Annotated in this window: 49 protein-coding genes and 1 pseudogene (2 of these 50 running past the window's edge); 23 read left to right on the top strand and 27 right to left on the bottom strand. The window is 73.4% G+C overall.

Annotated features, from left to right (window positions below):
- Positions 1-263, bottom strand: the 5' portion of a protein-coding gene (locus tag ACFYXU_RS32160) for a TetR/AcrR family transcriptional regulator (protein WP_376510914.1). 406 nt of this gene lie to the left of the window's left edge; only the first 263 of its 669 coding nucleotides appear in the window; its start codon is at positions 261-263; the stop codon falls past the left edge of the window.
- 121 nt (positions 264-384) lie between these two features.
- Here ACFYXU_RS32160 and ACFYXU_RS32155 point away from each other — a divergent pair, with 121 nt between their 5' ends.
- The 10 genes from ACFYXU_RS32155 to ACFYXU_RS32110 all read left to right on the top strand — a co-directional run bounded on the left by ACFYXU_RS32155 (position 385) and on the right by ACFYXU_RS32110 (position 9,298).
- Positions 385-1,323, top strand: coding sequence for a DMT family transporter (locus ACFYXU_RS32155; protein WP_329855789.1), 939 nt, complete (start codon positions 385-387; stop codon positions 1,321-1,323).
- Between the two features lie 74 nt (positions 1,324-1,397).
- On the top strand, positions 1,398-2,198 hold the full coding sequence (locus ACFYXU_RS32150; RefSeq protein WP_329855788.1) for an MBL fold metallo-hydrolase: 801 nt from the start codon (positions 1,398-1,400) through the stop codon (positions 2,196-2,198).
- 37 nt (positions 2,199-2,235) lie between these two features.
- A complete protein-coding gene (locus ACFYXU_RS32145) occupies positions 2,236-2,937 on the top strand; it encodes a DsbA family protein (RefSeq protein WP_329855787.1) in 702 nt (233 codons plus the stop codon).
- Between the two features lie 220 nt (positions 2,938-3,157).
- Complete coding sequence (locus ACFYXU_RS32140; RefSeq protein WP_361393666.1) at positions 3,158-4,336, top strand: aminotransferase class I/II-fold pyridoxal phosphate-dependent enzyme; 1,179 nt, start codon at positions 3,158-3,160, stop codon at positions 4,334-4,336.
- Positions 4,326-4,871, top strand: a complete 546-nt coding sequence (locus ACFYXU_RS32135; RefSeq protein WP_361393665.1) for a DUF6190 family protein — start codon at positions 4,326-4,328, stop codon at positions 4,869-4,871. Before ACFYXU_RS32140 ends, ACFYXU_RS32135 begins: the two co-directional genes overlap by 11 nt.
- Positions 4,872-4,897: 26 nt before the next feature.
- Positions 4,898-5,704, top strand: a complete 807-nt coding sequence (locus tag ACFYXU_RS32130) for a dihydrodipicolinate synthase family protein (protein ID WP_329855783.1) — start codon at positions 4,898-4,900, stop codon at positions 5,702-5,704.
- The gene (locus ACFYXU_RS32125; RefSeq protein ID WP_329855782.1) at positions 5,701-6,582 is read left to right on the top strand and encodes an iron-containing redox enzyme family protein; all 882 of its coding nucleotides are present in this window, start codon (positions 5,701-5,703) and stop codon (positions 6,580-6,582) included. The genes ACFYXU_RS32130 and ACFYXU_RS32125 overlap by 4 nt, the downstream gene beginning before the upstream one ends.
- Positions 6,579-6,902 carry a Rieske (2Fe-2S) protein gene (locus ACFYXU_RS32120; protein WP_376510920.1) on the top strand — a complete coding sequence of 108 codons (324 nt, stop codon included), beginning with the start codon at positions 6,579-6,581 and terminating at the stop codon, positions 6,900-6,902. Before ACFYXU_RS32125 ends, ACFYXU_RS32120 begins: the two co-directional genes overlap by 4 nt.
- Positions 6,899-8,350 carry a cytosine permease gene (locus ACFYXU_RS32115; RefSeq protein WP_361393662.1) on the top strand — a complete coding sequence of 484 codons (1,452 nt, stop codon included), beginning with the start codon at positions 6,899-6,901 and terminating at the stop codon, positions 8,348-8,350. Before ACFYXU_RS32120 ends, ACFYXU_RS32115 begins: the two co-directional genes overlap by 4 nt.
- Positions 8,351-8,377: 27 nt before the next feature.
- Entirely contained in the window at positions 8,378-9,298 is a 921-nt protein-coding gene (locus ACFYXU_RS32110; RefSeq protein ID WP_389461197.1) for a PDR/VanB family oxidoreductase, read from the top strand.
- Between the two features lie 151 nt (positions 9,299-9,449).
- Here ACFYXU_RS32110 and ACFYXU_RS32105 read toward each other — a convergent pair whose 3' ends face one another.
- The 10 genes from ACFYXU_RS32105 to ACFYXU_RS32060 all read right to left on the bottom strand — a co-directional run bounded on the left by ACFYXU_RS32105 (position 9,450) and on the right by ACFYXU_RS32060 (position 23,415).
- A complete protein-coding gene (locus ACFYXU_RS32105; protein WP_389408632.1) occupies positions 9,450-10,529 on the bottom strand; it encodes a Zn-dependent alcohol dehydrogenase in 1,080 nt (359 codons plus the stop codon).
- A gap of 23 nt (positions 10,530-10,552) precedes the next feature.
- Positions 10,553-11,944 carry an aldehyde dehydrogenase family protein gene (locus tag ACFYXU_RS32100; RefSeq protein WP_376510926.1) on the bottom strand — a complete coding sequence of 464 codons (1,392 nt, stop codon included), beginning with the start codon at positions 11,942-11,944 and terminating at the stop codon, positions 10,553-10,555.
- A 552-nt stretch (positions 11,945-12,496) separates the two neighbouring features.
- Entirely contained in the window at positions 12,497-13,249 is a 753-nt protein-coding gene (locus ACFYXU_RS32095; protein ID WP_389461195.1) for a class F sortase, read from the bottom strand.
- Positions 13,236-13,985: a hypothetical protein gene (locus ACFYXU_RS32090; RefSeq protein WP_389461193.1), complete on the bottom strand. Its 750-nt coding sequence runs from the start codon at positions 13,983-13,985 to the stop codon at positions 13,236-13,238. Before ACFYXU_RS32090 ends, ACFYXU_RS32095 begins: the two co-directional genes overlap by 14 nt.
- 272 nt (positions 13,986-14,257) lie before the next feature.
- Positions 14,258-15,763 carry a CitMHS family transporter gene (locus tag ACFYXU_RS32085; RefSeq protein ID WP_389461191.1) on the bottom strand — a complete coding sequence of 502 codons (1,506 nt, stop codon included), beginning with the start codon at positions 15,761-15,763 and terminating at the stop codon, positions 14,258-14,260.
- Positions 15,764-15,911: 148 nt separating this feature from the next.
- On the bottom strand, positions 15,912-18,119 hold the full coding sequence (locus tag ACFYXU_RS32080; RefSeq protein ID WP_389461189.1) for a molybdopterin-dependent oxidoreductase: 2,208 nt from the start codon (positions 18,117-18,119) through the stop codon (positions 15,912-15,914).
- Between the two features lie 76 nt (positions 18,120-18,195).
- Entirely contained in the window at positions 18,196-18,870 is a 675-nt protein-coding gene (locus ACFYXU_RS32075) for a TetR family transcriptional regulator (RefSeq protein WP_389461187.1), read from the bottom strand.
- Positions 18,871-18,956: 86 nt separating this feature from the next.
- The gene (locus ACFYXU_RS32070; protein WP_389461185.1) at positions 18,957-20,258 is read right to left on the bottom strand and encodes a hypothetical protein; all 1,302 of its coding nucleotides are present in this window, start codon (positions 20,256-20,258) and stop codon (positions 18,957-18,959) included.
- Positions 20,255-21,109, bottom strand: coding sequence for a hypothetical protein (locus ACFYXU_RS32065; RefSeq protein ID WP_389461183.1), 855 nt, complete (start codon positions 21,107-21,109; stop codon positions 20,255-20,257). Before ACFYXU_RS32065 ends, ACFYXU_RS32070 begins: the two co-directional genes overlap by 4 nt.
- Positions 21,110-21,309: 200 nt before the next feature.
- A complete protein-coding gene (locus ACFYXU_RS32060) occupies positions 21,310-23,415 on the bottom strand; it encodes a right-handed parallel beta-helix repeat-containing protein (protein WP_389461181.1) in 2,106 nt (701 codons plus the stop codon).
- Between the two features lie 189 nt (positions 23,416-23,604).
- Between ACFYXU_RS32060 and hmgA the strand changes: the two genes are divergently transcribed.
- The 3 genes from hmgA to ACFYXU_RS32045 all read left to right on the top strand — a co-directional run bounded on the left by hmgA (position 23,605) and on the right by ACFYXU_RS32045 (position 27,196).
- Entirely contained in the window at positions 23,605-24,927 is a 1,323-nt protein-coding gene (gene hmgA, locus ACFYXU_RS32055) for a homogentisate 1,2-dioxygenase (RefSeq protein ID WP_376510943.1), read from the top strand.
- A 40-nt stretch (positions 24,928-24,967) separates the two neighbouring features.
- On the top strand, positions 24,968-25,717 hold the full coding sequence (locus ACFYXU_RS32050) for a GntR family transcriptional regulator (protein WP_361393650.1): 750 nt from the start codon (positions 24,968-24,970) through the stop codon (positions 25,715-25,717).
- A gap of 294 nt (positions 25,718-26,011) precedes the next feature.
- The gene (locus tag ACFYXU_RS32045) at positions 26,012-27,196 is read left to right on the top strand and encodes a type ISP restriction/modification enzyme (protein ID WP_376510945.1); all 1,185 of its coding nucleotides are present in this window, start codon (positions 26,012-26,014) and stop codon (positions 27,194-27,196) included.
- On the opposite strand, the gene ACFYXU_RS32040 is transcribed toward ACFYXU_RS32045, so the two are convergent.
- Positions 27,183-27,926: a TetR/AcrR family transcriptional regulator gene (locus ACFYXU_RS32040; protein ID WP_376510947.1), complete on the bottom strand. Its 744-nt coding sequence runs from the start codon at positions 27,924-27,926 to the stop codon at positions 27,183-27,185. The two genes, ACFYXU_RS32045 and ACFYXU_RS32040, sit on opposite strands and share 14 nt — an antisense overlap.
- Positions 27,927-27,989: 63 nt before the next feature.
- On the opposite strand from ACFYXU_RS32040, the gene ACFYXU_RS32035 reads away from it, so the two are divergent.
- From ACFYXU_RS32035 to ACFYXU_RS32025, 3 genes are read left to right on the top strand one after another with little or no spacing between them, the layout of a single operon-like run.
- The gene (locus ACFYXU_RS32035; RefSeq protein WP_389461179.1) at positions 27,990-28,928 is read left to right on the top strand and encodes an ATP-binding cassette domain-containing protein; all 939 of its coding nucleotides are present in this window, start codon (positions 27,990-27,992) and stop codon (positions 28,926-28,928) included.
- Positions 28,925-29,701 carry an ABC transporter permease gene (locus tag ACFYXU_RS32030; RefSeq protein WP_376510951.1) on the top strand — a complete coding sequence of 259 codons (777 nt, stop codon included), beginning with the start codon at positions 28,925-28,927 and terminating at the stop codon, positions 29,699-29,701. The genes ACFYXU_RS32035 and ACFYXU_RS32030 overlap by 4 nt, the downstream gene beginning before the upstream one ends.
- 48 nt (positions 29,702-29,749) lie before the next feature.
- Positions 29,750-30,967: a CaiB/BaiF CoA transferase family protein gene (locus ACFYXU_RS32025; RefSeq protein WP_389461177.1), complete on the top strand. Its 1,218-nt coding sequence runs from the start codon at positions 29,750-29,752 to the stop codon at positions 30,965-30,967.
- A 317-nt stretch (positions 30,968-31,284) separates the two neighbouring features.
- On the opposite strand, the gene ACFYXU_RS32020 is transcribed toward ACFYXU_RS32025, so the two are convergent.
- Positions 31,285-31,557 (bottom strand): hypothetical protein, encoded by a 273-nt coding sequence (locus ACFYXU_RS32020; protein ID WP_389461175.1) that lies wholly within the window; start codon positions 31,555-31,557, stop codon positions 31,285-31,287.
- A 323-nt stretch (positions 31,558-31,880) separates the two neighbouring features.
- Between ACFYXU_RS32020 and ACFYXU_RS32015 the strand changes: the two genes are divergently transcribed.
- Complete coding sequence (locus tag ACFYXU_RS32015; protein WP_389461173.1) at positions 31,881-32,858, top strand: protein kinase; 978 nt, start codon at positions 31,881-31,883, stop codon at positions 32,856-32,858.
- Here ACFYXU_RS32015 and ACFYXU_RS32010 read toward each other — a convergent pair.
- Entirely contained in the window at positions 32,842-33,648 is an 807-nt protein-coding gene (locus ACFYXU_RS32010; RefSeq protein ID WP_389408618.1) for an SGNH/GDSL hydrolase family protein, read from the bottom strand. The genes ACFYXU_RS32015 and ACFYXU_RS32010 overlap by 17 nt on opposite strands.
- Positions 33,649-33,851: 203 nt before the next feature.
- Between ACFYXU_RS32010 and ACFYXU_RS32005 the strand changes: the two genes are divergently transcribed.
- On the top strand, positions 33,852-34,982 hold the full coding sequence (locus ACFYXU_RS32005; protein WP_389461171.1) for a DUF5925 domain-containing protein: 1,131 nt from the start codon (positions 33,852-33,854) through the stop codon (positions 34,980-34,982).
- A gap of 240 nt (positions 34,983-35,222) precedes the next feature.
- On the opposite strand, the gene ACFYXU_RS32000 is transcribed toward ACFYXU_RS32005, so the two are convergent.
- The gene (locus ACFYXU_RS32000) at positions 35,223-35,597 is read right to left on the bottom strand and encodes a GntR family transcriptional regulator (RefSeq protein ID WP_329855750.1); all 375 of its coding nucleotides are present in this window, start codon (positions 35,595-35,597) and stop codon (positions 35,223-35,225) included.
- 73 nt (positions 35,598-35,670) lie between these two features.
- Here ACFYXU_RS32000 and ACFYXU_RS31995 point away from each other — a divergent pair, with 73 nt between their 5' ends.
- A complete protein-coding gene (locus ACFYXU_RS31995) occupies positions 35,671-36,594 on the top strand; it encodes a GNAT family N-acetyltransferase (RefSeq protein ID WP_389408616.1) in 924 nt (307 codons plus the stop codon).
- Complete coding sequence (locus ACFYXU_RS31990; RefSeq protein WP_389408615.1) at positions 36,575-37,090, top strand: DUF402 domain-containing protein; 516 nt, start codon at positions 36,575-36,577, stop codon at positions 37,088-37,090. The genes ACFYXU_RS31995 and ACFYXU_RS31990 overlap by 20 nt, the downstream gene beginning before the upstream one ends.
- On the opposite strand, the gene ACFYXU_RS31985 is transcribed toward ACFYXU_RS31990, so the two are convergent.
- Entirely contained in the window at positions 37,051-37,461 is a 411-nt protein-coding gene (locus ACFYXU_RS31985) for a DUF6299 family protein (protein ID WP_376510983.1), read from the bottom strand. The genes ACFYXU_RS31990 and ACFYXU_RS31985 overlap by 40 nt on opposite strands.
- Positions 37,462-37,597: 136 nt before the next feature.
- Between ACFYXU_RS31985 and ACFYXU_RS31980 the strand changes: the two are divergent.
- Both ACFYXU_RS31980 and ACFYXU_RS31975 read left to right on the top strand, forming a co-directional pair.
- A pseudogene (locus ACFYXU_RS31980) lies at positions 37,598-37,741 on the top strand (two-component system response regulator); the annotation flags it as partial.
- Between the two features lie 123 nt (positions 37,742-37,864).
- Complete coding sequence (locus ACFYXU_RS31975; RefSeq protein WP_389408614.1) at positions 37,865-38,863, top strand: lytic polysaccharide monooxygenase; 999 nt, start codon at positions 37,865-37,867, stop codon at positions 38,861-38,863.
- Here ACFYXU_RS31975 and ACFYXU_RS31970 read toward each other — a convergent pair.
- The 3 genes from ACFYXU_RS31970 to ACFYXU_RS31960 form a co-directional block, all read right to left on the bottom strand.
- The gene (locus ACFYXU_RS31970; protein ID WP_376510973.1) at positions 38,860-39,726 is read right to left on the bottom strand and encodes an esterase/lipase family protein; all 867 of its coding nucleotides are present in this window, start codon (positions 39,724-39,726) and stop codon (positions 38,860-38,862) included. The two genes, ACFYXU_RS31975 and ACFYXU_RS31970, sit on opposite strands and share 4 nt — an antisense overlap.
- 272 nt (positions 39,727-39,998) lie before the next feature.
- Complete coding sequence (locus ACFYXU_RS31965) at positions 39,999-40,958, bottom strand: hypothetical protein (RefSeq protein WP_389408753.1); 960 nt, start codon at positions 40,956-40,958, stop codon at positions 39,999-40,001.
- Positions 40,955-44,398: a DNA polymerase III subunit alpha gene (locus ACFYXU_RS31960; RefSeq protein ID WP_389408613.1), complete on the bottom strand. Its 3,444-nt coding sequence runs from the start codon at positions 44,396-44,398 to the stop codon at positions 40,955-40,957. Before ACFYXU_RS31960 ends, ACFYXU_RS31965 begins: the two co-directional genes overlap by 4 nt.
- Positions 44,399-44,550: 152 nt before the next feature.
- Here ACFYXU_RS31960 and ACFYXU_RS31955 point away from each other — a divergent pair, with 152 nt between their 5' ends.
- The gene (locus ACFYXU_RS31955) at positions 44,551-45,591 is read left to right on the top strand and encodes a DUF3533 domain-containing protein (RefSeq protein ID WP_389408612.1); all 1,041 of its coding nucleotides are present in this window, start codon (positions 44,551-44,553) and stop codon (positions 45,589-45,591) included.
- A gap of 50 nt (positions 45,592-45,641) precedes the next feature.
- Here the strand turns inward: ACFYXU_RS31955 and adhE are convergent, their stop codons facing one another.
- The 8 genes from adhE to ACFYXU_RS31915 form a co-directional block, all read right to left on the bottom strand.
- A complete protein-coding gene (gene adhE / locus ACFYXU_RS31950; RefSeq protein ID WP_389408611.1) occupies positions 45,642-48,236 on the bottom strand; it encodes a bifunctional acetaldehyde-CoA/alcohol dehydrogenase in 2,595 nt (864 codons plus the stop codon).
- Positions 48,237-48,451: 215 nt separating this feature from the next.
- Complete coding sequence (locus ACFYXU_RS31945; RefSeq protein WP_376517739.1) at positions 48,452-49,345, bottom strand: S1 family peptidase; 894 nt, start codon at positions 49,343-49,345, stop codon at positions 48,452-48,454.
- A 283-nt stretch (positions 49,346-49,628) separates the two neighbouring features.
- Entirely contained in the window at positions 49,629-50,417 is a 789-nt protein-coding gene (locus tag ACFYXU_RS31940) for a DUF1684 domain-containing protein (RefSeq protein ID WP_389408610.1), read from the bottom strand.
- Positions 50,414-51,724: an NtaA/DmoA family FMN-dependent monooxygenase gene (locus ACFYXU_RS31935; protein WP_389408609.1), complete on the bottom strand. Its 1,311-nt coding sequence runs from the start codon at positions 51,722-51,724 to the stop codon at positions 50,414-50,416. The genes ACFYXU_RS31940 and ACFYXU_RS31935 overlap by 4 nt, the downstream gene beginning before the upstream one ends.
- Positions 51,721-52,746, bottom strand: coding sequence for an LLM class flavin-dependent oxidoreductase (locus tag ACFYXU_RS31930; protein ID WP_376516364.1), 1,026 nt, complete (start codon positions 52,744-52,746; stop codon positions 51,721-51,723). Before ACFYXU_RS31930 ends, ACFYXU_RS31935 begins: the two co-directional genes overlap by 4 nt.
- A 31-nt stretch (positions 52,747-52,777) precedes the next feature.
- On the bottom strand, positions 52,778-53,752 hold the full coding sequence (locus ACFYXU_RS31925; protein ID WP_376516362.1) for an ABC transporter substrate-binding protein: 975 nt from the start codon (positions 53,750-53,752) through the stop codon (positions 52,778-52,780).
- A 188-nt stretch (positions 53,753-53,940) separates the two neighbouring features.
- The gene (locus ACFYXU_RS31920) at positions 53,941-54,750 is read right to left on the bottom strand and encodes an amino acid ABC transporter ATP-binding protein (protein WP_329855729.1); all 810 of its coding nucleotides are present in this window, start codon (positions 54,748-54,750) and stop codon (positions 53,941-53,943) included.
- Positions 54,747-55,522: the 3' portion of an amino acid ABC transporter permease gene (locus ACFYXU_RS31915; RefSeq protein ID WP_389461168.1), read on the bottom strand. Its footprint extends 241 nt past the window's final position; the window shows 776 of its 1,017 coding nt (coding positions 242-1,017); the start codon falls outside the window, past its right edge; its stop codon occupies positions 54,747-54,749. Before ACFYXU_RS31915 ends, ACFYXU_RS31920 begins: the two co-directional genes overlap by 4 nt.

Genomic DNA, 55,522 nt, shown 5'->3' with positions numbered 1-55,522 from the left:
GAGGACGGGTCGGGGAAGCTCCGGTACAGCGTGGCCCGGCCCACGCCGGCGGCCTTGGCGATGCGGTCCATGGTGACCGAGCGCGGATCCTGCTCGGCGAAGAGCCGCTCGGCCGCGGCCAGGATCTGGGCACGGTTGCGCTCCGCGTCCGCGCGTCTGCGCGGCGCGACCGGCTGCTCGTCCGCGGCCTGAAGATCACCGAGGAGCCCGCCGACCCGGTGCACGGAGGAGGCCCCGCGGCCTCGCTGCTCTTCCTCGCTCATGACCCGACCTTACTTCCCCCGGGGCTAAGTGGACACCTTGTCCGTTTGCCATGTTGCATGGCATGCTAAACGGACTCAGTGTCCACTTATCCGCTCGCCATCCCGCCCCAGGGAGATCCAGATGCACACCGCGCTACTCGCCGCGGCCCTGCTGGTCGGCTGCCTCCTGGCCGTCCAGGCCTCGGTGAACCTCCAGCTCAACGCCGCCGTCGGCACCCCGTACGGCGCCTCCACCATCCAGCTCGGCGTGGCCACCACGCTGCTCGTCGTGCTCGCGGTGGCCGCCGGTGCGCTCGGCGCGCTCGGCAAGCTGCCCGACGTGGAGTGGTGGCAGCTGCTCGGCGGACTCGCCAGCCCCCTCTACATCACCAGTGGCATCCTGCTGTTCCCACGGCTCGGCGCACTGGCAGCCGTCGGACTCTTCGTCACCGGCCAGATGTTCGCCTCGCTCGCCCTCGACCTCTTCGGCCTCCTCGGCCTGAAGCAGAAGGACCTGAGCGTCGGCATCGTCCTCGGCGCCCTCGCCGTCCTCGCGGGCATCGTCGTGATCATCCGGGGCATGAAGGCCGCGGCTCCTCCCGGCGCCCCCAAGATGTCGAGCGCCGGCCGCGCCGGCTGGCTCGTCCTCGGCATCGTCGCCGGCGCCGTGCTCCCGATCCAGGGCGCGGTCAACGCCCAGCTGCGCGCCCAGCTGAAGCAGCCCATCACCGTCGCCGTGATCAGCTTCGCCGTCGCGACCTTCACCATCGCCGTCGTCCTGCTCGTGCTCTACGCGACCCGGAAGACCCCGAAGCCCAAGATCGCCCCGCTCAAGAAGATGCCCTGGTGGGGCTGGCTCGGTGGCGCCTGCGCCGCCGCGTACGTCACCGGCACCTTCCTGCTCATCCCGACCATCGGCGCGGCCGTCACCATCGCGCTGACCGTCACGGGCCAGCAGCTCACCTCGGCCCTGATCGACCACAAGGGCCTGTTCAAGCTCCCGCAGCGCTCGCTGACCAAGCCGCGCGCCCTGGGCCTCGCCCTGCTGATCGCCGGCTCCCTGACCATCCAGCTCGTCTGACCGAGGCCGGCACCTCCCCCGGGCCCGCGCCCGGGGGACCCCCGGCCCGCTCGGCGCCTCGTGAAAGGCTGCTCATGAAGACGTCCTACACCGCCGGGCCGGACATCCACGTCCTCCCGTCGGCCCTGCCCATCCCCGGTCTCGGCGACCAGCCGGTGAACGCCTTCCTCCTCCGGTCCGGCGAGCCGCTGCTCGTGGACACCGGCATGCCCGTCGACCGGGAGGGCTTCCTGGACTCCCTCTGGTCGCTGATCGAGCCGGGCGACCTGCGCTGGGTCGTCGTCACCCACGACGACCGCGACCACACCGGCGCCCTGGCCCGCATCCTGGAGGCCGCGCCGCGGGCGAAGGTGCTGGCCAACGCGATATCGATCACGCGAATATCGGAAGAGTTCAGCATTCCGCAGGAACGGGTGGTGACCGCGAACCCGGGAAGTCGCGTAAAAGTCGGCGATCGTGAGCTGAGTTTTCACCGGCCCCCCACCTTCGATTCACCCGGAACCCTCGCCGTGTTCGACCATTCCGATGGAACGCTCTACAGCTCCGACAGTTTCGGTACCGTCGTCGAAGAAATTCAGCAGGACTTCACCGACCTTTCGGAGGAGGAATTCTTCCACGGCTTCGAGGTACTGAACCGTGCGATAGCCCCGTGGACCGCGCTGGTCGACGAGGCCAAGTTCCTCCGCCCCGTGCACGAGCTGGCCGCCCTGCGCCCCGCACGGCTGCTCAGCGCCCACGGGCCGACCGTCGAGGAGGCCGCCGTGCCCCGGCTCTTCGACGCGATGGCCCGCATCCCGTCCCTGCCCGCCTGGCTGCCGGACGCCGACCTCGACCTCGAGGCGGCCCTGGACGCCCACGAGTCCACCACCGGCTGAGCACCGCTCGGCCCGCGCACCCGAACCGAGGAGAACCATGTCCGACCCGACCACCGCCGAACTGACCCCGCCGCGCGGAGTCGTCACCGTCTTCTCCGACATCTGGTGTTCCTTCGCGCACATCGCCATCCACCGGCTCCACGCCACCCGGACCCGGCTGGGCCTGGAGGAGCAGGTCTCCTTCGACCTGCGCGCCTTCCCCCTGGAACTCCTGAACGACGCCCCGAGCCCGCGCCCCGGCACGGACAGCGAGGTCGCCCGGATGGCCAGCCTGGAGCCGGCCGCCGGCTGGCAGCTGTGGCAGGCCAAGGACTGGCTGTACCCGTCGACGACGCTGCCCGCCCTGGAGGCGGTGCTCGCCGCGAAGGAGCAGAGCCTCAACGCCTCCGAGCAGCTCGACCTCGGGCTGCGCCGGGCCTTCTGGGCCGAGTCGCGGTGCATCAGCCACCGCAAGGTGATCCTGGACGTCGCCGCCGAGACGGGCGCCGTCGACGTCGACGCGCTCACCGAGGCGCTGGACGACGGCCGGGCCCGCCGGAGCCTCGCCGACCAGGCCGCCCTGTCCAAGAGCGACCGCGTGAACTGCAGCCCCCACCTGTTCCTGCCCGACGGCTCCGACCACGCCAACCCCGGCATCGACGTGGGCTGGGAGGGCGCGTACGGCATCGGCTGGCCGGTCATCGCCTCGGACGACCCGAAGGTGTACGAAGACATCCTGCTGCGGGCCGCCACCGAATAGCCGGAACAAGCCGCGGAAGCGGCGGTACCAGCGCGAACGACGGCCAGGCATTCCTTTCGAGGAATGCCTGGCCGTCGTTCCTTTTTTTCTGCCGCAGAACATCGCGGTGATTATTAATTGCGTGACCCGGCCGTTATTCGCAAGGCCGCTCGAAGCTCTTACAGTCATTCACGCCGCCGGAATTCCGGACGGAGATTCGTTTCGACAGCGGGAGTTCTTCATGTCGGTCACCGACAAGGCAGACGTCAGCACTTTCGTCGACCTCACCCAGCACGAGATCGAGGCTCTGAAGACCCGGTTCAACCTGGCCGACGCGCACACCCACCAGCGTCAGTCCGCCTCGCAGGAGCGCATCGTCTCCCGGCTCCCCGAGCTCTGGCACGAGTCCGAGTCCAAGCAGCAGGCCCACTTCGAGCGCCAGTTCATCGACGCCTTCTTCCGCCTGCACCAGCAGCCCACCGCCCGGGCGATGGACCGGACGCTCCTCTCGTACTCCGCCAGCGTCTCCACGATGGTGGCCGGCATGTTCCTGAAGCAGCGCGGGATGTCCGTGCAGCTGGTGGAGCCCTGCTTCGACAACCTGGTCGACCTGCTGCGCAACATGCAGGTGCCGCTCGGTCCGGTCGACGAGTCGGTGCTGCACGACAAGGACGCCATCTACGAGCGCCTGGTCGAGTCGATCGACGCGGACGCGATCTACCTGGTCGACCCGAACAACCCGACCGGGTTCACCCTGCTCGCCGAGAAGCTGGAGGGCTTCGCCGAGGTCGTGCGCTACTGCGTCGACCACGACAAGGTCCTGGTCATGGACTTCTGCTTCGCCTCCTTCGCGCTCTGCGACGAGGGCATCGGCCGGGTGGACATCTACAAGCTCCTGGAGGAGTCCGGCGTCACCTACATGGTGATGGAGGACACCGGCAAGACCTGGCCGATCCAGGACGCCAAGTGCGCCATGATCACCGCCAGCCGGAACATCCAGGAGGAGGTCTACAACCTCCACACCAGCGTCCTGCTGAACGTGTCGCCGTTCGTCCTCAACATGGTCACGCAGTACATCGAGGACTCCATCACCGACGGCTTCGCCTCCGTCCGCGACATCATCAAGACCAACGGCGACGCCGCCCGCGCCGCCCTCGCCGGCACCATCCTGGAGTTCCAGGAGCCGGTGGTCGGCACCAGCGTCGCCTGGTTCCGCATCACCTCCGAGAACCTCACCGCCACCCAGCTCCAGGCCGTCCTCTTCGACGAGGAGGTGTACGTCCTGCCCGGCACCTTCTTCTACTGGAACACCAAGGAGAAGGGCGAGCGCTTCGTCCGCCTGGCCCTCGCCCGCGAGCCCGAGGTGTTCGCCGGCGCGATGGAGCGGATGCGGAAGGTGCTCGAGCGCTATGCCGGCTGACGCCACGCCCGCGAACGGGGCGGCCGGGCACGCCCCCACGGTGTTCATCGACGCCACGCTCTTCATGGGCATGCACAGCGAGGACGAGACCGTCCGCGTCGCCGCGAAGTCCTTCTTCGCGGCCCGGCTCGCCGCCGGGGACGCCGGCCGGGTCGTCATGAACTGGGAGCAGGTCGGCCGCTGCGACGACCTCGTCTGGGGCTACGAGCGCGGCGTGCAGGACGACTACTACCCGTTCATGGACGTCCTCCACACCGACCTGGCCATCGACCGGGTCCCGTACGACGAGGACGACCTCCGGCGGGCCTTCACCACCCCCGAGTTCGACGGACTCCCCACGCACGAGCGCCTGCTGCTGGCCCAGGTCACCGGCCGGAACGGCGTGCTGCACACCGCGAGCCCCCGGCTGCTGAAGGCGGCCGACGGCCTGCCCGTCGTGCCGCTCGGCACCGGCGCGGAGCCCGCGTTCCCCGCGTACCTGGAGGACCTCTACCGGCGCTCGCTGGTGCTGAAGGTCGACTCCGACTCCCTCTGATCCAGATCTCGAAGGGCACTCCACTCATGCCTGACTCCTACTCCGGGACCGTCGTCCCCCTGATCACCCCGCTCGACGAGCACGGCACCGTCGACGAGCAGAGCGTCGTCCGGCTCCTGGACCACATCCGGGCCGAGGTCACGGGTCTCATGCCGGCCCTCACCTCCGGCGAGGGCTGGAAGCTCGACGCCCGGCAGTGGCAGGACGTCGTCACGTACACCGTGAAGCACGCCGGCGGGCTCCCCGTTCTCGCCGGGATCCAGCTCCCCGACACGGCCTCGGTGGTCGACCGGGCCCGCTCGGCCGCCGAGATCGGCGCCGACGCCGTCGTCGTCACCACGCCCTTCGGCGCCGACGTGACGCAGGACCAGATCGTCGAGCACTACCGGGCGATCCGCGCGGCCCTCGACATACCGATCTTCCTCTACAACGAGGAGGCGCTGTCGGGCAACCGCATCGAGTTCGAGACCCTGATCCGGATCTGCAAGGAGATCCCCGGGATCGTCGGCATCAAGGAGTCGAGCGGCGACGCCGCCTTCACCCGCAGGATGGCCGAGGCCGGCACCGGCATCCCGGTCTTCGAGGGCTGGGAGAACCTCCTCGTCGACGCCCGCGGCATCCAGGGCTTCATCGGCCCGCTGGCCAACCTCGAACCCGGCCTGTGCAACGCGATGCTGGTCGACCCCACCCCGGACCGCCAGGCGGAGATCAACACCGTCTGCGAGAAGTACGGCGTCTTCCGCGACGACTGGTACCGCTGGGTCAAGAAGGAACTGCACGAGCGCGGCGTGATCTCCTCCCCCACCACGCACGAGGAGGTCGAGGCGGCATGAGCACCACCCCCGCCTCCCCCACCGCCTCCTCCGTCCCGGTGGCCGCGCACTCGATCGCGGCCCCGGCCGCGACCGCCCAGCGCGAACTGCACGCCCTCTACCGGCGGGTGCCCAACCTCGGCGACTACGGCTCGATGACCGCGATCGAGGAGCGGTGGATCCTGCCGAAGGCGCGCGCCTACGAGGCCTCCGCCCCCACGTTCGGCTCGGCCGGCGAGCTGCTCCAGGCGCTCAAGGAGTTCCTCGCCGAGGAGGAGGCCGCCCTCCCGGAGAGCGCGACCTTCCTCGCCGAGCACGCGACGCTCGACCAGTTCAAGCTGATCGTCCGGGAGTTCGCGCTCGACGGGCTCACCGAGTCCGAGTCGCTGCTCCCGGTGGTCCCCCGGCTGCCCTACCGCTCGGCGATGGCGGTCTTCCGCGTCCTGATCGACGAACTGGGCTGCGGCAACGAGGAGAAGGCCCACTCCCAGCTCTACCGGGACCTGCTCACCGAGCTCGGGATGAGCCTGGAGCTCGACGACTACCTCGACGACACGTCCCCGGAGTGCTACGCCTACGTCAACATGTTCCACTGGCTGGCGAGCCGGGCGCCGTCCCCGCAGTACTTCCTGGGGGCGTACGCCTACTTCGAGACCAGCGTCCTGTACGCCTTCCAGAGCTTCGCCCGCGCGGCGCGGCGGCTCGGGATCGCCCACGACGCCTACTACACCGAGCACCTGTACATCGACTCGTACCACAGCAACCACATGCGCACCGCGATCCGCGCGCTCGACGAGCCCGACTTCGCGAAGATCTGGGCGGGTGTGCGACTGGCCTCCGACATCGTCGGCGAGGCCACCGAGACGGCGATCGCGCGGGCCCGGGAGAGCGTCGCATGACGGCCGTGCCCGCCGGGCGGCGGGGCTCCGGCGAGCCCGTCGTCCGCCAGGTGACCGAGGACCTGGTCCTGGTCGAGGTCGGCGGCCGCAAGGTCCTCGCGGCCGCCCTGTGCCCCCACCGCGGGGGCCGGCTCAAGTACGGCAGGGTCGACGGGGACAGGCTGCGGATCACCTGCCCCCTGCACCACACGACCTTCGACCTGACCAGCGGCGAGCGCACCTCCGGGGCGGCCTGCGCCGCCCTCCGGGTGGTCGACGTGCTGCCCGGCCAGGACCCGGCCGGGGCCCTCTCCGAGGAGCTCGCCGGGGGCGCCTCATGACCACCACACCGACCGGGGCGGCGTCCACCGTGACGCCGCCCCGTGCGGCGGTCGACCACGACGGCATCGCGCCGGTGCCCGAGGCGGAACGCACCTCGACACCGGGCGACTTCGGCTGGATCTGGCCCTCCGCGCAGTTCTCGTTCGGCACCGTGGTGCTCGGAGCCCTGCCGGTGGTCTTCGGCCTCGGCTGGTGGGCCTCGGCCACCGCGATCGCGGCCGGCGTCGCGGTCGGGACCGCGCTGCTCGCGCCGCTCGCCCGCTTCGGCGTCCGCACCGGCACCAACGATCCGGTGTCGAGCGGCGCCCACTTCGGGGTGCGCGGCCGGGTCGTCGGCAACGTCATCACCGTGGTGACCGCGCTCGGCTTCTTCGCGATCGCGGTGTGGACCGGCGGCACCGCCGTGATGGTCGCGGGGCACCGGCTGCTCTCCACCCCGACGGGCCCCGGCGCGCTGACCGTGGCGATGTTCGTGACGGCGGCGGCGGTCGCGCTGGTGGCCGTGCGCGGCCACGAGACGCTGGTCCGCACGTACCGGATCACGGCCGTCACCGGCGGGGCCGTCCTGCTCGGCACCGCGCTCGTCCTCGCGCCGAAGTTCGACCCCGGATACTCCGGCGGCAGCCTGGCGCTGGACAGCACCCTGCACACCTGGCTGCTCGCGGCGACCGCGTCCGCGACCGTGCCCCTGTCGTACGCGACCTTCCAGGGCGACTACACCCGCTACATGCCGGCCGGCACCCCCACCGGCCGGGTGGTGCGGGCGAGCGGGATCTCGATGTTCCTCAGCAGTCTCGCCGCGCTGCTCACCGGCGCGTACGTGACGACGCTCTTCCCCGTGCCCGACGAGCCGTGGCTACAGGGCCTGACGGACGCCGTGCCCGCCTGGTTCGCCGTGGCGGTGGTCGTCTTCGGCTTCGCGGGCACCCTGCCGCAGGCCGGGCTGTGCCTGTACGCGGCCGGGCTCTCCGCCAACTCGGTGTTCTGGCGCTCCTCCCGGGCCGCCGTGACCACGGTGGTCGCGCTGCTCGCGGCGGCCGTGCTCTACCTCGGCGCGGTGGTGTACGACGCCATGGACGCGATGTCGGCGTTCGTGACGCTGCTGCTCACCGTCGTGGCGCCGTGGGCGGCCGTGCTCTCCGTCGGATACGTGTTCCACCGCGGCCGGTACGACGCGGAGGCACTGCGCGCGTTCACCACGGGCGGCGGCGGACGGTACTGGTACACGGGCGGGGTCAACGCGCGCGCCGCCGCCGCCTTCGCGGCGGGCTCCGTGGTGGGCGTGCTGTGGGTGAACAACCCGCTCTACACGGGTCCGCTGACCGGCCTCACCGGCGGCGTGGACCTGAGCCTGCCGGCCTCCTTCGTGGTCGCCGCGGTGGTGTACGGGGCGCTGTGCCGGCTGTGGCCGGAGCCGCTGCTCCCGCCCACCGGGACGCCGAGGTGATGCCGTGAACGACGCCGAGGTGACGTCATGAACACGGTCCGGCTCATGGTCCGCTCCGTCGTCCGGGAGGCCGAGGGGGTCCTGGGGCTGCTGCTCGGCGACCCCTCGGGCGCCGCGCTCGCGCCCTGGGAGCCGGGAGCCCACCTGGAGGTGACGCTGCCGTCCGGGACGGTCCGGCACTACTCGCTCTGCGGCGATCCGGCGGACCGGACCACGTACCGGCTCGGGGTCCTGCGGGAGCCCGGCGGCCGGGGCGGCTCCGAGGAGCTCCACACCTCCGTCGGCGAGGGGACGGTCCTGGACGTCCGGGGCCCGGTCAACCGGTTCCCGCTGGTGCCCGCCGAGCGGTACCTGTTCGTCGCGGGCGGCATCGGCATCACCCCGCTGCTGCCGATGGTCCGCTCGCTGCCGACGGGCTCGTGGTCGCTGCTGTACGGCGGGCGGAGCCTGGCCTCCATGGCGTACCGCGAGGAGCTCGCCGCGCTGCCCGGGGTCACGCTCGTCCCGCAGGACACGGCGGGGCTGCCCGACCTGGACGCCGTCCTGGCCGGGCAGCCCGCCGGGACGGCCGTGTACTGCTGCGGCCCCGAGGGGCTGCTGCGGGCGGTGGAGGACCGGTGGCGGGGACCGCTGCACCTGGAGCGGTTCGGCGCGGCGCCGGTGGAGAGGCCCTCCGGCGAGGGCGGCTTCGAGGTCGAGCTCCGGCGGACCGGGCGGACCCTGAGCGTGCCGCCCGGACGGACCCTGCTCGACGCCGTGCGCGAGGTGATGCCGGGTGTGGCGTACTCCTGCGAGGAGGGCTGGTGCGGCACCTGTGAGACGAAGGTGATCGCCGGGACGCCCGAGCACCACGACACCGTCCTCGGCGAGGACGAGAAGGCCTCGGGGACGACGATGATGATCTGCGTGGGACGCTCACGCGGCGACCGTCTCGTCCTCGATCTCTGACCCGCTCCCCGCGGGTCGCACCACGGAAGCCCGTACCGGACCCCCGCCGGTACGGGCTTCCGCGCGCCCAGGGCCGGAAGTCGCGGCTCGGGCCGGAGCGCGCGGCCCGGGCCGGACGCCCTCCCGTCGGTACGCGCTTCCGCGCCTCGGGTCAGAAGACGACGAGGGCGCGGCCGCCCTTGCCCGCGAGCATGTTCTCGAAGGCGCCCGGGATGCCGTCCAGGGTGATCCGTTCGGTGACGAGGGCGCCGAGGTCCAGCCGTCCCGCCCGGATGTGCGCCGCGAGCACCGGGAGGTCCTCGGCCGGGTTGGAGTTGCCGTAGACGCAGCCGGCGAGGGTGCGGCCCCAGTGGAAGATCTCCAGGGCGTTGAAGGTGACCTGCTGGTCCTTGCCCCCGATGCCGACGACGGTGGTGCGGCCGCCGCGCCGGGTGGACTCCCAGGCGGTCCGGATGGTGACCGCGCGGCCGACGCACTCGACGGCCACGTCGACGCCCTGGCCTCCGGTCAGCTTCCGGATGTCCTTGGCCGTGGTCGCGGAGGCGACGACGTACTCGGTGGCTCCGGCGGCCCTCGCGAGCGCCTCCTTCTCCGGGGAGACGTCCACGGCGACGATCGTCGACGCGCCCGCGATCCGGGCCGCCTGGAGGGTCGCGAGGCCCACCCCGCCGACGCCGAAGACGGCGACGGTCTCGCCCTCCCGGACCCGGGCGGAGTGGTGGACCGCGCCCCAGCCGGTGAGGACCGCGCAGCCGAGGAGCGCCGCGTCGGTGAGCGGCACGCCGTCGGGGACGGGCAGGACGCAGTTCGCGGCGACGACCGTCTCCTCGGCGAAGGCGGCGACGTTGAGCCCCGGGTGGAGCTCGGTGCCGTCCTCGGTGCGGGCGTGGACGTTCGCCGCGCCGGTCAGCGCGTTCGCGCAGAGCCAGACCTCGCCGAGCGAGCAGGGGTGGCAGCCGCCGCAGGACGGCGCCCAGTTGAGGACGACGCCGTCACCGGGGGCGACGTGGGTGACGCCCTCGCCGACGGAGACGACCGTGCCGGCGCCCTCGTGTCCGAGGACGGCCGGGACCGGGACGCGCATGGTGCCGTCGGTCAGGGAGAGGTCGGAGTGGCAGACCCCGGCGGCGGCGAGCCGCACCCGGACCTGGCCGGGACCGGGTGCGGGCAGTTCGATGCCGGTGATCTCCAGCGGAGAGCCGACGGCGGGCAGGACGGCGGCGCGGATCACGCGTCTCTCCTCGGTTCCTGGGCCTAGAACTGCAGGGACTTGGTCGTCAGGTACTCGGCGAGGCCGTGCGCGCCGAGCTCCCTGCCGACGCCGGACTGCTTGTACCCGCCGAAGGGGGCCAGCGGGTTGAACCGGCCGCCGTTGATGTCGACCTGGCCGGTGTCCATGCGGCGGGCGAAGGCGACGGCCTCCTCGGGGTCCCCCCAGACCGCTCCGGCGAGTCCGTAGACGGTGCCGTTGGCGATGGCGAGGGCCTCTTCCTCGTCCTCGTAGCGCAGGAGGGAGACCACCGGGCCGAAGATCTCCTCCTGGGCGATGGTCATCTCGGGGGTGACGTCGGCGAAGACCGTCGGGGAGACGTAGTAGCCGGTCTCGCGCGGGGCCTCGGGACCGCCCGCGACGAGCCGCGCGCCCTCCTCGACGCCCTTCTCGATGTAGCCGCGCACGCGCTGGCGCTGCTTGGCGTTGACGAGCGGGCCGACGCGCTCCCCGGGGACGTACTTGGCGACGGCCTCGGCGGCGAGCGCCACCGCCTCCTCGTACCGGTCGGCGGGGATCAGCATCCGGGTCCAGGCGCTGCACGTCTGGCCGGAGTTGGACATGACGTTGGCGACGCCGACGGAGACGGCCTTGGCGAGGTCGGCGCTCGGCAGGATCACGTTGGCGGACTTCCCGCCGAGTTCGAGGGCGACCCGCTTGACGGCGCCGCCCGCGAGGGCGCCGATGCGGCGGCCGACGGCGGTGGAGCCGGTGAAGGAGACGAGGTCCACGCCGGGGTGCTCGGCGAGCGCCTGCCCGGCGACCGGGCCGAGGCCGGTGACCAGGTTGAAGACACCGGCGGGCAGGCCGGCCTCGTGCACGGCCTCGGCGAAGAGCTGCGCGGTGAGCGGGGTGTCCTCGGCGGGCTTGAGGACGGTGGTACAGCCGGCGGCGAGGGCCGGGGCGACCTTGGCGACGATCTGGTGGAGCGGGTAGTTCCAGGGGGTGATCGCGGCGACGACTCCGACCGGCTCGGCGTAGACGGTGGAGTTGCCGACCTTCTCCTCGAAGGGGTGGGTGGCGGCGAGTTCGGCGAAGCTGCCGGCGATGGCGATCGGGAGTCCGGCGTGGACGGCGGCGGCGAACTGCGGCGGGGCGCCGAGTTCGGCGGTGACGGTGGCGGCGATCTCCTCCGCGCGGGCGGCGAGCGCGTCGCGGAGGGCCGCGATCCGGGCTCCGCGCTCGGCGGGCGGGGTGGCGGCCCAGCCGGGGAGCGCGGCGCGGGCGGCGCGCACGGCGGCGTCGACGTCCTCGGCGGTGCCCGCCGGGACGTGGCCGATGACCTGCTCGTCCGCCGGGTTCAGCACCGGGATGGTGTCCGTGGAGGAGGCGGGGCGCCATTCCCCGCCGATGTACATCCCGTCGTGGGCCTTCATCCGCTGTCTCCTCACGTTGCCGGTTCCTCGTCCGACCCAAACTAGCGCTGTTAGTTTTTCGGCGCCAGGGTCCGCGGGGTGCCGCCCGTCTCACCGGGGACGCCGCGGGAAGCGGCGCGGACCCGGACGGAGCGCGCTGTTCGATCGTGCCGCCCCGACGCGGGGGATGTCCACGTCGGGCCCGCACAGGCGTACGCGACCGGAACTGGCGGAACCCCCCTTGCCGCGTCGAGCGGGAGGGCGCGGACCGGCGGAGGTGGGGGACCACGGATGCGGCGGACGGGGAGGGCGAGGACGGGAGAGGACGGGAGAGGGAGGCGACGGTGGGCGAGGGGGCGAGGGGGGGCGAGGGGGCGAGGGGGCGAGGGGGGCGAGGGGGGGCGAGGGGGCGAGAGGTTGGTACGGCACGGGGGCGCGCGACACGCCCCGGTCGACGGAGCGGCTGGGTCCGTCGGCCGGGGCGTGGGTTCGGGGGATCCGAGCGCCGTCGCGGTCGCGTCGGATCCAGGGCCGGATCCGAGTCCGTCGGATCCCGCGTCTGTCGCGACCGCTTCAGATCTTCTGGGCGATCTCGGTGAGGTGGGCGAAGACGACGATGTTCGCCTCGTAGCCCTTGCCCCGGTCGAAGGTTCCGCCGCAGGTGAGCAGCCGCAGTTCGGGCCGCCCGGCGTCCCCGTACACCTCCTTGTCGGGGAAGGCGTTCTTCGCGTACGTCCGCACGCGGTCGACCGTGAAGACGGCGACCTTCCCGTCGGCGCGGGCGACCCGGACGGTGTTGCCGGCGCTGAGCGAGTTGAGGTTGAGGAAGACGGCGGGCCCGGTGCGGGTGTCGCGGTGACCGACGACGACGGCGGTCCCCCGCTCACCCGGCGTGGGCCCCTTGGCGTACCAGCCGACGATCCGAGGGTCGTCGGCGGGCGGGGTGCCGAGCCGGCCGGTGGCGTCGAGGCCCAGCTCCATCACGGGGGCCTCGATGGTGATGGCCGGGACGGCGACGGTGACCGGGCGCGACCGGGCGAGCGGCGCGGGTGCGGGCGCGGGCTTCGGCGCGGGCGCGGCCTTGGGCAGGGCCCTGGGCTTCGCCTTGTGGTCGACGGCGGTGTGCGCTCCGGCCGCCGTTCCGGCCGCGCCCTGGGCGGCCGCGCCGGAGGCGGCCGGCGCCGCGGCGAGCGGCGGGTCGGCCGGCTCCCCGTCGCCGGCCCACCAGAAGCCCCCGGTCACCAGGGCCGTGGTCAGCGCCACGGTCCTGGCGAGCCGGAGCAGCCGCCGCTGCCTGCGCGTGAAGCGGGACCTACGAGGCGCCATGGACGCGGCGGCGCGAGCGGCGGATCAGGACCAGTCCGGTCGTGCCGGCGAGACCGGCGGCGACGGCCGCCCCGACGCCGAAGGCGGAGGAGTCCTCGGCGGCGATCTGCGCGCTGCCGCCGCCGCCCGCGCCGACCGCGCCGTGCGGGGGCCCGCCGTGCTCGTGACCGCTGTCGCCCCCGTCTCCGCCGTCGCCGTTCCCGTCGCTCCCGTTGCCCCCGCCCCCGTTCCCGCCGTCGTCGCCCCCGTTCCCGTTGCCGCCGTTGCCGTTGCCGCTGTTGCCGTTCCCGCCGTTCGCCCCGTTGCCCGTCGGGCAGTTGACGCGGAAGACCTTCGACTTCGCCGCGCCGTTCTGGCCCACCCACGTCCACTCGACCTTGTACATGCCGGTCGCCAGGCCCGAGATGTCGTTCGTGTGCCCGTCACCGTTGACGTCGATCGCGATGCTGCCGTTCCTCAACGACGGATCCTGGTTCCCTGGCCCGCCCGGCTGTGCGTAGATGTTCCATCGGATGCTCTGCAAGCCGTCGAAATTGAAGGCGGCGAAGCGGACGACGCACCCGACCTGGGGCTGGTTGGCCTGGTCGGTGTCGGGGGTGCCCTGCCGGTGGACCTTGACGTCGCCGTTGTCGCCCGGCGCGGCGAAGGCCTGGGGGGCGCCGGCGAGGGTCACGGCGCCGAGCGCCAGGGAGGCGAGGGTCGCGCGGAGCAGGGTGCGGGTGGGGGGTGTCGCCATGGGAGAGGTCCTCCAGTCGTGATCACGTCGGCCATTACCGCGATAATCCGACTATCTGTCACAGTATGGATACGGAGGGTGGCGACCCGGCCGCACCACCCTCCGACTTCCACCCGTCCGGCGCACCTCCCCGGACCCCCTCCACCCGGCCCACCGACTCCCTCGGGCGGGACGGCACCGGCAGACCTGCTCCCGCGGGCGGAACGGGACGAGGACAGGACCGGCCCACCGGCTCCCGCGGCCGGGACTGGACCGGGTCGAGCCCGGCCGGGTCAGACGATCCCGAAGAGGATCCCCGCCGCCAGCACGACCAGCGAGGTGAGCGCGGCCCACTTCACCGTGAACCGGGTGTGGTCGCCGAACTCCACCTTGGCCATGCCCACGAGCACGTACACCGCGGGCACCAGGGGGCTCGACATGTGCAGGGCCTGTCCGGCCAGCGAGGCGCGGGCGATCTCCAGGGGCGACACCCCGTGGGCCGCACCCGCCTCGGCGAGGACGGGCAGGACACCGAAGTAGAAGCCGTCGTTCGACATGAAGTAGGTGAGCGGGAGGCTCAGCACGCCGGTGACCAGGGCCATGTGCGGGCCCATACCCTCGGGGATCGCGCCGACGAGCCAGTCGGCCATGTGCTTGACCATGCCGGTGCCGGTGAGGACGCCGGTGAAGACGGCGGCGGCGAAGACCATGCCGGCGACGTTGAGGACGTTGTCCGCGTGGGCGGCGATGCGCTCCTTCTGCTCGGCCATCTTCGGGTAGTTGACGGTGAGCGCCAGGGCGGCGCCCAGGAGGAACAGCACCGGGATCGGCAGCAGTTCGAGGATCATCGCGGCGAGCAGCGCGACCGTCAGGGCAGCGTTGAACCAGTAGAGCCGGGGCCGCAGCGTCGCGCGGTCGGGGTCGAGCCCCTGGAATCCGTCATCCTCGCCCTCGCCCGTACCGGTCGTCGCCGCCGCGAGGGCGCCACCGCGCTCACCCGAGCCGCCGCCACTGTCGCCACCCTCGGCCGTGGCCGCACCACCGCCGCCCTTGGCCGCACCGCCGACACTCTTGCTCGCACCGCCGGCACCCTTGGCCGCGCCACCGGGACCCTTGGTCGCACCGCCGCCCGCCGTGACCAGTACCGCGTCGGTCTCCGGGACCAGGGCCTCGTCGAGGGTCAGGTAGCCGATGCGCTTGCGCTCGCGGCGCCCGAGCACGTACGCCAGGACGAAGACGAAGAGCAGGCCCACGCCGAGCGCGGGGATCATCGGCACGAAGATGTCGGCGGCGTCGAGCTTCAGCGCCGTCGCCGCGCGGGCGGTGGGGCCGCCCCAGGGCAGGGTGTTCATGACGCCGTTGGCGGTGGCGGCCACACCGGTCATGACCACCAGGCTCATCCCGAGCCGCTTGTAGAGCGGATACATCGCCGAGACGGTGATCATGAAGGTGGTGGAGCCGTCACCGTCCAGGGAGACGATCGCTGCGAGCACCGCGGTGCCCACGACGACCCGCACGGGGTCCGCCTTGCAGAAGCGCAGGATGCCCCGGACGATCGGGTCGAAGAGGCCGACGTCGATCATGACGCCGAAGTAGACGATCGCGAACATCAGCATCGCGGCCGTCGGCGCCAGCTTGCCGACCCCGTCGATCACGTAGTCGCCGAGCTGGGCGCCCTGCCCGACCGCGACGCAGAACAACGCGGGGATCAGGACGAGCGCCGCGATCGGCGACATCTTCTTCAGCATGATCAGGACCAGGAAGGTCGCGATCATGGCGAAGCCGAGGACGGTCAGCATGGAGGACACCTCACGTTCACCCTTGAACTGCCGCCGAGCGGCGGTCCGGATGACCGTAGGTGCCCCCTTCCGCCGTTAACAAGATGTCCACGCGTGAGCAATACGAGCAAAACCCCAGGTCAATAAGGGGTGCAAGACGCGGTGCCGGTCAGGTCGTCCGGCGGGGCGACACCTCGACGGGGAAGCCGTTGAGGACCGCCGTGCCGGAGAGCGGGTCGATGCGGGACCCGTCGAGCAGCTGGTTGACGTTGACCCCGGGGCGCGCGGACGCGACGGAGAGCCGGGTGCCCGGCCGGTCGTGTCCCCAGCCGTGCGGAAGGCTGACGACGCCCGGCCGGACGCCGTCGGTGACCTCCACCGGCACCTCCAGTTCCCCGCCCTCGCCCTTCACCCGGGCCATGCCGCCGTCGGTGAGCCGGAGGCGCTCCGCGTCCCGGGGGTGCACCTGGAGGGTGCAGCGGTTCGAACCCCCGCCCAGCGCAGGCGTGTTGTGGAGCCAGCTGTTGTTCGAGCGCAGGTGCCGGCGCCCGACGAGCTGGAGGGTCTCCGGCTCCGGTGGCGCGTCGAGGGCGGCCCGCAGCCGGGGCAGGTCGGCGGCGAGGGGCGCGGGGAACAGCTCGATCCGCCCGCTGAGCGTCCTGAGGACCGCCGGCAGCCGCGGCTTCAGCGGTCCGAGGTCGATGCCGTGCGGGTGCGCCTTCAGCTCGTCCAGCGTGAGGCCGTACGGACCGAGCCGCAGCATCAGATCGAGTCGCCGCTCGGCTCCGGTGGCCCCGGTGAGCCGGGCGGCGAACTCCTCGGGATCCGCCCCGAACACCGGCGAGTGCTCCTGTACGACGGCCTTGGCGAGGGTGGTGCCGATGGCGAGGTCGTCGACGGCGGAGGGCGGGGCGCCGTGCATCCCGGAGACGGCGAGGATCAGCCGGGCGTGGATCTCGCACTCGTCCATGCGGTCCGCTTCCAGGGGGACGGCGGCGGGCGACCAGCGGGCCTGGTCGCGGACGGCGAAGGCGTTGAAGGCGAAGTCGAAGTGGGCGCTCCGGGAGGGCGGCGGCGGGGGCAGCAGGACGTCGGCGTGGCGGGTGGTCTCGTTGAGGTACGGGTCGACGGCGACCATCAGGTCGAGGGAGCCGAGGGCCGCGTCGAGGCGCTGCCCGTCGGGTGCGGAGAGGACGGGGTTGGCGGCGACGGTGATCACCGCCCGGATGCGCCCCTCCCCCGGCGTCTCGATCTCCTCCGCGAGGGCGACGAGCGGCAACTCGCCCTTGACCTCGGGGTGGTGCGAGACCCTGCTGTGGCGGCGGCCGAGGGCGAAACCCCTGCCGGGCCCCGCGGGGCGCGGGGCGGGTGAGGTGGCGGAGAGCGGGAAGAGGGCGCCGCCGGGCCGGTCGAGGTTGCCGGTGAGGACGTTGAGGACGTCGACGAGCCAGTTCGCGAGGCTGCCGTACGCCACGGTGGAGCTGCCCATCCGCCCGTAGACGGCGGCGGTGGGCGCGGCGGCGAGCTCCCGGGCGAGGACACGGAGGGTGTCCGCGTCGACGTCGCAGGCCTCCGCGACCGCCTCGGGGCTGAACTCCCGCACCGCGGCCCGTACCTCCTCGACGCCTTCCACCTGGGCGGCGAGCGGGCCGGGGTCGGCGAGGTCCTCGTCGAAGAGGGTGTGGACGAGGGCGGCGAGGAGCAGGGCGTCGGCGCCGGGGCGGATCGCGACGTGCCGGTCGGCGAGGCGGGCGGTGCGGGTGCGCCGGGGGTCGACGACGGTGAGGGTGCCGCCGCGCCGGCGCAGCGCCTTGAGCCGGCCGGGGAAGTCGGGCGCGGTGCACAGGCTGCCGTTGGAGTCCAGCGGGTTGGCTCCGAGGATCAGCAGGTGGTCGGTGCGGTCCAGGTCCGGCACGGGGACGGCGAGGGGGTCCCCGAAGAGCAGTCCGCTGGAGACGTGCTTGGGCATCTGGTCGAGGGTGGAGGCGGTGAAGACGTTCCGGGTGCGCAACGCGCCGATCAGCAGGGGCGGGTAGAGGGCGCCGGCGATGGTGTGCGCGTTGGGGTTGCCCAGGACGATACCCACCGCGTCCGGCCCGTACTCCTCGACGAGCGGGCGAATCCTGGTGGCGATCGTGTCGAACGCCTCGCCCCAGGTGGCCTCCTGGAGTCTGCCGTCCCTGCGGACCATGGGGACCCGGAGCCGGTCGGGATCGGCGTCGATCTCGGGGAAGGAGGCGCCCTTGGGGCAGAGGAACCCCTGGCTGAAGATGTCGTCGCGGTCGCCGCGCGCCCCGGTCACGCGGCTCCCGTCGAGCGTCAGGGTGAGTCCGCAGGTCGCTTCGCAGAGGGGGCAGATGCGCAGGGCTGTGGGCATGGCGTCTCCCTGGGGGCGTCGGGTGACGCCGAGCATACCGACCGGTAGGCACGGCGGGGAGGGGCCCTGCGCGAGGTCACGAGAGCGAGGGCGCCAGGTACGCGTGGAGGAGGCAGCGGGTCTCGGCGACGAGCGCCGGGTCCCCCGCGGGGTCCGAGCGGAAGGCGAGCCGGACCAGGGCGTCGGCGGTCTCGACTCCGACGAGCACCTTCCGGTGCAGGTCCTCGTCCGCGGCGCGGCCGAGGTGGGTGGCGAGGAGCGCACAGATCCTCTCGGCGACGAGCCGGTTGGGATCGTCGGGCACCGCCTCGGCCGGGTCCTCGTCGGGGCCGTCCGGCGCGGCGTCCCCGGGGGTGGCGGCGGGCGCGGCGAAGTCGACGAGCGCGAATCCCGGGACGGTCCGCTTCATCGCGATGAACTCGTCGAGGACACTGTCGATGGCGCCGTGCGCGTCGAGGATCGGCGCCGAGGCGAGGCGCTCCGAGATCCGCTCCGCGTACCGGTCGAGGTTGCGGTGGGCGAGGGCGGCGACCATCGCCCGCTTGTTGCCGAAGAAGCGGTAGACGGAGCCGATGGGGACGCCGGCTCGGGCCGCGACGGCGCGGGTGCTCAACTGCTCGTAGCCGGTCTCGTCGAGGAGGACGGCGCAGGCGTCGAGGATCCGGGCCAGCCGCTCGGCGCTCCGCTGCTGCACGGGAGCGCGGCGGAGCGCCGGCTGGGTTCGGGGGCGGGTCTGGGGCACGGGGTCCATGATGCCGTTCCGGTCCGGCTGAGGCGATCGGCCCCCTCACCGCCGGCCCAGCTCGCCGGGCGGGGCCGGTGGGACGGGGCGGGCCGTCAGGCGATGAGCAGGCCGATGCCGCCGAGGGTGTACGCGATCATCAGCACGAACAGCGGGAGTTGCCCGGCGACGGCCCGGGCGGGCGGGAAGAGGCGCACGGACCGGTCGTGCGCGGCGACGACACCGAGGACGTGACCGGTGACGATCGCGGCGACCTGGAGGGTGGCGAGGCCTCCGGGACCCAGGGGTGGAGCGGGCGAGGGGGCGTTGTCAGTGCCCGCTGCCATGATGACTGTACGTGGCCCTTCGGTCACGAGAAGTGAGAAGTAGTGGGCCGTGAGGTAGCCGAGGGCGATGGGCAGGAGCGAGTGCGCGAAGGAGGTGAGCGGAGTGGTGAGCGCGGGGTTCATCAGGCGCAGGGCGCCGGCACAGACGCCGTAGAGGGCGGCGACGAGGGCGACGGTGGCGGCGAGGCCGAGGGTGGCGGTGGGGACGGGGCCGAGGGCGGAGGTCTGGAGGGTGGTGATCCAGCGGGGGTTGTCGGAGAGGCCGTCGTAGGCGGTGGAGCCGAGGAGGACGCAGACGGTGGCGACGAGACCGGGGGTCTGCGGGGTGGAGTCGAGGCCGTGGAAGGGGGAGCGCAGGACCAGGCGGCCGTCGGCGCGGCGGCCGAGCGGTGAGAGCCGGGCGAGAAGGGAGGAGTAGACCTCGAAGGGGTCGGCGTGGGAGAACCACCGGTCGCCGTACCGGGCGGCGCCCAGGAGTTGGACGGAGGTGTGGACGCCGAGCGCGACGAGGAGGGTGGTGGTGGAGGTGTTGTCGGGGGCGACGAGCTCCAGCCAGGTGAAGAGGAGGAGTCCGGCGGCGGCGGGCCGGATGCCGAGCGCGGCGGGCAGGGGGCGCGGGTTCCGTGGCGGCCGGAGGGAGTGCAGGGCGCGCAGGGGGTTGAGCAGGCGCCACACGGGGCCGAGGAGGAGGGAGGCGGGGACGAGTCCGACCCAGAGGAGGACGTAGAGGGCGCCCGGCGCGGGGTTGCGGTCCGGGTCGTCGGGGCCGAGGAGGAGGTGGAGCAGGAAGAGGAGGGCGCCGGCGGCTCCGATCAGGCGGAGGGCGGTGCGGGTGGCGGGGGCGTCGGCCGCCCGCTGGACGGCGGCGGGGAGCGGGCGGCCCGACCGGTCGCCGTCGAAGCGGGAGGAGGACCAGAGGAGTCCGAGGGCGAGGAAGGAGACGAGGAGGGCGGTGAAGGCGCCGGCGTAGGCGTAGAAGGGAGAGAGGGGGAGGTCGTGCCGGGAGCCCACGCCGTGGGCGAGCGGGAGCCCGAGGGGCCCGGCGGGTGCGGGGCCGGGGCCGGGGCTCATCGGACGACGAGTTGGGTCAGCACGAGTCCGGACTCGTGCGTCTCGACCTCGAAGAGGCCGGTCCGGTCCGCGGTGAGGGTGAGGGTCGCGGGCACGCCGGGAGAGAGGGGCAGTTCGCGGTCGTAGCCGTGCACGTGAAGGGTGTCGGCGCGGTCGCTGGTGACACGGAGGGTGAGGCGTTCGCCCTTCTTCAGCTCGATGCGGGAGGGAGGTGGCTCGACGGTCGTTCCGGTGAGGGTGAGGGTGACGGTCCGGCCGGGGTCGGTGGTCCAGGGGCTCGACGGCGCGGAGGCGGACGGCGCGGAGGCGGACGGGGTGGAGGACGGCGGGGCGGAGGACGACGGGGCGGAGGAGCCCGTGGAGGTGGCGGGGGTGGCGTCGAGACGGACCGTGGCCTGGACCGGGGCGCCGGCGACGGTCCAGACGGTGTGGTCGTCCGCGTGGAGGCGGACGGTCAGGGTGTGGGCGCCGGGCGGCACGTAACCCCACGGGCCGTACAGGCGGGTGGTCTCGCGACCGTCGACGAGGAGGCGGGCGTGGCCCCGGCCGGGGAGCGCCGCGCCGCCGGTGCTCTCGGGGGTGAACTGGAACCTCTCCACCGTGAGGTGGACGTTCCAGCCGCCCTCGGAGTCGGGACGGATCTCGGCCCTGACGGTGGGCGCGTCCGCCGCGGGGAGCTCACGGAGCCGGTGTCCGCTCTCGTCCCGGGCCGCCAGGAGGGTGCCGCTGTCGCCGGTGGCCTCCTGGTGACTGGTGCCGGGCTTGTGGTGGGTGGTGGCCCGGCCGCCGCAGCCGGTGAGGACCAGCGCGGCGGCGGCCACGACGGCGAGCAGGTGCGCGGTGGTACGCACGGCCGCGCGGCGGGACGGGGCTGCGGGCCGGGCGGGGGGCTGAGGGGTGGTGGGGCTCGGGCCGGCGGGACTCGGGGCCGTAGAGCCCGGGGCCGTAGAGCCCGGGGTGGCGGGACTCGGGGTCACGGCGCCCGGGGCGGCGGGACTCAGGGCGATCGGGCCCCCGGCGCCGGGGCCCGGGGCCGAGGAAAGTGGAGGTGTCATGCCGTCGCGCCTTCCGGGTGGCCGGCCGGGGGATCCGTCGGCGGGTCCGTCGGAGATTCCGTCGAGGCTTCGGGCATGGGTTCAGCGGCGGGGGCGGAGCTGGTGCGCGTCCCGGCGGCGATGACCGCCCACAGCACCCAGATGGTGCCGAGCAGCAGGCGGATCCAGGCGGGGCTGAGGGGGATGCCGGGGACCATGAGGACCGCCTTGTCGAAGGCGTCGAGCAGGGTGAGGGCGCCGAGGGCGACCGTGGTCCAGGCGAGGACGGGGCGGCCGGGGCGCAGGGCGAGGCCGAGGAGGGTCCACCACACCCCCATGAGGAGCAGCGCGAGGGCGGGGAGGAGGGTCGGGGTGAGGGCCAGGGTGGAGCCGGCGACGTCGAGGGCCAGGCCCACGAGGCCGGCGAGGGTGGCCGCGCCGGCGAGGCGGCTGCCGCGCAGCCGGCGCCACCAGAGGGCGCCGCCGACGAGCGCGAGGACGAGGGCGCTGGCGAGGGCGAACTGGGTCTCGACGCGCTGGAGGCCGCGGGCGCCGTACCAGTCGCAGCCGGCCGGGAGGCGGCGGGCCTGGACGTTGTAGTCGGCGCAGACGAGGAGCTGGGCGAGTTTGACGGGTTCGCCGACGAGCCGGTCGGTGGCGCCGGAGACCTCGCCCCGGCGGGCTCCGCAGGCGGGCGGGGCGCCGGGGGTGGCGGCGCCGGCGTCGGCCTGCCAGCAGTTGCCGCCGCCCTGGCCGTCCCACCAGACGTCGGTGCGGTTGGGGCGGGCGTGGCCGGCCTTGTCGACGCCGAGGCGGTTGCCGGCGTAGCGGTTGTGGTGGGAGGTGTCGGTCTGCTTGCCCCAGGCGGACTCGCCCCGGATGAAGGCGGGGACGGCGCTGAGGAAGAAGGCGGCGCGCTGGTGGCCGTAGACCCAGTTGTCCTCGTAGAGGTTCCAGTTGCCGCCCGCGGTGATGATGCCGGTGCCGGGCGGCATGGAGATCTGCGGGCAGACGACGCCCCGCTCGTAGCCCCGGTCGACGGGCGGCTTGGCACAGGTGCCGTCGGCGACGTGGGGATAGTAGTTCTGGTTGTTGTCGTGGATGTCGTTGCGTTCGAAGCGGGCGTGGTTCTGCGGCAGTCCGGGGTGCCCGGGGAAGGCGGAGTCCATGGACGCGCCGCCCATGTTGTGGTCGAACTCGTTGTCGTGGACCCAGACCGAGTCCCCGGCGGTGCCGGAGTAGCCGACCATGTTGTGGTGGCTGCGGCAGCCGGTGATCTCGATGGCGTAGCGGGGTACGTCGTAGCCGTACCCGTCGTTGATGTTCGAGGCCGAGCCGGGGTAGATGCCGGAGTCGCCGTTCCCGTAGGACTCGCAGTTCTTGTAGAGGCCGTGGTCGGAGGCGAAGGTCAGGAAGCCGTACTCGTCGTTCCAGCGGGTGAGGACGTCGTCGATGACGAAGCCGTCGGCGGCGAGGACGTAGAGGGAGTTGAAGGTGGTGCGCTGGGCGGTGAAGTTGCGGAAGTAGACGCCGTCGGAGCCGTCGGCGCGGAGGGCGTTGAGCTTCCGGTACTTGGCGTCGACGATCACGTCGAGGCGGGAGGCGCCGGTGCCCTCGATCTGGAGGTTCTTCTTGCCGAGGATCGCGACCAGGTTCTGGTTGTGGGGGCACTGGAGCTGCTGCGCGTAGCTGAGGATCTGGTAGCCGAGCGCGGACTTGGGGGCCTTGAGCGTGGCGCAGGCTCCGGTGGGCGGCGGCAGGGAGGGCTCCTCCTCGTACAGGCCGGGGAGGATCGCGATGGTGAGGCCGGGCCGTTCGACGGCGTCGACGGCCTGCTGGAGGTGGCGGTAGCCGCTGCGGGCGCAGCGTTCGAAGAGGGCGAGGTTGCGGGTCTTGAGGGCGGCGGGGAAGCCGGAGATCCGGCGTGCGAAGTCGGCGCGGTCGGTCTTGCAGACGAGGAGGTCGGGTTCGCCGGTGCGGAGTTCCGGCACGCTGCCGGTTCCGTCGGGGAGGGTGACGGGACGCTCCTCGTGGGCCTGGGCGCCAGGAGCGGTGAAGAGGGCCGCGGCGAGCGCCACGAGCACGACCGAGAGCACGGAGACGAACCTTCGGGTCCACGACATGCGCGTGAGAGTAGAGCAATGTTCATCTTTTTGAACCCCACGTGCGGGCACCAATCCGGGCACGGTCCCGCGGCGCCCCGTTGACGTGGGCCGCGCGGAATCCTACGGTCATCCATAGGATTCCCTTGCGGACTCAGGACGAGCCTCAGGACAGGGCCCCCGAGCAGGGCCCCAGGACAGGAGCGGGCGATGACCACGGAGCAGGCCAGGAAGACGGCCGAGGCGCTCACCTACAGCACCGGTTTCGGCAACGAGCACAGCTCGGAAGCGATCCCCGGCGCACTGCCGGACGGCCGCAACTCGCCGCAGCGGGCCCCCCTCGGGCTCTACGCCGAGCAGCTCAGCGGCAGCGCGTTCACGGAGCCGCGGTCCCACAACCGCCGCTCCTGGCTCTACCGGATCCGCCCCTCGGCCGCGCACCCGCCGTTCACCCGCATCGACAACGGCGCGCTCGCGGGCGCCCCCTTCACCGAGACCGTGCCGGACCCCAACCGGCTGCGCTGGAACCCGCTGCCCGAGCCCGCGCCCGGCACGGACTGGCTGGCGGGCCTGTGGACCCTCGGCGGCAACGGCGACGCGACCCAGCGGACCGGCATGGCCGTGCACCTCTACCACGCGAACGCGTCCATGGAGCGGGTCTTCGGCGACGCCGACGGTGAGCTCCTGATCGTCCCGGAGCGCGGCGGCCTCCTCCTCCGCACCGAGCTGGGCCTGCTCGCCGCCCACCCGGGCGAGGTGGCGCTCATCCCGCGCGGCGTCCGCTTCCGCGTCGAGCTGCTCGACGAGACGGCCCGCGGATACGTCTGCGAGAACTACGGCGCGCCGTTCCAGCTGCCGGACCTCGGCCCGATCGGCGCCAACGGCCTGGCCAACGCCCGCGACTTCCGCGCACCCGTCGCCGCCTACGAGGACGTCGAAGGCCCGGTCGAGGTCGTCAACAAGTACTGCGGCAACCTCTGGTCGGCGACGTACGGGCACTCGCCGCTGGACGTCGTCGCCTGGCACGGCAACCACACCCCGTATGTGTACGACCTGCACCGCTTCAACGTCATCGGGTCGATCTCCTACGACCACCCCGACCCGTCGATCTTCACGGTCCTCACCTCGCCCTCCGACACCCCGGGGCTCGCGGGCGTCGACTTCGTGGTCTTCGCCCCGCGCTGGCTGGTCGGCGAGGACACGTTCCGGCCGCCGTACTTCCACCGGAACGTGATGAGCGAGTACATGGGCCTCATCGAGGGCGCCTACGACGCCAAGACCGCCGGTGAAGGGGGCTTCGTGCCGGGCGGCGGCTCGCTGCACAACATGATGTCCGCGCACGGCCCCGACCGGGACACCTTCGACCGGGCCAGCGCGGCGGAGCTGAAGCCGCAGAAGATCGACGACGGCCTCGCCTTCATGTTCGAGACCCGCTGGCCGGTGACCGCGACCGCGCGGGCCGCGGGCGCCGGCCATCTCCAGGAGGGGTACGACGACGTATGGCAGGGTCTTGAGCGCCACTTCCGGCCGTAATGTCTCGGCCGTAAGCCCGTAGCCTTCGTACGGAGAACCCGTGACCGCCTTCGCTCCCGACTCGCTGGTCCTGAACCGCAAGCTGCCGCTCTGGTACCAGGTCTCGCAGTCGCTGCGCGCCTCGATACTGGGCCGCGCGCCCGACGCCTCTCTGCGGCTGCCCACCGAGGAGCAGCTCGCGGCCCACTACGGCGTGAGCGTGCTGACCATGCGGCAGGCCCTCAAGGAGCTGGAGGAGGAGGGCCTGATCAGCCGGCACCGGCGGCGCGGGACCTTCATCGAGCCGGGCGCGCGGCGGTCGACCCCGCGTCGGCTGCTCGGCTCGATCGACGCGATCGTGGCCCAGCAGTCGGGTGAGCGGACGACGGTCCTCGGGCACGGCACGGAGCCGGTGCCCGGGGAGCTCGCCGAGTACTTCCCGGACGTGCCGGAGGTCGTGGCGTACCGGAGGCTGCGCAGCGACGGCGAGAGCGGCGAGCCGACGAACTGGGCGGAGAACGCTGTGCGGCCCGAGCTCGCCGCCGCCATCGACCCCGCCGACCTGGAGCGCTGGCCCATGACGAAGGTGCTGCGGGACGTGGTCGGGGTGCGGATCAGCCGCATCACGGACACCGTGGAGGCCCGCCTCGCGGACCCGGAGACGGCGGGCCTGCTCCAGGTCCCGCTGCTCTCCCCGATCCTGCACTACACCGGCGTCACGTACGACGAGGACGGCCGGGTCGTCGACGTCGCCCGCATCCGCTACCGCGGCGACCGCTTCTCCTTCACGGTGACGGTGGAGGCGCACTGACGCCCACGGGCGGAGGGACGCGGGTACGGAAGGGCCCCGAGACGACCGGCGCGCCCACGGGCGGGGGCCCACGGACGGGGACACGGGTGCGGAAGCGCCCCCGACGCGACCGGCCCTGGCCCCGTACGGACGGCGCTCGTTAGCATGCGGGGCGTGACGGAAGCCCCCCGAGCCGAAGCCCACCGGAGCGAAGCCCACCGGACGGAAGCCCCCCGAGCCGAAGCCCGCCGCCCCGATGTCCCCCGATCGCAATCCCCCGGTGCCGCCGACGACGCGCCGCTCCTCGACGAGCTGATGCCGTGGTCCGTGGCCCCGCCGCGTCTCGGGCGGTCCTGGATCGTCGCGCCCGACGCCCGGACCCTGCGGGCCCGGTGGGACCGGCTGGTGGCCGCCGAGGGGGCCGAGCGGGAGGCGCTGTTCCGGCCGAGCCGGGCCCGGACTCCCGCGAGCGCCGTGGGCGCGCTGCCCGGACAGCGGACCGGGACGACCAGGTTCGCGCGCGAGTCGGGGCCGTGCCCGGACCCGGTGCGGGTGGCGCACGGGCCGTTCGACGAGCAGTGGCTGCTGCCGGACCACCGGCTGATCGACGCCGCCCGCCCGGAGCTGTGGCGGGTCGCCGGGGAGCCACAGCTCTTCGTCGTCGAGCAGGGGTACGTGCCGGGGGCGGAGGGGCCCGCGCTGCTGGTGACGGCGGCGTTGCCGGAGGGCCGTTCCCCGGCGGGCCGTCCGGGCCGGGTCCGGCCGCTCTTCCGGCGGCCCGGCGGCCGGGAGCCCAATCTCGCGCCGGGCCTGCTGGAGTTCCTCGGGAAGCGGTACGGGTGCGAGGTCGGCGCCCGGGACTGGCTGGCGTGGACGGTGGCGGCGGCGCTCCCCTCCCCCGCCGGCTGCCGGGTGCCGCTGCCCGGGGACCGGGAGACGTGGAGGGCGGGCGTGGCGCTCGGCGGGGAGCTCGCCGACGTGCAGCTGCGCGGCGCCCTGAGCGGGACGCGGCCCCGGCTGCCGGGCGGGCGCCGGCCCTATGTGCGGGCGGCGGTCCCGGCCCGTCCGGCGGCGCTGTCGTACGACGCCGGCACCGAGGTCCTGGACGTCGGCGGGGGCGTGATCTCCCCCGTACCGGCGGAGGCCTGGGAGTACCGGGTCGGCGGGGTGCGGGTCCTGGAGCAGTGGTTCGCGCACCGGACGGCCCCCGTCGAGCCCGGCTCCCTGGAGGCGATCGGCCCGGCGGCCTGGCCGCAGGAGTGGACGTCGGAGCTGCTGGACCTGGTCACGGTGCTCGCGCTGCTCGGGGCGCGGGAGCCGGACCGGGCCGCGCTCGCCGCCGGGGCGCTGGGCGGGGCGGAGCTCCGGGCCGCCGGGGCGTTGGGCCGGGAGGAGCTGCGCGCCGCCGGAATCCTGCCGCCGCCGTCCGCGTCCCGGCGTCCCGCGTCCGTGCTGGACCATCAGGAGGAGGGCCCGGAGGGGCAGTTCATGCTCCTGTGAGCACGCCCCGGCCGTCGCCCGGGTCGAACGAGTCGAGCAGCCGGACGATGGTCATCGCGAACATCTCGTCCGGGTCGGCGGGAGCGGCGGGCGCCTCGGCGAGCAGTCCGGCGAGGTGCGGATACCGGCCGCTCGCCACCTGTCCCCTGAGGTAGGCGCCGCGCACGGCCTGCTCCTCCTCCTCGGACCAGGGCAGTCCGCGGGCGCGTTCGGCGATGGCCTGCTCGTTGGCGACGGTCGCCATGACCGTGCCGTTGACCATGGCGATGAGCTGCATCTTCAGCCCGGCGGGCACGTCCAGGGGGACGAGGCAGCCGAGGCACCACTCCAGGTAGCGCAGGGCGTTGGGGCTGAAGCCGTAGGCGGTGGTCATCACCCGGGGCAGCCAGGGGTGGCGGTACATGAGGGCGCGGCTCTGGTGGGCGATCGCCGTCATGTCGGCGCGCCAGTCTCCGCTGGGCTCCCCGGAGAGCTCGTACTCGCCGCTGACCGCGTCGACCATGAGCTCGTACAGGTCCTCCTTGCGGGGGACGTAGTTGTAGAGGGACATGGTGCCGCAGCCGAGTTCGGCGGCGACGCGGCGCATGGAGACCGCGTCGACGCCGTCCGCGTCGGCGATGCGGACGGCCGCGTCCGCGATGTCCCTGCGGCTGTACGCCGGCTTCGGACCGCGGCCCGCACGCTCGGGCCGCGCCCAGATCACTTCCGGTTCGGCCGCTCGGCCCGTCATGGATCATCACCTCGCCCCCCATCGTAGTTACGTACGGCGTACGTAGTGGGATAGGGTCGCACCATGACAACTACGTACGCTGTACTTAGTGAGGGTCTGCGGAAGCGTTACGGCGACGTCCACGCCCTGCGCGGCCTCGACCTCGCCGTCCCCGAGGGCACGGTCTGCGGAATCCTCGGTCCCAACGGTGCCGGCAAGACCACCGGGGTCCGCGTCCTCACCACGCTGGTCGCTCCCGACGGGGGAAGCGCGCTGGTCGCGGGCCACGACGTGGTGCGCGATCCGGCGGGGGTACGGAAGCGGATCGCGGTCACCGGGCAGTACGCCTCCGTCGACGGCGACCTCACCGGCGCCGAGAACCTCCGCCTCTTCGCGAGGCTGCTCCGTGCCCCGCGCTCCCGCGCCGACGAGCTCCTGGAGCGGTTCGGCCTGACCGCGGCGGCCGGACGGCCCGCCCGCACCTACTCCGGCGGCATGCGGCGCCGCCTCGATCTGGCCGCGAGCCTGCTCGTGCCGCCGCGGGTGCTGTTCCTCGACGAGCCCACGACCGGGCTCGACCCGCACAGCCGGAACGGGATCTGGGACGCCGTACGGGAGCTGGCCGACGCGGGCACGACCGTGCTGCTGACCACGCAGTACCTGGAGGAGGCCGACCGCCTCGCCGACGACATCGTCCTGATCGACGGGGGACGGGCCGCGCAGCGCGGCACCCCGGCCGAACTGAAGGCGCTCGTCGGCAGCTACGCCGAGGTCGTCGTCGCCGACCCCGCGTCCCTCGGAGCGGCCGCGGCCGTGCTCGACCGGCTGACCGGCTCGGAGCCGGCCCTGGACGCCGAGCGGCGCACCGCCGGCGCGGTGACCACGGACACCACGCTCACCCTCCCCCGGATCGTCCGCGAGATCGACGCCGCCGGGGTCCACATCATCGACGCCTCCCTGCGTCCACCCACCCTCGACGAGGTGTTCCTGCGCCTCACCGGCCGGAAGGAGCTCGTCGCGTGAGCGCCCTCGTGCACGACGGGACCGCCGTCCTCGGCCGCCACCTCCTGCGGATCAGGCACGCGCCCGCGCTGACGGTCCTGACCCAGACGATGCCGATCGTCTTCCTGCTCTTCTTCGGGTACGTCTTCGGCAGCGCGCTGGCCGCGCCCGGCGCCGAGTACCGGGCGTTCCTGGTGCCCGGCATGCTCGCCGCGACGGCGGCGGGCGGCCTGATGACGGGCATGTTCCAGGCCGCGCAGGACTCCCACCGGGGCGTCACGGACCGCTTCAGGACCCTGCCGGTCAGCCGCGCCGCCGTTCCCCTCGGACAGGCGCTCGCCGACCTCCTCGCGAGCGCCGTCGGCACGGTCCCGCTGATCCTCGTCGGCCTCGCCATGGGCTGGCGGATCGAGGGCACGCTCCCCGAGGCCCTGGGCGCCGTCGGCCTGCTGCTGCTCTTCCGGTTCGCGACGACCTGGGTGGGCATCCTGCTCGGCCTCGCCTCCAAGAGCGAGGAGGCCGCCGGGCAACTGGGCAGCGCCACCTTCATGCTGCCGCTGCTCTCGAACGCGTACATCCCCACCGACGGCATGCCCGGCTGGCTGCGGACGGTCGCCGAGTGGAACCCCATCTCGGCGGTCACGACAGCGGTGCGGCAGCTCTTCGGAAACGCGCCGGTCCCGGCGGACGCGGCCTGGCCGGTGGCGCACCCGGTCGCGGGCGCGCTGCTCTGGTCGCTCGGCCTCGTCGCCGTCTTCGCCCCGCTCGCGGTGCGCCGCTACGCCCGGGGGTGACGTACCCCCTGATGACAGGGGCCGCCGGGCACGGTAGGCCTGACGGACATGAGCACTCAGCCCCTCCCTCCGGCCCCTCAGCCCCTCCCGCTCGCCGGGGTCACGGTCGTCGCCGTCGAGCAGGCCGTCGCCGCGCCGTTCGCCACCCGCCAGCTCGCCGACCTCGGCGCCCGCGTCGTCAAGATCGAGCGCCCCGACGGCGGGGACTTCGCCCGCGGGTACGACACCGCGGCCCGGGGCCTCGCCTCGCACTTCGTCTGGTGCAACCGCGGCAAGGAGTCGGTGGCGGTCGACCTCAAGGACCCCCGGGGCCTGGCGCTCGCGCGGAGGCTGGTGGCCGGCGCGGACGTCTTCGTGCAGAACCTGGCGCGGGGCGCCGCAGCCCGCCTCGGCCTCGACGCCGCCACCCTCTGCGCGGCGCACCCCCGGCTGATCGCGGTGGACGTCTCGGGGTACGGGGCGGAGGGCCCGTACGCGGACCGGCGGGCGTACGACATGCTCGTCCAGTGCGAGGCGGGCCTCGTGTCGGTGACCGGCACGCCGGGGCAGCCCGTCAAGTCGGGGATCCCGGCCGCCGACATCGCGGCCGGGATGTACGCCTTCTCCGGCGTGCTCGCGGCCCTCGTGCGGCGCGGCACGACCGGCCGGGGCGGTCCCGTGGAGGTCTCCCTGCTCGACTCGCTGGCCGAGTGGATGGGGCATCCGCTGCACCACGGGATGCACGGGGGCACGACACCGGCGCGCACGGGGCTCGCGCACGCCGTGATCGCCCCGTACGACGCCTATCCGACGGCGGACGGCGGCCTGGTCCTGCTCTCCGTGCAGAACGACCGCGAGTGGCGGCGGCTGGCCGGGCGGGTCCTCGGCCGGCCCGAGCTCGCCGACGCGCCGGACTTCGCGACGAACACGGCGCGGGTGGCGGGGCGTGCGGCGACGGACGCGGTGGTCGCGGCGGCGCTCGCCCCGCTGACGGCGGCCGAGGCGCTGGCCCGGCTCGACGCGGCGGGGATCGCCTGCGCCCGGCTCAACTCGGTCGCGGAGCTCGCGGACCACCCGCAGCTGACCGCCCGCGACCGCTGGCGGGAGGTGGAGTCCCCGGTCGGGCCGCTGCGTGCGCTGCTGCCGCCGATCGTGTTCCCGGACGCGCCGGAGCCCCGGATGGACCGGATCCCCGCTCTCGGACAGGACACGGACGCGGTGCTCGCCGGTCTCGGGGTGCCGGAGGCGGAGATGAAGGAGCTGCGGGGCGCGGGGGTGATCGCCTGAGGGAGAGGAAGGCGAGCGCGAGGGTGATCGCCTGACGCGCGGGAGAGAGGCGGGCGCGGGGGTGATCACCATGACGCGCGCGAGAGAGGCGGGCGCCGCGGTGGTCGCCTGAGGGACGAGAGGGCGAGCGCCGGGGTGGTCGCCCGACGGAGGAGAAGGCGGGCGCGGGGCACGGTCCGGGGCGAGCGGGCCCGGGGACCGTGCCGGCGGCTCAGGGGGCGGATGAGGCGGCTCCGGACACGACCGATCGCCGGACGGGCGGGGACACGTCCGGCGGAGTCGTGGTCGGGGCCGTACGGGCGGCCGGGCCGTCCGGGCTAGTGACGCGTGCCGAAGAGCGAGCGGCGCAGGCGCCGCAGCGGGGCGAAGAGCGAGACCCGCGCGCTGCGGCTGCGGTGACTGTGCACCGGCGCCTCACGTGGCCGCGTCGTCAGTTCCCGCATGAGCAGCGTCGCCTCGGCCACCTCGCGCTGGGGCGCGGCGGGGCCGCCGAGCACCGCGAGATGGCGGTCGAGCCGCGAACTGGTCGCGCTGCTCCCGCAGGTGATGGCAGGCACTCGCGGCCTGCTGCGCATTGCTATCTGTTCCATGTCACTCCCCACCCGTACAAGGGCACCCGGCCCGGGCAGGTTAACCCTATCGCCCCATCGCGACACCCGGGTATCCCGCCGACGGGATTCACCGCACCCGTACGGGGGTTGACGGTGACTGTCCGAATCCATCTGATTCCAGGGCGAGTTGGACAGCACTCGAACACCTGCCGAACCATCACGAACCATCCTGCACTCCGGGCCGCCGTGCACGGACGCGCGGACCGGTGTGATCTCCACCACCAAGATCGTCCGCATGGGCCGGCCGAGGGGACCTCGACAGGACCGGAGCCCGGCGGACTCCGCTCGGCTACCGTGGATCCATGACGGTGATCGCGGGTCGTTACCGGCTTCTCGACGTGCTCGGCGAGGGCGCGACGGGCACCGTATGGCGTGCCCTGGACGAGACGGACCGCCACGAGGTGGCCCTCAAGGAGCTGCGCGCCCCCGCCGGGCTCCCGGCGGACGAGGCGCTGCCGCTGTACGCGCGGCGGGAGCGCGAGGCACGGGCCGCGGCCCGGATCTCCCACCCCTCCGTCGTGCGGGTGCTCGGCGTGGCCACCGAGGACGGCCGGCCCTGGGTCGTGACGGAGCTGGTCCGCGGCCTCACGCTCGCCGAGACCCTGGACGCCGGCGGTCGGCTGCCCGCGCGCGAGGCCGCGCGGGTCGGTGCCGAGGTCCTCGCGGGCCTGCGGGCCGCCCGGGAGGCGGGCGTGCCGCACCGGGGCGTACGGCCGGGGCAGGTGCTCCTCGCGAACGACGGACGGGTCGTGGTCACCGGCTTCGGCGGCGCGCCGGGCGACGGGACGGCCCCGGAGGCGGACCTGCGCTCCCTCGGGGCGCTCCTCGACGCGGCGGCGGACGACCGCTCGGGGCCTCTGGGCGCCGTCATCGACGCCCTGACGGGCGCGACCTCCGGCATGACGGCCGATCAGGTGGAGCGCGAGCTGCGCCGGGCGGCGGGCGGCGCCCCGAGGACCGGGCCGGGCGGCGCGGCGGAGGCGTCCGCCCCGACCCGGGCGGCGGGGGGCGACGACGCCGGGCCCGGGCCGGGCGCCGGGGCCGCGTCGACGCCGCCCGTCGCGTCGGAGCGACCGGTGGCGCGGCGGAGGAGGACGGCGCCCCGCCGGGGTCCCGTCCTGGTGGCCGGGATCGTCGGGGCGCTGCTGATCGCGGGTGCGTGGACGTATCAGGTGGTACGGGACGACGGACCGGGCACCGGGCCGGGGCCGGGCGGTGGCGCGAGCACCGCTCCGGCGCGGCCCGGGGCCGAGGGCGGGACGGTTACACCGCGCCCCTGAAGGAGGGCAGGTAGCCGCCGGACTGGCCGGCGGCGGTCGGGTGGTACGACTCGCCGATGTTGAGCCAGTTGACGCTGTGCAGCCAGGCGGAGCCCGAGCAGATCTCGTGCCCGGTGAAGGCTCCGACGACGCCGGCGAAGGTGAAGCCGTGGTCGGCGGCGCGCTTGGCGACGGCCGCGTTGAGGTAGTCGGAGGCGCCGTTGATGGCGTTGCGCTCGTTCTCGCTCAGACCGGCGACGCAGCTGCCGCCCAGCTGGTAGAAGCGCGGGTAGCCGAGGACGACGACGTGGGCGGAGGGTGCCTTTCCTCGGATGGCGTTGTAGACCGAGTCGAGCTTGCCGGGGAGCGTGCCGTCGACGTACGCCTTGGCCTGATTCACACGGCTGATGCAGGTGGATTCGGACTGGAGCACGCACGTCGTCATGACGTCGGCGAATCCGGCGTCATTTCCCCCGATCGTGACGGAGACCAGGTCAGTGGCGGCCGAGAGCGGTCCGAGCTGATTCGCGGTCACATCACCCGTTCGGGCGCCCGAGCAGGCGGTGAAGGCGAACGAGGAGGGGGCGTTCGCGTTCTTCCACAGGACCGGGTACGCCTTCGTGGAGCGCTTGCAGTCGCCGCTGGCGCTGTCGTAGCTGCCGGAGCCGACCCCGGAGGAGTACGAGTCCCCCAGGGCCACGTAGTCGAGTGCGGCGTTCTCGGCGGCCTGGGCCGCGCCCGTCCCGGTGAGGGCGAGGACGGCGCCGAGGAGGAGCGAGGAGGAGAGGGCGGCAAAACGGGACAGTCTCATGGAACCTCCCTGTAGCAGGATCTCTGCGTTACCAGGTAGTAGCATCGGATCCAGCCGACCGGAAGTGTCCATGTCAAAAATGGAAGTGAACTCCGGCCGATCCTCCGTCAGGGACGGTCGAGAACCAGCCACTTCGGGACGCGGCGCGGAGCGCCGGCAGCGGGCCGCAAAACCCGGTGCGCGGGCCGGTGCCGTGACGGATCATGGGCGCCATGTCTGACACCCCCGTCGCACCGTCCGTCTTCCGGCAGCCCCTGGCCGCGTCGCTGCCCGTCGTCGTGAACCTCGACGACAGCGACTCCCCGGGGGACGTCCTGGACGCGCTGTTCCTCGACCGGTTCGCCACCGGGGAGCAGCCGCACGCGCACAGCACCAGCCTGGACCGGACGAAGCCCGACGCGACGCTCCTCCCGGCGGGGGCGACGGTGCTGCGGGCCGCGAAGGACGACGACCGCAGCTCGGTGCTGGCCGAGGGAGAGGGCTGGACGATCCTCTCCTCCCGCTGGAACCAGCGGGCCGACGTGACCGTCACGGCGACCGACCCGGAGCTGGCGAAGCGGATCCTCGACGAGGCCACGGACGGGGCGAAGGACGAACCCGAGCCGGAGCCCGAGGACGTCACGATGGGCTTCTGGTACGTGGCTCCGCAGCGCGGCCCGCGCCGGATGACCCGCCGGATCAGCGCCGGGACGTGGGAGGAGGTCCGGCCCAACTACACGGCGTCGGTGGCCGCGTCGATGGACCGGCTGATGAAGGTGACCCCGGAGGACATCACCGGCCGGCTCCTGCTGCTGCACGGCCCGCCGGGGACGGGGAAGACCTCGGCGCTGCGGACCCTGGCCCGGTCGTGGCAGGACTGGTGCCAGGTGGACTGCGTGCTCGACCCGGAGCGGCTCTTCAACGACATCGGCTACCTCATGGACATCGCGATCGGCGAGGACGACGGCACGTCGAAGGAGCGCTGGCGGCTGCTGCTCCTGGAGGACTGCGACGAGCTGATCCGCGGCGGGGCGAAGCACACGGCGGGCCAGGCCCTGTCGCGGCTGTTGAACCTGACGGACGGACTGCTCGGCCAGGGGCGCAACGTCCTGGTCGGGGTCACCACCAACGAGGACCTGGAGCGGCTGCATCCGGCGGTGGTCCGGCCGGGCCGCTGCCTGGCCCGCGTCGAGGTCGGACCGCTGAGCCGGGCCGAGTCGGTGGAGTGGCTCGGCCGCGAGGAGGACGTGCCGCGCGAGGGCGCGACGCTCGCGGAGCTGTTCGCGCTGCGCCGCGGCACGCCCCCGACGGACCTTCCCGAGCCCCGCACACCGGGGGCGGGTCTGTACCTGTAGGACCCGGGGCCGGTCCCGTCGCCCGGAACCGGCCCCGGGCGAGGACCCGTCAGTTGCCGTTTGGGCCGCGCGCACGGGTACGTCGGCTGCCGTACGCAACCCGCAGCGCCCCATCAGATGTCGCACGCCACCCGCAGGGGCACGTCGGCTGTCGTACGCCACCCGCAGAGGCACGTCAGCTGCCGTACTCCACCCGCGAGGCCCCGTCAGCTGCCGTACTCCCCCCGCGACGGCGGCCCGTCAGTCGTCGTACGCCGCCCGCAGCGCCTCGTTCAGGGCCGCCTCCGCGGCCTCGCGGCTGAGGCCCAGCCGGCGGGCCTCCTCGGCGTACTGGGCGGCGGCGGTGGCGGCCCTGCGGGTCGCCGCGTCCCCCGCCGCGGCGACGAAGGTGCCGTGGCGCCCCCGGGTCTCGATGACGCCGTCCGCCTCCAGCGCCTTGTACGCCTTGGCGACCGTGTTCGCCGCGAGGCCCAGTTGCTCCGCGAGCCCCCGTACCGTCGGCAGCTTGTATCCGACCGGCAGTCTGCCCGACCGGGCCCGCTCCGAGATCTGGGCTCGCAGTTGTTCGTAAGGAGCGGTGGTGGATCCGTGGTCCACGGCGATGGTGAGTGTCACCCGGCCGATTCTGCCCCCACCCCGGGGAAAAAGGGGAGGCGGCGGCACGTCCCCGCCCGTAGCGTGCCACCACATGACTGTGATCGTCCGTGATGTACGGCCCCCGGACGCCGAGGGCTTCGCCCGGGTCCGCCGGGCCGCCGTGCCCTACATGCTCGCGACCGCCGAGCAGCTCGTCTTCGACTGGGCCCACGCCCACCCGGAGAGCCACGCCCGCCCCCTCGTCGCCGTGACCGGGGACGGCGAGATCATCGGGACCGCGCAGCTGAGGATCGCCCACGACGCCCCGGAGCCCGGGATCGGCTCCGTCAACGTGTACGTGGACCCCGCCCGCCTGGGCCTCGGCGCGGGCACGCTGCTGCTGCGGGCCGCCGAGGAGCACCTCGCCGAGCGGGGCGCCCGGACGCTGTACAGCTGGGTGGTGGACGAGCCGGCGAGCCGCGCGTGGGCCGAGCGGCGGGGGTACGCGCCCCGCCGCGGCGCGCACTTCCTCCGGCTCGACCTGACGACGGCGGAGCTGCCGCCCCTGGAGGACCCGCCGGCCGGCGTCGAGCTGCGCACGGCCGAGGACTTCGCGGCGGACCCCCGGCCGCTGTTCGAGCTGGACGCCGTGACGACGGCCGACGAGCCGAGCGACGTGGGAGCGTCGCTGGACGACTACGCGCACTGGCGGGAGACCACCTGGGACCATCCGCTGCTCGACCGGACGCTGACGACGGTCGCGGTGGTGGACGGGGTGCCGGCGGCCTTCACCGCGGCGCAGACGGACGGTCTGGGCCGGTACTCGTCGGGGATGACCGGCACCGCGCCCGCGTTCCGGGGGCGCGGCCTGGCGAAGCTCGCCAAGAACGCCTCGCTGCACCGGGCCCGGGCCGCGGGCTGCGTGGAGGCGTTCACCAGCAACGACGCGGAGAACGGCCCGATGCTGGCGATCAACGAGTGGTTCGGATACGGGATCGGCGCGACGGAGGTGCGGCATGTCCGGACGATCGGTTGAGATCACCCTGACGAAGGCGGGGCGGACGAAGATCCGTTACCCGGCCGAGGTGCTGGCGGAGGAGGGCGCCCGGCTCTCGGTGCGCGCTCCGTGGGCGGCCGAGGGGGTGCGGGACTTCGGCTTCGTGCGCTTCGAGCCGGGTGACGTGTTCGTCGAGCACTACTGGAGCGACCGCTGGTTCACGGTCAAGGAGGTGTGGGCCGCGGACGGCGTCCTGAAGGGCTGGTACTGCGACATCACGCGGCCGGCCGTGATCGGCCGTTCCGGGGTGGTGGTCGAGGACCTGGACCTGGACCTGTGGGTGTCGGCGGACGGCAGCGAGGTGCTGCGGCTCGACGAGGACGAGTTCGAGGCGAGCGGTCTCGCCGCCTCCGACCCGGAGGCGGCGGCCCGTGCCGTGGCGGCCCTCGACGAGCTGGAGGCGCTCGGCCGGAAGGGCCTGGTCGAGCTGCTCGGTCAGCGCAGTTCGACGTCGGCCTGCTCGGCGGCGAGGTAGCCGGGGAGCGGCAGGCCCGACTCGCCGGCCGTGAGCTGGAAGAGGGTGGCCTCCACCCGGGCGGCGCCGGGCCGGTAGGCGGGGTCCTTCACCACGGCGCTGTTGGTCCAGGTGTGGACGTGTCCGTCGCAGACGGCGCGGGTGCCGCCGATCCCGGTGGAGCGGTCGCCCTGCGTGACGGTGGAGCTGACGAAGACCGGGCCCTCGCTGTCGTCGAGGCAGCGGTAGGTGCCGGAGACGCCGACCGTGGCGTCGGCGGCGAGGGTGCCGTACGCGTCGACGGTGAGGCCGTCGGCCCCCCTCGCGTGGGCGAGGGGGGAGACGGCGGCGGTGAGCAGGGCCGTCGCGGCGAGGACGAGGCGGACGCGCATGGGTGGGGGTCCCTTCGGGGGTGGGGGGAAGGTGCTGCCCGCCAGGGATACCGGATCCGGCCGCCGACTGTCCGAATCTCACCCCATCGGCGGCGAGTTGGACGCCCGGCCGCTCATACCGTCGTACGTTCGCGGCCAGGAGTGCGCGGAGGCGGACTCTCTGTCCCGGGTGAGCGCCCGCCGCTATCCGGAGTACTTCGCGGAGACGGGCCGCGCGGAGGTCACCCTCCGCCACAGCGGAACGGGCCGCCCGGAACGGCGCTACCGGCGGCTGGGGTAGCTGTTCCTGAGGGGCCTCTTACCTGCGCCTTAACGCCGCCCTAAACGCCCCGACCGGTGCTTCTTCCGGGGCTAGTTTGCTCGGCAACCCCCCACACACCCTCGTGAAGGAGTTGTCCCCCCCATGACCTCTCGCCGTACGGCAACGACCGCCGTCACCGCCGCTCTGGTCCTGTCCGGTCTGGCCGTCGCGCCCGGTGCGTTCGCGCACGGGTCGATGACCGATCCCGTGAGCCGGGTCGCGGCCTGTTACGCGGAGGGGCCCGAGGCTCCGAAGTCGGCGGCCTGCAAGGCGGCCGTGGCGTCGAGCGGGGCGCAGGCGTTCTACGACTGGAACGCGGTGAACATCGCCAACGCGGCCGGGCAGCACCGGCAGCTGATCCCGGACGGCAAGCTGTGCAGCGCCGGGAACGACAAGTACCGGGGTCTCGACCTCGCGCGGGCCGACTGGCCGGCGAGCGCCATGTCGTCCGGGGCGCACACCTTCCGGTACAAGGGGACCGCTCCGCACAAGGGCTCGTTCGAGCTGTACGTGACGAAGGACGGGTACGACCCGTCGAAGCCGCTGAAGTGGTCGGACCTGGAGGCGAAGCCGTTCCTGACGGTGACCGACCCGGGGATGCAGAACGGCGACTACGTGTTCCAGGGGACCGTGCCGAAGAAGTCGGGCCGCCACCTCATCTACTCGATCTGGCAGCGCTCCGACTCCCCCGAGGCGTTCTACACCTGCTCGGACGTGGTGTTCGGGAAGGACAACGGCGGTACGGCCCCGGCCACGGCCGCCCCGTCCGCGGCCACGCCCGCCCCGACCGCCTCCGCGCCCACCGAGCAGCAGATCGAGGACGGCGCGGACAAGTCCACGGTCCAGCACGGCGGTCACGGCGGGCACGGGACGACGGGCGGCGGCGCCGCGCCCACCGCTCCGGCGGCCGGCACGCACGCGGCCGGCACTCCGGCGGCGAACGCGCCCGCCCCCGCCGCCGGTGAGGGTTCCGGTGTCGAGCTGGCGGAGACGGGCGGCGACTCCGCCACGCCGTTCGTCGCGATGGGCGGCGCCGCCGGGCTCGCGCTGGGTGCGGCGCTGCTGTTCTCGACGGCCCGGCGGCGCCGGACCCGCGGCTAGCCGACCACCGAGACGCAGGTCGTCGGGGTCGCGTGGGCCGGGTCGAGGGCGTTGGCCACCTCGTGGAAGGTGACCCGGTCCACCGTGCCGATCGCCACGTGCTCGGAGAGGTCGAGCGCGCACTTGTCCTGGATCAGGACGTTGGTGACGTTCGGGCCGCTGAGGAACTGGGAGCGGTACGGGGTGACGACCTCGTCGTACTTGCTCGCGATGACGTGGTAGCGGACGCCGGGCACGGTGTCGCCGCCCTCGTTGAGCTTGGTGATGAAGGCCGAGCCGGCGATCTGGTCGGCGAGGCCCGGGGTCGTGGAGCTGATGAGGTCCTCGGCTCCGGGGAAGTACGGCAGGAGCTTGGTGAGGCCGAGCAGGGTGGTGCCGTGGTTGTCGGGGGCGATGCCGACGAGCGTGTTCACCTTCTCGGCCCCGCCGAGGAACTTGAGGTACCAGCGGGGCATCATGCCGCCCTGCGAGTGTCCGACGAGGTCGGCCTCGGGGGCGCCGGTGGCGGCCAGGACCCGGTCGACGTAGGTGTCGAGCTGTCCGGCGGACGCGGCGATGGGACCGAGCCCGTTGAAGAGGGGCACGCCCGGCAGCTGGCCGTAGTCGAGCGAGAAGACGCAGTAGCCCCGGTTGACCAGATAGGGGGCGAGGGCCAGCCAGTTGTCGACGGAGTTCCCGAAGGTGCCGTGGACGAGGACGACGGGGCGCGGGTGCGCGGCGGACGGCTTGCAGGAGAAGTCGTTCCAGCCCCGGCTGGGGGCGGCGGCCTGCGCGGCGGCGGTGGGGGCGAGGGTGGCGGCGGCGGTCAGGAGCAGGACGGACAGGGCTCTGACCGTGCGCTTCCAGGTCTTCGCGGACAGCATCGGGCGATCTCCTTGCGGCTCAAGGGGAAGGTGGGGGTGCTGTGCCCTGCGGTCCGGACCACAAGTGGGGATGCTCTCCAGCCAAATTACGCACGGGTAGCCTCGGCTGGGAAGTTACGCGTCGGTAAAAAGTGATGTGTCGTCAGAGAGGCGCGATCAGGCGATGCTTCGTCGGAGGGGCGTGATCAGGCGATGCATCGTCAGAGGAGCGCGATCAGGCGATGCGTCGTCAGAGGAGCGCGATCAGGCGACGTGTCGTCAGCGGGGCGTGATCAGGCCGCGAGTGAGCCGGGGAGGATCGCCCTCGGGCCGAACCTCGCCCGTGCCCGGTCGGCCACCGCCTCGATCCGCCGGGTCTTCTCGTCCGCCGGGTCCAGGGACAGCTGGTGCGCGGCCCCCTCGGCGTCCCGCAGGCCCTCGGCGCGCAGCGCGATGCCCCGGACCCGGGCCCGCTGGAGGCCGAGGGAGTCGTGGACGGCGTACGCGAGGGCGGTGAGCGCCGCCGAGTGGGCGGTCGGTTCGGGCAGGGCGCGGCTCCGGGTGGTGGTGCTGCGGTCGGCGTACCGCACGGTGAGGGCGAGTCCCCGGCAGACCTGGGCCTCGGTCCGCAGCCGGGCGCCGAGCTCTTCGGCGAGCGAGAGGAGGGCCCTGCGCTGCGCGGTCCGGTCGGTCTCGTCGTGCGGGAAGGCGCGCTCGGCGGCGATCGACCGGGAGGCCGCGTTCGGGACGACGGGGGTGCGGTCGACGCCCCGTGCCCTCTCCCACAGTTCACGGCCGGCCTTCGCGCCGACGAGCCGCTGGAGCACGGCGAGCGGCGCGTCGGCGACGCGGCCTGCGGAGTCGAGTCCGTAGCCGCAGAGGGTACGGGCGGTGGCGCGGCCGACCCCGTCGAGGGCGGCGACCGGCCGGTCGCGCAGGAAGGCCGCCGGGTCCTCGACGACCAGGGTGGCGCCGGGCCGGGCCTCGCGGGCCGCGAGCCGGGCCAGCATCGGGTTGGGACCGGCGCCGATGACGCAGTCGACGCCGTACAGGGCGAGCGCGCGGACCCGGACGACCGAGGCGAGTTCGGCGGGGGTCCGGCCGAAGTAGCGCAGCGCGCCGCGCACGTCGGCGAGCGCCTCGCGGGGCGGGGCCGCCTCGACGACGGGGGTGAACTCGCGGAGCAGGTCGACCAGCCGGGGCAGGGCCGCTTCGTCGGCCGGCTCCAGGCGGAACCGTACGCAGAGGATCATCCGGCGCTCCCGGGGCTGCTGTGCCACAGCTTCCGCGACGGCGTCGCGGTGCCTTCCCCGGCCGGCCGGAGGTCGGCCCAGGGGTTCATCTCGTAGCCGGTGGACATCGTGATGCGCCGGCCGTTGTCGGCGCGCTCCGCGGCGGGCGCGGTCTCGGCGAGCCGCTCCCCCACCGCGTCCAGGCCTCCGGAGGCCCGCAGTTCGACGAGTTCGGCGAGGTTCCAGGCGGCGGAGCCGACGACGCTGAGGCTGCGCGGGCCGCGCCGCTGCACCACGCCGCGGACGAGGAGCAGCCAGGAGTGGAAGACCGTGTGGGCGCAGCGCTCGTGGGCGTCGTCGAAGAAGGCGAGGTCGACGAGGCCGGTGCCGTCGTCGAGGGTGCTGAAGATGACGCGTTTCCCGGAGCGGATGGGCGGGGTCTGGGTGGCGGCCTTGGCGCCCGCGACGAGGACGGTCTGTCCGTGGGCGGCGGAGCGCAGCCGCTGGGCGGAGACGACGCCGAGTTCGCGGAGGAAGGCGTGGTGGTCGCTCATGAGGTGGCGGGAGGCGTCCATGCCGAGGATGCCGAGTTCGGCGCTGAGGCGTTCGGTCTCGTCGAGGTCGGGCAGGCCGACGGGGGCGGTCCTGCCGCCCTGGGCGAGCGGCAGCTGGCCTCCGTGGGAGGCGGCTCCCCGGTGGACGCGGCGGAGTTCGGTGAGGTGGAGCAGCAGGTCACGGCGGTTGGCGCCGAAGGCGTCGAGGGCGCCGACCTGGGCGAGCCGTTCGGCGACGGGGGTGCGCGGGCGGGCTCGCTCCCAGAAGTCGAGGAGGGAGGCGTAGGGCTGTCCGGCCGCGATGCGGGCGCTCTCGGTCTCGGCGATGCCGTGGACGTCGGCGAGGCCGAGCCGGAGGCCCCAGAGCGGAGGCTCTTCGGACACCAGTTCGATGCGATGGGCGACCGCCGAGCGGTTCACGTCGAGCGGCAGCACCGGCACCCCGCGCCGCCGGGCGTCCGCGAGCAGCAGCCGCTTGGGGTACATGCCGGGGTCGTGGGTGAGCAGTCCCGCGTAGAAGGCGGCCGGGTGGTGGGCCTTGAGCCAGGCCGACTGGTAGGTCGGCACGGCGAAGGCCACCGCGTGCGCCTTGCAGAAGCCGTACGAGCCGAAGGCCTCGACGATCTCCCAGGTGCGGGCGACGACCTCGTCGGCGTACCCCCGGGCCGAGGCCCGCGCGGTGAACCAGATCCTGATCCGGGCCTGCGACCCGGGGTCGGAGAGCCCGCGCCGGACCTGGTCGGCCTCGGCCCGGTCGCAGCCCGTCATGATCCGTACGATCTCGATGATCTGCTCGTGGAAGACGACCACGCCGTACGTCTCCTTCAGGGTGCCCTCCAGGTCGGGGTGCGGGTAGCGGACGGGGGCGCGGCCGTGCCGGGCCTCGATGAAGGGCCGGACCATGTCGGCGGCGACCGGGCCCGGCCGGAAGAGCGAGATGTCGACGACGAGGTCGTGGAAGGTCGCGGGCTGGAGCCGGCCGACCAGGTCGCGCTGGCCGGGCGACTCGATCTGGAAGCAGCCGAGGGTCTCGGTGGAGCGGATCAGCCGGTACGTCTCGGGGTCGCCCTCCGGGACCGCGTCGATGTCGGGCCGGGTGCCGGTGGCCCGCTCGACCTCGGTGACGGCGTGGGCCATGGCGGACTGCATGCGCACGCCGAGGACGTCGAGCTTGAGCAGTCCGAGGTCCTCCACGTCCTCCTTGTCGAACTGGGACATCGGGAACCCCTCGCCGCTGGTGGGGACCACGGGGGTGCGGGTGAGCAGCGAGGCGTCCGAGAGCAGGACGCCGCAGGGGTGCATGGCGATGCCGCGCGGGAGCGCGTCGAGTGCCTCGACGAGCTCCCAGAGGCGGCCGAACTTCTGCCGCTCGCCCGCGAGTTCGCGCAGCTCGGGCAGTTCGTCCAGGGCGGCGAGCGCGTCCCTGGCGCGGATGTGGGGGAAGGCCTTGGCGATCCGGTCGGTCTCGGCGGGGTCCAGGGAGAGGGCGGCGCCCACGTCCCGCACCGCGTGGCGGACCCGGTAGGTCTCGGGCATGGAGACGGTGGCGACCCGTTCGGTGCCGAAGCGGTCGATGATCGCCCGGTAGACCTCCAGGCGACGGGCGGACTCCACGTCGATGTCGATGTCGGGCAGGGCGGTGCGGCGCTTGGAGAGGAACCGTTCCATCAGCAGGCCGTGCTCGACCGGGTCGGCGTGCGCGATGCCCAGGAGGTGGTTGACCAGGGAGCCGGCGCCGGAGCCGCGCGCGGCGACCCGGATCCCCATGGACCGGACGTCGTCGACGACCTGGGCGACCGTCAGGAAGTAGGTGGCGAAGCCGTGGTGGGCGATGACGTCCAGCTCGCGGTGCATCCGGTCCCAGTAGCCGCGCCGCCTCTCGTACCCCTTCAGGACCATGCCGGCGGCGGCCCGTGAGGCGAGGACGCGCTGGGCGGTGCGGTGCTCGGCACCGACGAGGTGCGGCTCCGGGAAGTGCGCCGAGCCGATGCCGAGGTCGTCCTCGGGGTCGACCAGGCACCCTGCGGCGACCTCCGCGGTCCGGTCGAGCAGCCGGTGGGCGGCGTCCCGGCGGAAGCCCGCGGCCTCGACGGTCCGCTCGGCGGCGGCCAGCATGCCGTCGGGCCCTTCGGCGCCCTTGAGCCAGGCCTCTCCGCTGTCGAGCTCCTTGCGCGGGTCGACGGGGACGAGGCGGCGGGCGGAGTCGAGGACGTCGGCGACGGGGCCCTGGCCGGGGTCGGCGTACCGGACGGCGTTGCCGAGGACCGGCCGGACGCCCTGCTCGGCGGCGAAGCCGACGGTACGGGCGGCGAGCCGCAGGGAGCCTGGCCCGGTGCCGGTGCGCCCGTGGTGGACGGCCTCCAGGCACAGCGCGTCGCCGTACCACTCGCGCCAGGGGGCGAGCAGCCGGGCGGCCCGGTCGGGGCGGCCTGCGGCGAGGGCGCGGCCGACGTCGGAGGCGGGGCCGAGCAGGACGTGCACCCCGTCGCCGGTCAGGGCGGTCGCGGGCAGCAGGGGGCGGTCCGCTCCCCCGGCGTGGGCGGCGGTGACCATCGCGCAGAGGGTGGCCCAGCCGGTGCGGGAGCGGGCGAGGAAGAGGGCCCGGGGTGCGGACTCGTCGACGAAGGCGCCGCCCCGGACGGGCACCCGGCGGGCGGATCCCCGGTCGGCGGGGTCGTGCGCGGGGAGGGCGGCCTCGTAGGCGAGGTCCACGCCGAAGAGCGGGCGGACGCCCTCCTTCTCGCACGCCTTGGCGAAGCGGACGGCGCCGGAGAGGGTGTCGCGGTCGGTCAGGGCGAGGGCGTCCATGCCCCGCTCGGCGGCGCGGGCGGCGAGGGCCTCGGGGTGGGAGGCTCCGTAGCGCAGGGAGTAGCCCGAGGCGGTGTGCAGATGCGTGAAACCTGGCATGCCCGGCGCGCCTCCCGCCCTTCCGCATCGAATTCGTACATACGTTCCCACCCCCTCGCTCCCACCTTAACCCACTTTCGAACATCCGTGCGATAACTCGTTCAGACCCGTCCCACCTGCGGAAACGTCCTCCGCCCCGGAGCCTGGGGGGCATGAGCTTCGTCGACGAACTGAAGAGCGCCGTCACCCCCCGAGCCTTCCTGCTGGTCGTCGGCGTCTTCGCCCTCCAGCTCCTGTTCATCACCTCGTACGTCGGGGCCCTGCACGACCCGAAGCCCACGGACGTCCCCTTCGGCGCGGTCGCCGCTCAGCAGCAGGTCGCCACCGCCCTGGCGGACCGGCTGGAGGAGTTGCCCGGCGACCCCCTCGACCCGCGCGTGGTCGCGGACGAGGCGCAGGCGCGGAACCAGATCATGGACCGGGAGATCGACGGCGCCCTGATCGTCGACCCGCGGGGCCGCACCGACACCCTGCTCGTCGCCTCCGGCGGCGGGAAGGTGCTCGCCGCGACCCTGGAGGCGATGGTCACGAGGCTGGAGGCGGCGAACCAGCGGCTGGTGCGGACCGTCGACGTGGCCCCGTCCTCCTCCGAGGACTTCAACGGGCTCTCCGCCTTCTACCTGGTCATCGGCTGGTGCGTCGGCGGCTACATCTGCGCCGCGATCCTGGCGATCAGCGCGGGCTCCCGGCCCGCCAACCGGGAGCGCGCGATCATCCGCCTCGGGGTCCTGGCGCTCTACGCGGTCCTCGGCGGTCTCGGCGGCGCGGTCATCGTCGGCCCGATCCTCGGCGCGCTGCCCGGCAGCGTCGCGGCCCTGTGGGGCCTGGGCACCCTGGTGATCTTCGCCGTGGGCGCCGTGACCCTGGCCCTCCAGTCCGTCTTCGGGATCGTCGGCATCGGCCTGGCGATCCTGCTCATCGTGATCGCGGGCAACCCCAGCGCGGGCGGCGCCTTCCCGCTCCCGATGCTGCCGCCGTTCTGGCGGGCGATCGGTCCGTACCTGCCACCGGGCGCGGGCACCTGGGCCGCACGCTCGATCGCCTACTTCAAGGGCAACGACATGACCGTCTCGATGGTGGTCCTCTCGGTCTGGGCGGTCGTCGGCGCCGCCGTCACCCTGGTGATGTCCTCGCTGCGGCGGAAGCCGGAGGCGGAGCCGATCGCCGCCGAGGTGGGCGGGACCCCGGCCTGACGGCACGCCGAAGGCCCCCGCGGCGGCGGGGGCCTTCGGCGTGCCGGGGGCTACGCGCCGTAGTAGGCGCGGGTCATCAGCTCCTTCATCTCGTCGATCATCGGCATGCGCGGGTTGGCGGGCGCGCACTGGTCGGCGTAGGCGTTCATCGCCTGCTGCGGCAGGGCCGCCAGGAAGGCCGCCTCGTCGACGCCCTCCTCCCGGAAGGAGGCCGGGATGCCGCAGCGGGTGCGCAGCTCCTCGACCGCGCGGGCGTACGACTCCACGCCCTCCTGCGGGGTCGCGGCCGGAAGGCCGAGCGTCCGGGCGATCTCCTGGTAGCGCTCCGGGGCCCGGTAGACCTCGGCCTTCGGCCACGGCACGGCCTTGTGGGTGACGGTGCCGTTGTGCCGGATCACGTGCGGGAGGAGCAGGGCGTTGGTGCGGCCGTGGGCGACGTGGAAGGTGTTGCCGAGGGTGTGGGCCATGGCGTGGACCAGGCCGAGGAAGGCGTTGGCGAAGGCCATGCCGGCGATGGTGGACGCGTTGTGCATCCGCTCCCGGGCCTCGGGGGCCTTCGCGCCTTCCGTCACGCAGGTCTCCAGGTTCTCGAAGACCAGCCGGATCGCCTGGAGGCACTGGCCGTCGGTGAAGTCGTTGGCATAGGCCGAGACGTACGCCTCGGTGGCGTGGGTCAGGGCGTCGAAGCCGGAGTCGGCGGTGACCGTCGGCGGCAGGTGCAGCGGGAGCACCGGGTCGACGATGGCGACGTCCGGGGTGAGCGCGTAGTCGGCGAGCGGGTACTTCCGCGCGGCCTCGGGGTCGGAGATCACGGCGAAGGGGGTGACCTCGCTGCCGGTGCCCGAGGTGGTCGGGATCGCGACCAGCTTCGCCTTCTCGCCGAGCTTCGGGAAGCGGTAGGCGCGCTTGCGGATGTCGAAGAACTTCTCCTTGGTGTCCGCGAACTCGACCTCGGGCCGCTCGTACATCAGCCACATGATCTTCGCCGCGTCCATCGGGGAGCCGCCGCCGAGCGCGATGATCGTGTCGGGCCGGAAGTCCCGCATGGCGTCCGCGCCGGCGCGGACGGTGGCGAGCTCCGGGTTGGGCTCGACGGAGTCGATGACCTGGACGGTGACGGGTTCCGGGCGGCCGTTCAGGAGGTCGGTGACCTTCCGCACGAAGCCGAGGTCGCTCATCGTCCGGTCGGTGACGACCGTGACCCGCTCCGGGCCCTCCATCTCGCCGAGGTACCGGAGGGCGCCCCGCTCGAAGTAGATCTTCGGCGGCACCTTGTACCACTGCGTGTTGGTGGTGCGGCGTCCGATCCGCTTGATGTTGAGCAGGTCGACCGCGGTGACGTTGCCCGCGACGGAGTTGCGTCCGTACGAGCCGCAGCCGAGGGTCAGCGAGGGGAGGAAGGCGTTGTAGACGTCGCCGATGCCGCCGAAGGTGGAGGGAGCGTTGACGATGACCCGGATCGCCTTGACCCGCCGGCCGAACTCCTCGACGAGGGCCTCGTCCTCGGTGTGGACGGCGGCGCTGTGGCCGAGGCCGTGGAAGGCGACCATGCGGGCGGAGAGGTCGAGGCCCTCCTCGGTGGAGCCGGCCCTGAGGACCGCGAGGATCGGGGAGAGCTTCTCCCGGGTGAGCGGCTCGGCCTCGCCCACCTCGGCGCACTCGGCGAGGAGGACCGAGGTGCCCTCCGGGACCTCGAAGCCGGCCTGCTCGGCGATCCAGACCGGCGACCTGCCGACGACGGCCGCGTTGAGCCGGGCGCCGGCGCAGTCGGTGGCGTGGGCCGTGGTGCCGAAGACGTACTCCTCCAGCTTGGTCTTCTCGGCGGCGGTGACGACGTGGGCGCCGAGCCGCTCGAACTCGGCGATGCCCTCCTCGTACACCTCGGCGTCGAGGACGACGGCCTGCTCGGAGGCGCAGATCATGCCGTGGTCGAAGGCCTTGGAGAGCACGATGTCGTGGATCGCGCGCTGGAGCTTCGCGTCCCTGGCGACGTACGCGGGGACGTTGCCGGCGCCGACGCCGAGGGCGGGCTTGCCGCACGAGTAGGCGGCCTCGACCATCGCGTTCCCGCCGGTGGCGAGGATGGTGGAGACCCCCTCGTGGCGCATGAGGAGGCCGGTGGCCTCCAGGGAGGGCTCCTCGATCCACTGCACGCAGTCCTCGGGCGCCCCGGCGGCGACGGCGGCGTCGCGGACGGTCCGGGCGGCCTCGGCGGAGCACCGCTGCGCGGAGGGGTGGAAGGCGAAGACGATCGGGTTGCGGGTCTTCAGCGCGATCAGCGCCTTGAAGACCGTGGTCGAGGTCGGGTTGGTGACGGGGGTCATCGCGCAGATCACGCCGACGGGTTCGGCGATCTCGGTGACGCCGCTCAGCTCGTCGTGGCGGATCACCCCGGCGGTCCGCAGTCCGGCCATCGAGTGGGTGACGTGCTCGCAGGCGAAGAGGTTCTTCACGGCCTTGTCCTCGAAGAGGCCGCGGCCGGTCTCCTCGACGGCGAGCCGGGCGAGCTCGCCGTGCGCGCCCAGCGCGGCGAGCGCGGCCTTCCTGACGATGTGGTCGACCCGCTCCTGGTCGAAGGTCTCGAACCGCTCCAGCGCCGCGCGGGCCCTTTCGACGAGTCCGTCCACCCTCTGCGTCGTGTCCATCGCAGGCTCCTTCGCGCGTCCCTGGTCTTTCCTCTTCCAGTCGACACCCGGCGAGGGCGGGACGGGGCCGGGGAAAGACCTCGGCGGGAGGGGCGAAGGTCCTGGACGGCCGCGGTCCCTCCGGCCGCCGTCGGCGGCCGGAGGGACCTTGTGCGGGCGGGCCGGAGGGCCCGCGGTCGGGGGTCGGTACCTTCCCCCTGGCCGCGGCGCCGGGATCAGAAGACGCTGACCCCGTAGGCGCTGAGCGCCTCGGTCACGGGCTGGAAGAAGGTCGTCCCGCCCGAGGAGCAGTTGCCGCTGCCGCCCGAGGTGAGGCCGATCGCCCGGGTGCCCGAGTAGAGCGGGCCGCCGGAGTCGCCGGGCTCGGCGCAGACGTTGGTCTGGATCATGCCGTAGACGATGTCGCCGCCGCCGTAGTTCACGGTGGCGTTCAGGCCGGTCACCGTGCCGCTGTGGATGCCGGTGGTGGAGCCCCGGCGGGTGACGGACATGCCGACGGTGGCGTTGGCGGCGCCGGTGATGTCGACGCTGCCGACCGTGCCGGACTTGGTCACCGAGGTGTTGGTGTACCGGACGATGCCGTAGTCGTTGTTCGGGAAGCTCGACCCGGCGGTGGTGCCGAGCACGGTGGTGTGGGCGGAGTTGGACCACCAGGTGCCCGCGCCGTCCGTGCAGTGGCCGGCGGTGAGGAAGTAGTAGTTCCCCGCGCCGTCCTTGACGTTGAAGCCGAGCGAGCAGCGCCAGCTGCTCGCGTAGATGGCGTCGCCGCCGGAGATCAGCTTGTTGAAGGTGCCGGGGGTGCGCTCGATGCGCAGCGCACCGGCGTTGGAGCCGGCCCGGTCTCTGATCTTCGCGATCTCGGCCTGGGAGACGGTGGAGTCGGCGGTGACGACGACCTGGCCGGTGGCGGTGTCGACGCGCCAGGCGGTGCCCGCGACGTCGGCCGCGAGGACGGCGTCGCCCGCGGCGGAGAGCTGCGTGGCGCTGAACGTCCGGGTGGAATCGGCGCTGGCGGTGGGGACGCCGAGCGTCGCGGCGGCGGCGGCGAGACCGGCCGTGAGGGCGAGCAGCCGGAGCTTCTTCGTGGGGGTGGTGCGCGTGGTCCTCACTTCTTGTTCCTCCTGTGGGGGGAGATCCAGCGGGTGGGGGGAATCAGCGGGGGACGCCGTCGGTGCGCTCGGTCCTCGCCGTGCTCCTCACGTCCTTCCGGGAAGCGGAGGGTCCTGGGCGGGTCGCCCGTGAGGCACCGTCAGATGACGTGCTCCTGACAGGCGTCGTGAGTGATACTGACCCTCCCCGGGCGGACGCACAAGACCGCCGTACGCGCGGGCGCCCCCGGCCGTTCCGGCCGGGGGCGCCCGCGCTCCGTACGAGGGAAACAGAAGAAGGAGGTCAGGCCCCGGTCAGCCGCCGCTCACCGGCCGGCACCGCCGTGTCCAGGGTGTTCCCGGGCGGCGGGAAGGGGCAGATGAAATGGTCCGCGAAGGCGCACGGCGGCAGCAGCGCCCGGTTGAGGTCGACCGTCACCGAGCCGTCCGCCGCCGGGGCTTCGGGCCGCAGGAAACGGAAGCGGTAGCTGTCCCGGCCACTGGTGGCGTCGGCGAAGACCGCCCACAGGGAGCCGTCGTCCTCGACGGCCACCTGGAGGACGTGCTCGCCGCCGTGCAGCTCGAAGACGAGCTCCCCGGACAGGCCGAGCCCGCGCTCCCGCCCGTCGGCGTTCTCCACCCGCACGCTGCGCGTCTCCGGGTACGGACGGAACACCCCGGGCACCACCCAGCCCGCGTCGTACGGGGTGGCCTCGATGCCCCGGAAGGCGCTCCGCGCCGCCGAGCCGGGGTCGAAGTCCCGTACCGCCCACAGCCCTTCGCGCCGCAGCACCACAAGACGCCGGCCCGCCGACGCCACCCGGGACTCGTGGATCGGGGCGTGGTCCGCGGTGAGCCGGACCGTGCCGGCGAAGGGCTTGCCGTCGACGGTGACGTCGTCCTCGGCGACCGCCGTCAGGACCACCTCGTCGCCGTCCTCGCGCCACTCGCCGGGCACCCCGGGGACGCGCCCCCCGGGGAAGTCCGCGAGCCAGTGGGTGCCCGTCAGGGAGAGCGGGCCGTACGACGAGGCGACCGCGGCCTCGCGCTGCTCGTGCCAGCGCCGCCAGTCCTGCTGTGGATCCGTGCTCATGGTGTTCCACCCTTCCACACGGGCTCGGGAAGCCCGAGGTGCGAGCGCAGTGTGGTGCCCTCGTACTCCGTACGGAACACGCCCCGCTCCTGGAGCAGCGGGACGACCCGGTCGACGAAGTCGTCGAGGCCGCCGGGGGTGAGGTGCGGGACGAGGATGAAGCCGTCGGCCGCCTCCTCGGCCGTGAACTCCTCCAGGGCCGCCGCCACCGTCGCCGGGGAGCCCACGAAGGACTGCCGGCCCGTCGACTCGACGACCGTCTGCCGGATGGAGAGCCCCTTCTGCTCCGACAGCGCCCGCCAGCGGCGCGCCACCCCGACCGGGTCGGCGACCCGCACCCGGCCCTGGACCAGCGTGGAGTCCGGGTCGGGGTCGACGTCCGGCAGCGGGCCGTCGGGGTCGTAGCCGGACAGGTCGCGGCCCCAGACCTGTTCCAGCGCGAGGATCGCGTTCTGCGGGGAGACCTGCTGCCGCCGGATCTCGGCCGCCCGCTCCTGCGCGTCGGCGTCGGTGTCGCCGATGACGTACGTCACCCCCGGCATGATCTTCAGGTCCCCGGGGTCCCTCCCGTACCGGGCCACCCGGCCCTTCACGTCGGCGTAGAACGCCCGGCCGGCCTCCAGGGTGGAGTGCCGGGTGAAGATCACGTCGGCGGCCGAGGCCGCGAACTCCCGTCCCTCGTCGGAGTCCCCGGCCTGGATGACGACGGGCTGCCCCTGCGGGGAGCGCGGCACGGGGAACTCGCCCTCGATCCGGAACTGCGGACCGCTGTGCGCGAAGGGCAGCGTCCCGCCGTCCGGGGTCCGGGAGTCCCACAGCTCCCGGACGGTGCCGAGGAACTCGGCGGCCCGCGTGTACCGGTCGGCCCGGTCCAGATAGCCGCCCCGGCGGAAGTTCTCCCCGGTGAAGGCGTCGGACGAGGTGACCACGTTCCAGGCGGCCCGGCCGCCGCTGAGCTGGTCGAGGGAGGCGAGCCGACGGGCCAGTTCGTACGGCTCGTTGAAGGTCGCGTTCACCGTGGCGGCCAGGCCGAGCCGCTCGGTGACGGCCGCCAGGGCGTTCAGGACGGTGATCGACTCGGGCCGTCCGACGACGTCCAGGTCGTGGATGCGGCCCGCGTGCTCGCGCAGCCGCAGCCCCTCGGCCAGGAAGAAGAAGTCGAAGAGCCCGCGCTCCGCGGTCCTCGCCAGGTGCTCGAAGGAGGAGAAGTCGATCTGCGAGCCGGAGCGCGGATCGGCCCAGACGGTCGTGGAGTTGACGCCGGGGAAGTGCGCGGCGAGGTGGATCCGCTTCCGGCCCCGGCTCATGAGGAGGCTCCCGTCGTGGCGTACTGGCTGACCGGCCGGGCGAGTCCCAGATGGTCGCGGAGGGTGGCTCCCCGGTAGGCCGTACGGAACAGCCCCCGGTCCCGCAACCGGGGCACGGTCCCCGCGGCGAACCGCTCCAGGTCCCGCTCCGGCACGGCCGGCACGAGGTGGAAGCCGTCGACCGCGCCGCCGCCGTGCCAGCCGGCGATCAGCTCGGCGAGCGCCCCGGGCCCGCCCTCGTACGCGTCGAGGTCGACGGTCAGCGAGAGCAGCACGCGCAGCTGCCCGGGGTCGCGGCCGTGGGCGGCGGCCCCCCGGCGCAGTTCCGCGCGGAGGGCGGCGGCCTCCTCGGCCGAGGCGGCCCGGATCAGGGCCACGTCGGCGTGCTGGACCGCGGTGTCGCGGGCGGCCGGGCGGGTGGCGTCGACGACGGTCACCGGATTGCCCTGCGGGGGCCGGGGCACGGTCGAGGGGCCCTTGACCGAGAAGGTCGCGCCCTGGAAGTCGACGTGGTGCAGCTTGCGGCGGTCGACGAACCGGCCGGTCGCCACGTCCCGGATCTCGGCGTCGTCCTCCCAGCTGTCCCAGAGCTTCCGGGAGACCTCGGCGACCTCGCCCGCCTCCTGCCAGAGTTCGGCGGTGGGCGGAGCCGGCCGGCGGCCGACGAGCCGGGCCTCGGCCCCGGACGGGGAGACCGCGATCCGCCAGCCCGCCCGGCCCCGGCTCACCCAGTCGAGGGTGGCGACCGCGGCCTGGACGTGGAAGGGCTCGGTGTGGGTGGTGGTCACGGTCGGCACCAGGCCGACGGAGCGGGTCTCGGGGGCGACCCGGGCGAGGACGGCGAGCGCGTCGAGGCCGGGCCCCGCGAAGGAGTCGTCGTGGGTGAGGAAGTCGAGCGCGGCGGCCTCGGCGAGCCGGGCGAGCGCGACCGCCCGGGCGGCGGCGTCCGGCTCCGGGCCGGCGCGGCCGGAGCCCGGGGCGAGCTCGGCGGCCAGGTGGAGCGGTGGGGTGCTGGTGGTCATGCGGTCTCTCTCGGAGCAGGCGGGGCGCGGGTCAGTTCTTGGTGCGGGGCAGGCCGGGCGGGTTGATCTCCGACTTCTGCACGGCCTCGCTGGTCAGCCCCCACCGCTTGAGGACCTGCGCGTAGGTGCCGTTCTCGACGATGTGGTCGATGGCGGCCGCGTAGGCGGCGACCAGACCGCTGTCCTTCTTGGTGGTGGCCGCGATCTTGCCCTGGAGCCCGGCGCCCGCTCCGGAGAACTTGCCGACGGCCTCGGTCTGTCCGGCCGTGGCCACGTGGTAGGCGACGGTGGGGTTGGGGCCGAGGTAGCCGTCGATCCGTCCGGACTGGAGGGCGAGGTAGTAGTCGGTGGTGTTGTCGTAGTACTTGATGTCGACGCCCTTGCGGCCGGCCTTCTCGTTCTGCCGGGACCAGTCGACGAGGATCTTCTCCTGGTTGGTGCCGCTGCCGACGGCGATCCGCTTGCCCGACACGTCCTCGGGGCCCTTCACGGTCCAGCCGGAGCCCTTCTTCGCCTCGAAGGCGAGGTCGTCGAGCCGGTAGGTCGCGAAGTCGTACTTGTCCTTGCGCTCCTCGGTGACGGTGACGTTGGAGAAGACGCCGTCGTACTTGCCGCTGTCCAGGCCGACGAAGAGGTTCTCCCAGGAGACCGGGTTGAACTCGGGCTTCAGGCCGAGGGTGTCGGCGACCAGGGTGGCGAGGTCGAGCTCGACGCCGATCAGCGTCTTGTCGTCGGTGGCGCGGAAGGCGAGCGGCGGGTTGCTCTTCGCGGAGACGCCCAGGATCAGGGTGCCTCTCTTGCGGACGGCCTCCGGCAGCTTGCCGGCGATCGCGTCGACCTTGGCGGTGTGGACGCGGTTCTGGTCCGGGCCGACGTTGATGCCGGTGTCCTTCTGCCCCTCGGGCTTGATCTCGCCGACGGCGGCGTCGCCCGCGCCGCAGGCGGTGAGGAGGCCGAGGGCGGTGAGCGAGGCGAGGGCGGTGAGGACGGTGCGACGGGTCTTCATGGCGGTACTGCTCCTTCGGTGGGTTCGGGCTGGCTGGTGCGGGTTCGGACCGGCGTGGGTGCGAGCCGGCGTGGGTGCGAGCCGGTGTCGGTTCGGGCCGGTGTGGGTTCGGGCCGGTGTGGGTGCGAGCCGGCGTGGGTGCGAGCCGGTGTCGGTTCGGGCCGGCGTGGGTTCGGGCTGTCGGCGGGTCAGAGGACCTTGGAGAGGAAGGCGCGGGTCCGCTCGTGGCGGGGGCTGTCCAGCACCTCGGCCGGGGAGCCCTGCTCGACGATCCGGCCCTCGTCCATGAAGACCACCGTGTCGGCGACCTCCCGGGCGAAGCCGATCTCGTGGGTGACGACGATCATGGTGGTGCCGGACGCGGCCAGGTCCTTGATGACGTCGAGGACCTCGCCGACGAGTTCGGGGTCGAGCGCGGAGGTCGGCTCGTCGAAGAGGAGCAGGCTCGGCTCCAGGGCGAGCGCCCGGGCGATGGCGACCCGCTGCTGCTGCCCGCCGGACAGCTGCTTGGGGTACGACTCCGCCTTGTCGGCGAGTCCGACGCGTTCGAGCAGCTTCCGGGCCGCGGCCTCGGCCTCCTTGCGGGGACGCTTCAGGGCCGAGACGGGGGCCTCGACGATGTTGTCGAGGACGGTGAGGTGCGGGAAGAGGTGGAAGTTCTGGAAGACGAAGCCGATGCGCGTGCGCTGCTTGAGGATCTCGCGCTCGCGCAGCTCGTAGAGCTTGTTCCCCGAGCGGCGGTAGCCGACGAGGACGCCGTCCACGCCGACCGTGCCGCTGTCGACCTTCTCCAGGTGGTTGATGGTCCGCAGCAGGGTCGACTTGCCGGAGCCCGAGGGACCGAGGACGACGGTGACCTCGCCGGCCCGGACGTCGAGGTCGATGCCGCGCAGCACGTGGAGGGCGCCGAAGCGCTTGTGGACGGCGCGGATCTCGACCTTGGCCGTGGCGGTGGCCGTCCCGTCGGCGGGCTCGGCGGTCTTGGTCACGGAGCTCATCGGGCGCTCCCCTTCGCGTAGTGGCGTTCGACGTAGTGCTGGACCACGGAGAGCGCGGTGGTGAGCAGGACGTACCAGGCGGTGGCGACCATGAGGAGCGGGACGACGCGCCCGTTGCGGCCGTAGACGACCTGGACCTGGTAGAAGAGTTCGCCGATCGCCATGACGGAGACGATCGAGGTGCCCTTGAAGAGCGAGATGATCTCGTTGGCGGCGTTGGGCAGGATCGAGCGCATCGCCTGCGGGAGCACGATCCGCCGCACCTGCCGGAGCTTCGGGATGCCGAGGGAGGCCGCGGCCTCCAACTGGCCCTCGTCCACGGACAGTACGCCGCCCCGGACGATCTCCGCCGCGTAGGCGGCCTGGTGCAGGGCGAGGCCGAGGACGGCGGCGCTCATCTCGCCGACCAGCCCCATCGTGTCGAAGGAGAGGAAGCTCGGCCCGAAGGGGATGCCGATGCTCAGTTCCTTGTAGAGGTAGGCCAGGTTGAACCAGAAGAGCAGCTGGACGATGAGCGGGATGGAGCGGAAGGCCCAGATGTAGCCGAAGGCGACCGACCGCAGGAACGGGCTGGCGGACAACCGCATGAAGGCGAGCACGATGCCGATCGCGAAGCCCAGCGCGGTGCCGTAGAAGGTGAGCTGGAGGGTCACCCAGACGGCGCGCAGGATCGTCTCGGTGGTGAAGAAGGCGGCGAAGACGTCCCATTCCCAGCCGGGGTTGGTGACGAGGCCGTGGAGGAACTGGACGAGCAGCACGGCGGTGGCGGCGA

Origin of the sequence: Streptomyces sp. NPDC002232, from assembly GCF_042890295.1 — a bacterium.
Classification (GTDB): Bacteria; Actinomycetota; Actinomycetes; order Streptomycetales; family Streptomycetaceae; genus Streptomyces.
Note: the sequence above shows the minus strand (reverse complement) of the source record. Positions and strands in the feature narration are given on the sequence as shown.

Excerpts from the sequence above, each read along its gene's own strand:
- ACFYXU_RS32075 (WP_389461187.1), bottom strand. The coding sequence starts at position 18,870 with ATGGACCCCGTGCCCCAGACCCGCCCCCGAACCCAGCCGGCGCTCCGC.
- ACFYXU_RS32040 (WP_376510947.1), bottom strand. The coding sequence starts at position 27,926 with ATGACGGGCCGAGCGGCCGAACCGGAAGTGATCTGGGCGCGGCCCGAG.
- ACFYXU_RS32130 (WP_329855783.1), top strand. The coding sequence starts at position 4,898 with ATGCCTGACTCCTACTCCGGGACCGTCGTCCCCCTGATCACCCCGCTC.
- adhE (WP_389408611.1), bottom strand. The coding sequence starts at position 48,236 with ATGGACACGACGCAGAGGGTGGACGGACTCGTCGAAAGGGCCCGCGCG.
- ACFYXU_RS32125 (WP_329855782.1), top strand. The coding sequence starts at position 5,701 with ATGAGCACCACCCCCGCCTCCCCCACCGCCTCCTCCGTCCCGGTGGCC.
- ACFYXU_RS32135 (WP_361393665.1), top strand. The coding sequence starts at position 4,326 with ATGCCGGCTGACGCCACGCCCGCGAACGGGGCGGCCGGGCACGCCCCC.
- ACFYXU_RS32060 (WP_389461181.1), bottom strand. The coding sequence starts at position 23,415 with ATGTCGTGGACCCGAAGGTTCGTCTCCGTGCTCTCGGTCGTGCTCGTG.
- ACFYXU_RS32090 (WP_389461193.1), bottom strand. The coding sequence starts at position 13,985 with ATGGCGACACCCCCCACCCGCACCCTGCTCCGCGCGACCCTCGCCTCC.
- ACFYXU_RS32100 (WP_376510926.1), bottom strand. The coding sequence starts at position 11,944 with ATGAAGGCCCACGACGGGATGTACATCGGCGGGGAATGGCGCCCCGCC.
- ACFYXU_RS31920 (WP_329855729.1), bottom strand. The coding sequence starts at position 54,750 with ATGAGCTCCGTGACCAAGACCGCCGAGCCCGCCGACGGGACGGCCACC.
- ACFYXU_RS32140 (WP_361393666.1), top strand. The coding sequence starts at position 3,158 with ATGTCGGTCACCGACAAGGCAGACGTCAGCACTTTCGTCGACCTCACC.
- ACFYXU_RS31940 (WP_389408610.1), bottom strand. The coding sequence starts at position 50,417 with ATGAGCACGGATCCACAGCAGGACTGGCGGCGCTGGCACGAGCAGCGC.
- ACFYXU_RS32015 (WP_389461173.1), top strand. The coding sequence starts at position 31,881 with ATGACGGTGATCGCGGGTCGTTACCGGCTTCTCGACGTGCTCGGCGAG.
- hmgA (WP_376510943.1), top strand. The coding sequence starts at position 23,605 with ATGACCACGGAGCAGGCCAGGAAGACGGCCGAGGCGCTCACCTACAGC.
- ACFYXU_RS32115 (WP_361393662.1), top strand. The coding sequence starts at position 6,899 with ATGACCACCACACCGACCGGGGCGGCGTCCACCGTGACGCCGCCCCGT.
- ACFYXU_RS31955 (WP_389408612.1), top strand. The coding sequence starts at position 44,551 with ATGAGCTTCGTCGACGAACTGAAGAGCGCCGTCACCCCCCGAGCCTTC.
- ACFYXU_RS31995 (WP_389408616.1), top strand. The coding sequence starts at position 35,671 with ATGACTGTGATCGTCCGTGATGTACGGCCCCCGGACGCCGAGGGCTTC.
- ACFYXU_RS31925 (WP_376516362.1), bottom strand. The coding sequence starts at position 53,752 with ATGAAGACCCGTCGCACCGTCCTCACCGCCCTCGCCTCGCTCACCGCC.
- ACFYXU_RS31930 (WP_376516364.1), bottom strand. The coding sequence starts at position 52,746 with ATGACCACCAGCACCCCACCGCTCCACCTGGCCGCCGAGCTCGCCCCG.
- ACFYXU_RS31960 (WP_389408613.1), bottom strand. The coding sequence starts at position 44,398 with ATGCCAGGTTTCACGCATCTGCACACCGCCTCGGGCTACTCCCTGCGC.
- ACFYXU_RS31975 (WP_389408614.1), top strand. The coding sequence starts at position 37,865 with ATGACCTCTCGCCGTACGGCAACGACCGCCGTCACCGCCGCTCTGGTC.
- ACFYXU_RS32025 (WP_389461177.1), top strand. The coding sequence starts at position 29,750 with ATGAGCACTCAGCCCCTCCCTCCGGCCCCTCAGCCCCTCCCGCTCGCC.
- ACFYXU_RS31965 (WP_389408753.1), bottom strand. The coding sequence starts at position 40,958 with ATGATCCTCTGCGTACGGTTCCGCCTGGAGCCGGCCGACGAAGCGGCC.
- ACFYXU_RS32110 (WP_389461197.1), top strand. The coding sequence starts at position 8,378 with ATGAACACGGTCCGGCTCATGGTCCGCTCCGTCGTCCGGGAGGCCGAG.
- ACFYXU_RS32020 (WP_389461175.1), bottom strand. The coding sequence starts at position 31,557 with ATGGAACAGATAGCAATGCGCAGCAGGCCGCGAGTGCCTGCCATCACC.
- ACFYXU_RS31970 (WP_376510973.1), bottom strand. The coding sequence starts at position 39,726 with ATGCTGTCCGCGAAGACCTGGAAGCGCACGGTCAGAGCCCTGTCCGTC.
- ACFYXU_RS32145 (WP_329855787.1), top strand. The coding sequence starts at position 2,236 with ATGTCCGACCCGACCACCGCCGAACTGACCCCGCCGCGCGGAGTCGTC.
- ACFYXU_RS32085 (WP_389461191.1), bottom strand. The coding sequence starts at position 15,763 with ATGCTGACCGTCCTCGGCTTCGCCATGATCGCGACCTTCCTGGTCCTG.
- ACFYXU_RS32150 (WP_329855788.1), top strand. The coding sequence starts at position 1,398 with ATGAAGACGTCCTACACCGCCGGGCCGGACATCCACGTCCTCCCGTCG.
- ACFYXU_RS31985 (WP_376510983.1), bottom strand. The coding sequence starts at position 37,461 with ATGCGCGTCCGCCTCGTCCTCGCCGCGACGGCCCTGCTCACCGCCGCC.
- ACFYXU_RS31990 (WP_389408615.1), top strand. The coding sequence starts at position 36,575 with ATGTCCGGACGATCGGTTGAGATCACCCTGACGAAGGCGGGGCGGACG.
- ACFYXU_RS32010 (WP_389408618.1), bottom strand. The coding sequence starts at position 33,648 with ATGAGACTGTCCCGTTTTGCCGCCCTCTCCTCCTCGCTCCTCCTCGGC.
- ACFYXU_RS32005 (WP_389461171.1), top strand. The coding sequence starts at position 33,852 with ATGGGCGCCATGTCTGACACCCCCGTCGCACCGTCCGTCTTCCGGCAG.
- ACFYXU_RS31935 (WP_389408609.1), bottom strand. The coding sequence starts at position 51,724 with ATGAGCCGGGGCCGGAAGCGGATCCACCTCGCCGCGCACTTCCCCGGC.
- ACFYXU_RS32070 (WP_389461185.1), bottom strand. The coding sequence starts at position 20,258 with ATGAGCCCCGGCCCCGGCCCCGCACCCGCCGGGCCCCTCGGGCTCCCG.
- ACFYXU_RS32120 (WP_376510920.1), top strand. The coding sequence starts at position 6,579 with ATGACGGCCGTGCCCGCCGGGCGGCGGGGCTCCGGCGAGCCCGTCGTC.
- ACFYXU_RS32035 (WP_389461179.1), top strand. The coding sequence starts at position 27,990 with ATGACAACTACGTACGCTGTACTTAGTGAGGGTCTGCGGAAGCGTTAC.
- ACFYXU_RS32080 (WP_389461189.1), bottom strand. The coding sequence starts at position 18,119 with ATGCCCACAGCCCTGCGCATCTGCCCCCTCTGCGAAGCGACCTGCGGA.
- ACFYXU_RS32045 (WP_376510945.1), top strand. The coding sequence starts at position 26,012 with ATGCCGTGGTCCGTGGCCCCGCCGCGTCTCGGGCGGTCCTGGATCGTC.
- ACFYXU_RS32155 (WP_329855789.1), top strand. The coding sequence starts at position 385 with ATGCACACCGCGCTACTCGCCGCGGCCCTGCTGGTCGGCTGCCTCCTG.
- ACFYXU_RS32095 (WP_389461195.1), bottom strand. The coding sequence starts at position 13,249 with ATGGCGCCTCGTAGGTCCCGCTTCACGCGCAGGCAGCGGCGGCTGCTC.